This is a genomic window from Gardnerella sp. DNF00354 (assembly GCF_049262755.1).
Classification (GTDB): Bacteria; Actinomycetota; Actinomycetes; order Actinomycetales; family Bifidobacteriaceae; genus Bifidobacterium; species Bifidobacterium vaginale.
In genome coordinates this window covers 1,499,461-1,557,131 of record NZ_CP058402.1, presented here as the reverse complement: position 1 = coordinate 1,557,131, position 57,671 = coordinate 1,499,461, and the positions used below count along the sequence as shown (strand labels likewise).

Here is a 57,671-nt window from a genome sequence, read left to right as displayed (position 1 = left end):
CTAAAGCCTACTCGTGGAAACGTTACTATTTTTGAATATGATATTTCGTCTCCTTCTGTAAGCGACGAGCAAATTTCTGCGATTCGTGCAAAAAACATTGGTTTTGTTACGCAATCGCAGACGCTGCTTGCTAATTTGAATGTGTTAAATAATGTTATTCTACCCGTTAAGATTGCTGATGCTTCTTCTAGACGTGTAGACGATTCAGCGGAAAAATTTGAGCCAGAAGATTGTACGAATGTGGCTTCTCGAGCTATAAATTTGCTTAAGCGTCTTAATGTTGACGATCTTGCGCATTGTTATCCGCGTGAGCTTTCTGGCGGAGAAATGAGACGCGTTATGATTGCGCGCTCTTTGATTAACAACCCGCGTTTGCTGTTGTTGGATGAGCCTACGGGCGATTTGGATTCGCAAAACACTCAAACTGTGGTGTCTCTGCTGCGCGATTGTGCTGCTTCTGGCGCGGCTGTTTTAGTCGTTACTCACGATGAATCTGTTGCTGCAAGCGCTAACAGTGTTTACACAATGGATTCTGGCGTACTTCGTGCACTCTGTGACTGAGCTTTGTTGCGCGAGCGCGAGTATCTACGGTGTGGAGTAGCATAAGGAACGATGCCTATTTTCGTAGGCATTATCTGGAGCCTTAGCCCATCAGTGGGTCGGCGCGTAAGAATTATGGCGTTATTTCAGCGTTTTAATGCTTTCGCGTTCGTGTGTTAGCACGAAGAAGCACTGGAGAGGCCGGCTCAGCGTGAATAATCATAAATGTTTGGTTCACGTTCCGTTCAGATAACGACAGAATAAAGGATTAGTAATGACTAATATTCAGCGTTCTCGCCGTCAGGTGCGTCTTTCTCGCGCCCTCGGCATCGCTTTGACCCCAAAGGCTCAGCGTATTTTCGAGAAGCGTCCATATGCTCCAGGTGAGCACGGCCGCACTCGTCGTCGTACCGAGTCCGATTACGCAGTACGTCTTCGCGAGAAGCAGCGTCTTCGCGCTCAGTACGGTCTTTCCGAGAAGCAGCTTCGTGCAGCTTACGAAAAGGGTACGCACACTGCAGGTCAGACTGGTGACGCAATGCTCACCGATTTGGAAACCCGTCTTGACGCTTTGGTTTTGCGCGCAGGTTTTGCTCGCACAACCGCTCAGGCTCGCCAGTTTGTTGTGCATCGTCACATCTTGGTAGATGGCAATCTTGTTGATCGCCCATCCTACCGTGTTAAGCCAGGCCAGACCATTCAGGTTCGCGCTAAGAGCCAGACAATGGTGCCATTCCAGATGGCTGCTGAAGGCGTTCATCGTGACGTTTTGCCAGCAGTTCCTGGTTACCTCGATGTGAATCTTGCCTCTTTGAAGGCTACTTTGACTCGTAAGCCGGAAGTCGATCAGATTCCAGTTGAAGTCAACATCCAGTACGTCGTCGAGTACTACGCTCGCTAAATTCTGGATTTCATTCTTAAGGACATACCGCTTGGCCCCTGCTGTGCATTGCATAGTGGGGGTCAATGCGTTGTGGCGGAGATTTTTGCTGTAATTTTGCCCGTGTTTGTTTACGTATTGGGTCAAAGTAAACAAAAGCGGGAACACTTGCCCGTGTTTGTTTACGTATTGGGTCAAATGGTAAACAAAAGCAGGAAGTTATAGCGTGTTTGCATCAAAAGCAGTCTGAATTATGCTAAAAGATAGTGATATGTTGTGATGTATTAACTTTTGTTTGGGATTAGTCGCCAGCAACCGCACATTTTATAACAAAACAGTTTAATAAAAAAACAAAATAACATATAATTATTCACAATAATATTCGTTATATTACAAAATATAACATTCTGCGAGTGTTGAATCAGAAAATATATAATAGATAACTAAGCGTCTATTAAGCGTTGTAAGTAAGAAGATACAAGAATAAGAAGTTATACGAAAATAAAAGAAGATAAAGAAGAATAAAGAGACGATGGAGTCAAAGATGTCTCAAATTAGCAATGAAGAAGATGCGCAAGCGGTGCAAGAAGCACAGCAATATACGAATGCGCACAACGCACAGTATGCAGAAGATGCAGAAGATGTAAGAGACGCAAAAGACGTGATAAACAATAACATTTTTGAAGGGGATGATTTTGTGGAAAAGCCTAAAAAAGTTGCAGGACTTCACAATATTCCAACAACAGCTGGTTTCGCTGGTCCTGGCGGTGGATTTGAAGGTGGCGCTGCAGCAGGATTTGAGATTGACGAAGACGGCACTACGCATAAGAAAGCAGATGAACGCCAAGTTGAAAAAAGCTTGGAAGACACAGATGCTTTTGATGCAATAGACATTAATGTAATTCGCGCTAGGAACAAGGCTGGCGGCGCAAACGACTCGGTTATTAACAAGATAACCAGCACGGGTGTTGGAGATTCTTCGCTGAGTAGTCTTGTAGCTCAAGCAGAAGAAGAGGCGGCTGAAAACGTGCAGTCTGCGCAATCTACTACACATTCGGAATCATACCAAGGATTACAGTCGCCAATGCGCTCTTCGCTAGGCGATAATGCCTTCTACCAAACGCAACAAATTCCGACTGTTCAAACTCCTATTCGAGATTTCGGTGGAGAGTATCCGTATAAGTTGTATCGCCCAGGAACTTACGCGCGTGAGCATATTCGTATTACGGCAACAAAGCTTTCCGACGGTCGCGACTTTTTCTACATCGACGACAATCCAGAATATGTTAGCGGACACAAAACAAGGGAGCTGATTGACCCTAGAAAGTTGGCGTATCGCTTTACTTCTCATTTTGATAGCGAAGGTAATGAGGTTCCTAGCGAAGTTCCACAGATGCGTCAGGATCCGCTTACAGGAGATTGGATTCCTATGTCTAGGCTGTGGGCAAAACGACCAGCCCCCATTCTTAGAGAGAGTTCAAATAGTGATAGCTTAAATAGCGATAGTGAGCAACAATCAAGAATCGACCCATTCGCTGGTAGAAAGGCAGAATCTGAGTATCAAGATGGCGAGATTCCAGACGAAGACTACGACGTTGTTGTTTTTGAAAACCGCTATCCAGCTATGGCTCAGGTTGCAGGAGTTCCGAATACAACAACCTACGTTGACGGCAATCCGTTGTGGAAGCAGGCTCCTGCAGCTGGTCGTTGTGAGGTGATTTGCTTTAGTTCCAACGAAAACATGCTTCCAGCTAATCTTTCTGTTTTGCGTATGCGAACGATTGTTGAAGCTTGGGCATTTAGAACCGCGGAAATTAGCCAAATTGATGGCATTAAGCAGATTTATCCTTTTGAAAATCACGGCAGCCAAATTGGTGTGACTTTGAATCATCCTCACGGTCAGATTTATGCTTATCCGTTTATTGCTCCTAGGTTGGAGCAGGAGTTGCGTCACACAGAGGCTTATTTTGAGCGTACTGGCAGTAATCTTCTTAAGGATTTAATGAATTCGGAGATTGAGGCTAAAAAGCGTGTGATTATGCATAATCATAGTTGGGTTGCGTATGTTCCAGCAGCAGCGCGTTGGCCTCTAGAAGTGCATGTTGCTCCTGTTCGTGATGTTCTTACTTTGGATCAGCTTGACGACCAAGAGCGTTGGGATTTGGCACAAATTTATATAACACTTCTTAGACGTGCTAATAAATTCTTTGGTTTTAATGGCGACTCTGGTGCTAAATCGTTTGCAGGTTCGGCTGCTTTCAACTTATCTTCGGGTATGAGTGCTGCAAATTCTAGCGAATTTGTTGACTTGCCTTATGTTGCAGCATGGCATCAGGCTCCTGTACATGATTCTCGTCGTGCGCATTATCGTCTTAATTTACAATTCTTCTCGTTTATGCGAGATGCTAACAAAATCAAGTATTTGGCTGGATCGGAAGCCGGGATGGCATCTTGGATTTCTGATACAACGCCAGAGCTAATTGCAAGTAGGTTCCAAGAATTAGGCGATGTTGATTTGGATTAGTCTGACCTGTATTAGTCTGATTAAACAATAACAAAGTCAATTTGTGTGAAGCATTGTTTAAAGCACTATATGAAGCATTGCATAAAACATTGTGTAAAACAATTTATTAAAAGTGAGATGATTAAGTTATGTTGCTGCATCTTTATTTAGTTCGTCATGGTCAAACCATGTTTAATTGCTACAATCGTCTTCAAGGCTGGTCAAATTCTCCTCTTACCGATAAAGGACTTGCAGACGCAGATCGTGCAGCAGAAAAATTAGCTAATGTCATTTTTGCTGCAGCATATTGCTCAGATACAACTCGTGCGCAAATCACTGCTGAGCGTATTTTAAGCGAAAACGAAAAACACACTCATGCTCGACCACAACTCATAAGCGATATGCATTTTCGTGAGCAATGCTACGGATATTTTGAAGGACAAGACATGAATATGGCTTGGTGGGCGGCAGGTGCACCTCATGGTGCTAAAACATATAACGAAATCGTTGAAAAGTTTGGGCTTTCGGCTACTCGCGACATGCTTAAAGAGGCGGACCCGTTCCATGATGCTGAGTCGGATATTGAGTATTGGAAGCGTATTGAGGGCGGTTTTAAAATAATCGCCAGTAATCCAGTGTTAAAAGATGGAGATAGTGTTTTGCAAATATCTCACGGGAACACGCTTTTAAGTCTTATGCATCGTTTTGCGCCTGCTGGTTACGATTTGAGCGAGCGTCCGCAAAATGGTAGTGTGACTCGTTTGGATTTTGACACTTCTAAGCCGCTTGATCAGGCTATAACCATTAAGGGCTACAACGAGTAGAGCGTACTGTAAATCCACTTTTATATATTGATATATTAGGGTTGATATATTGAGAAGGATATGTGTTAGTGGTTTACTCGAAGAGTCTTGACTCTTCGTTAATCTTTTAAATACATTGCGTGGGTTGGTCGCGCGTAAAAACAGCAGGAAAGAGGTTACGATGAGCGTTGGAGACATAGCTGCTCTGATTGCCGCGATTTCGTTTGCGGTTCTTTCTGGTTTTATGATTTATCCTCTGATTAGGTTGGGTAAGATGTTTAATCAGATTGCTCAAACCGTTAAGGAATCAGGTGAACATGCTTTGCCTGCTATTGATGAGTCTGTTACTACAGTAAAGCAAGTAAACAAAACCTTAGAAGATGTTAATGCTGTTACTGATGCTGCTCGCACCACTGCGACTAATGTTGGTGCTCTTACAGATTTGTATGGTGCTTTTCTTGGAAAACCTATTATTAAGATTGCTGCAGCTGGATATGCTCTTAAGGACACTATTAACGCATTCTTCAATAAGCCTACAGTTCCAACGGATTTTTCAGAATCTTCTGCACGCCACGCAGCTAATTCTGGTGAGTCGAGTGAGTCCAAGGGGGAGTGATGTTTAAGCGTTTATTCTGGCTTTGCATAGGAATAGTAATAGGCGTGATGTCTGTTACTAAGGCTCGCGCTTATATTAAAGGAAAATTCCCAGAAAGTGTTGGAGATTTTTTCTTTGATAAAGATCCGAAGAATCTTACTTTAACCACGATTTTGTCTTTATTTAAGGATTTTAATTCCAGCAGAAAAACTCACGAGTCGCAGCTTAATTCTAAGTATGCTAATAAGTATGCTAAATAAAATAAGCTTGCTAATAAGTCTTGAAAGTTTTTTATAACTAAAGTTTTTATAGGTAAAGTTTTATAATCAAAAATTGGTCTTGCAGATTAATCATTCTGCGACTCGCGCCTTAAAGCATGATGGTATGATATTCTTTTGTGCCGCCCTGTTGCATGGCGTTTTAATATAACACAAGGAGTTCGTACCTATGCGCACAGCAGAAATTGCAAAGCGTTATCTTGACTACTTTGGTAATCATGGTCATATGGTCGTGCCTTCAGCATCGCTGATTTCACCAAATCCAACGACGCTTTTCACGATTGCAGGCATGGTTCCATTCATACCTTATCTTTTGGGAGAGCAAACGCCTCCTTCTCGCAGAATGACGTCTAACCAGAAGTGCGTTCGTACTCTTGATATTGACGAAGTCGGCAAGACTACTCGTCACGGCACATTCTTCCAGATGGTTGGTAACTTCTCGTTTGGTGATTATTTTAAGGAAGAAGCTATTCACTACGCTTGGGAGCTTTTAACAACTCCGCAAGATAAGGGCGGATACGGATTTGACCCGGAAAAGCTTTGGGTAACTACTTTTACAGACGACGATGAAGCTCGCGCAATTTGGAAGAACGAAGGCTTCGACCCAGAGCACATGCAAGTTTTCGGCATGGAAGATAACTTCTGGACTACTGGTGGTCCTGGTCCTGGCGGCCCATGCTCCGAAATCTACGTTGATCGCGGTCCTAAATACGGTAAGGATGGCGGTCCTGCTGCTGACGAATCTCGTTTTATTGAGATTTGGGATTTGGTTTTCGAAAACTTCCAGGTAGATAACGTCAAGTCCAAGACTGATTTGCATATTGTTGGTGAGCTTGACCAGAAGAATATCGATACCGGCGCTGGTTTGGAGCGTTTGGCTTACCTTATGCAAGGTAAGGAAAATATTTACGAAACCGATGAAGTTTACCCAGTTATTGAAGCTGCAGAAAAGCTTAGCGGTGTAAAGTACGGCGATAATAATGATGCTGATGTGCGTTTCCGCGTTGTAGCAGATCACGTGCGTTCTGCTTTGATGATTATGAGCGATGGCGTGCGTCCAAGTAATGTTGGCCGCGGATACGTGCTTCGTCGTCTTCTTCGCAGAACTGTTCGCGCAATGCGCATGCTCGGCGTTCAGGACCCAGTTCTTCCAACCTTGTTCCCAGTTTCTAAGGCTGCAATGGAACCAAGCTACCCAGAGCTTAATAATACTTTCCATGAAGTCAGTGAAGCTGCATATGGTGAAGAAGACGCGTTCCGCAGAACTCTTGAAAAGGGCACAACTATTCTTGACCTGGCTGTTGAAAAAGCTAAGAAAGAGCACAAGGATGACCCTATTGTTGGCGGCTCCGACGCATTTACTTTGCACGATACTTACGGCTTCCCAATCGAGTTGACTCTTGAGATGGCTGCTGAGCAGGGTGTTAAGGTTGATGAAGCTAAGTTCCGCGAACTTATGAGCGAGCAGAAAGGTCGCGCTCGCGCGGATGCTTTGAAGAAGCGTCACAATGTGGACGTTAGCGTTTATGACGATATTAAGAAGGCACTCGAAAAGCCAATCGACTTCCTCGGTTACACTGACTTCTCAAGCCGTTCAAACGTTTTGGCAATTGTTGAAGCCGGTAAGGGTGCTGTTAAAAGCGTTACTGCTCCTGCAAACGTTGAGATTATTCTTGATCGCACGCCATTCTATGCTGAGCGCGGTGGACAGATTGCTGATCAGGGTGAGATTATTTCCGATGACGGCGCGATTTTGGAAGTTGACGACGTTCAGCGACCGATTAAGGATTTGATTGTTCACAGCTGCCGACTTACTGAAGGCACTTTGAGTGTTGGAGCTCCAGTGAACACGAATATTGATCAGGTTCGCAGGGCTGCTTTGGCTCGAAGCCACACTGCTACGCATACTCTTCACAAGGCTTTGCGTGAAGAGCTTGGTCCACAGGCAACTCAGCGCGGTTCTGTAGTTGATCCAGATCGTTTGCGCTTTGACTTCCAGTGGCCAAAGGCTGTTGATAAGGATGCGCTACTCCGTGTAGAAGCTCGCGTAAACGAGCGTATTCGTGACGATTTGCAGGTTGTTCCAAAGGAAATGCCAATCGATGACGCTTTCAAGCTTGGAGCAATGCACTTGTTCGGCGAAAAGTACGGCGATATTGTGCGCGTTGTTGAGATTGGCGACGGTTGGAGCCGCGAGCTTTGCGGCGGTACTCACGCTAAGAGCACTGGCAAGATTGGTATGGTAACCATTCTTTCCGAGTCTTCCATTGGCTCTGGTGTACGCCGTATTGATGCATTGTGCGGCGAAGAGGCGTATGAATATGGTGCTCGTGAGCACGCTTTGGTGGCGCAACTTGCTGGCATGGTTAATGCACGCCCAGATGAGTTAGCTGAGCGCTTGGAGTCCTTACTCAACAAGATGAAGGATTCAGACCGCAAGCTTTCTTCGGTGTATGAGGCTCAGCTTAACGATGCTGTTCCAGAATTGGTTGAGGCGGCTAAACAAAGTTGCGCAACGGTTAAGCTTGCTGTAAAGAATGTTGGCAACTTTGGTTCCTTCGATGCCTTGCGCAAAACAACACTGGATGTTCGTTCTCGCTTAGGTGAGGATGCTCCTGTGATTGTGGCGCTGTGTGGCGTGAATGAGGAGGATCGTCCAATGGTGGCGGTGGCGACTAACGACGTCGCGCGTGGTCTAGGTGCCAAGGCTGGCGATCTTGTGCGTACTGCTTCCAAGGTGCTTGGTGGCGGTGGCGGCGGCAAGCCAGACTTCGCTCAAGGCGGCGGAACTGATGCTTCTAAGATTGACGAAGCATTGGATGCTGTTAAAGCGCAAGTTGCTCAGCTTGCTTAGCGTGCTGCTATCAGCTTAAATAAAACGATGTAATCTTTACCAAAAGCGGCACAAAGAATGGTGTGGTTAGGTATTGATTTAGGTGATGCAAGGGTCGGAACAGCTCTTTCCGACCCTGAGCTCACTTTCGCTCATCCTGCTGGGAATGTTCAATCCTATGGTGATTCGTTTAATGCGATTGAAGATGTTTTAAACATTATCGAAGATAATAGTGTTAGTCGTGTTGTAATAGGTCTTCCTTTGCAATTAGATGGAACTGAAGGAAAATCTGCTAAAAAAGCGCGTCGTTGGGGTGCTAATTTAGTCAAAAGAATGAAGTCGCTTTTTGATTATGGAGATTGGTCTCTCGATTTTATTCCAGAAGTTGTTTGGAAAGATGAGAGACTAACAACTGTTACGGCGCATAAACAACTGTTAGATGCAGATTTTTCGACAAGAAAGCATCGTCCTATGGTTGATCAGCAGTCAGCAGTGTTAATTTTGCAATCTGCGATTGACGATTATAAGAATGATTGCAAAAATAATTAAAGCAGCCAATAGCTACGACAATATTGTGAAATAATGTTATCCTGAAATAATGTCACTGTGAAATAGTAACCAGCAATCCAAGCAGGAGGAAGCGTTTAATGACTGAGAATATCGACGATTTTTTCGATCAAAACGCTAAGTGGAGTCGCGAAACTCATAATCCACCTGTGCCTCCAAAATCGCGCAAAGATTTAAAAGCACAAAAAAGACGTAAAAGTAAGAGAAAACGTATAATAGCGTTTATTCTTACGCTAATTTTTGCAATACTATTTGTTCTTGGATATGGATTATACAGGGTTGCGGTTTACATAAAAACCAACAATCAGTCTACGATTATGGACGATTGGCCAGGACCTGGAAGCGGATTTGTTGAGTTTACGATTGAGCCAGGTCAAGGATCTGTAGAAGTTGGGAACAATCTTGTTAAAGCGCAAGTTGTAAAGTCACAGTCCACTTTTTCTAATATTGTTGCTGCGAACAACAAGATTTTATACCCAGGAATTTATGCACTTAAAAAGCATATGAACTCAATTGATGTTGTAAATATTCTTTCAGATCAAAGTAAAGCAGGCGGATTCTTAGACGTTAAAGCAGGAGAACGATCAACAGACGTTATTCGTAAGGCTGCACAAATCTCTGGAATTGACATTACTCAATTTAAAGAAATTGAGAACGCAGGCGGAATGGGAGTTTTGCCTCCAGAAGCGGGCGGAAGTTTTGAAGGATGGTTGGAGCCTGGAGTTTACAACGTAAAATCCATGAAATCTGCTACTAAAATACTTGCCAAAATGGTAGATAAGCGTATTCAGAAACTTGATTCATTGGGAGTTCCTAAAGGAAAACTGCGTCAAGATATTCTCAAAATTGCGTCTATTGCAGAAGCGGAAGTAAATAATCGTGAATACTATGGTAAAGTTTCGCGCGTAATATTAAACCGTTTAGCTAAAGACATGCCTTTGGGAATGGACACTACGGTTGCTTACGGTATTGGAATTAAGGCAATCAACCTTACGCAAGCACAGTTAGATGATGCAAGTAATCCATACAACACTAGGATTCACAAAGGATTGCCGCCTACTCCTATAAGTATTCCTGGAGATAATGCTATTCTGGCTTCGCTTAATCCCGAAAAAGGATCATGGATTTATTTTGTTACCACTAACTTAAAGACTGGCGAAACTAAGTTTGCAGATAACTACGATGATTTCTTGAAGATTCGCGACGAGTATAAGCGCTCCAACGAAAACGCCAACTAGCGCGACGACCTACCTTCGCGCTTAGACCGCACGAACGATATTTCCTATTTAGCGTTGCGCGAGGTTTGAGTATTTCTCTCCTCGCAACTCCCGTCGCTACGCTCCTCTTTTATTGCTCGTATAGAAATACATCAAACCTTCTGAATGTCTAGAACTTTTACGTGATTTTCATCGCCGAGATTCTCGATTTTTCTTGCTACTTCAGCGAATCACCATTTCATGCTGAGGTTCGCTTCATCCGCTGCGAAAAATCTCGAATCTCTACCATACTTGGTGCAATCTGCATAACCACACAAGCCTTTAACCACATTGAGTGAAATTTGTTGCAATGCAATTTTCGCTTATTTAGCATAATCAAATGAGTCAGTTTATTGTTACTTGTTTATTTGCAATGCCAACGCTTATATGCATGATTGCAGTGTGCGTAACGGATTTAATCAGCCGCGTTGTTCCTAGACTTTGGGTTGTACTAGCTGCTTTTGCGCAATCTGCCGCAAACCTTATTTTTTCGCTGATTACTTTTCATAATGTTAATTTTCTTTTACGTGGCTGGCTTTTTGCAGTATCAGTTTTTGCATTCTACGTTTTGGTGCAAAAACTTTGCGTGCGCGGATCACTTGGATTTGGCGATGTTACATGCGCTTCTATGATCGCTCAAGCTTTGGCGCTATTTGGATTTGATTGCATAATCTACTGGTTTGCATCAGTTGGAATATTTGGATTAATTTGGATTTTAGTATGGAAAATCTGCTCTAGAGTCCGCTTGCGACTTTTCCGCGTTAAGTCTAAAAATGCTCAAAATAAAATCCCGTTCGTACCCGTCTTAGCTGCATCTTTCATAATCGCTATTATGCTTTGAGCTTTTGCTGCAATTCTATAGTGATAAGTGAGGTGGAGATTCGAGATTTTTCGCAGCGGATGAAGCGAACCTCAGCATGAAATGGTGATTCGCTGAAGCAGCAAGAAAAATCGAGAATCTCGGTGATTAAGCGATACGCAATTGTTCAGACTCGTAAGAGGGCTGGGTGATTCTTGGTCGAACAATATAAGAGCGGCAGCCGATACCAAATAATCCAATGAGCCACAACTACAAACAAACTTCAACCCAAAAACAAAATCAAAGACAAAACGGAACAACCGCAACAACAAGCAACACGTAAAAGGCGGAGCGTTGTGAGACAAGAAACACCCAGCCCTCACGCAACATCAAATAAAGATAGTGGTTTCTAGAAAAGTTCGACAGATTGTGCGATTGAGTCAGTGGATTGTGAGCAATACTTAGTGGTTAGTAGAATAAAGAATTTAGAATCGAGTACAGATTTAAAATAGTGTGCATTACAAAGTGCAAGACTTGTAGAAATAGAATATAACGCACAACGCGATTGGAGAAGGCATGCTTAGATGGCAAACGGCAGGGGAGTCGCATGGTGAAGCGCTGGTGGCAATGATTGAAGGCGTGCCAGCAGGAGTCGAGATTACTAGCGCGGACATTGTTTCTGCTCTTGCGCGCAGGCGGCTTGGTTACGGTCGCGGCGCGCGAATGAAGTTTGAGCAAGATAAAGTACGTTTGCTTACGGGCGTTCGCCACGGTGTTACTCTTGGATCGCCAATTGCTATAGAAATCGCAAATAGCGAGTGGCCAAAGTGGGTGGAAGTGATGAGCGCGGATCCTTTGGATCATGAGCTTGAGCGAACTGGTAGAAATGCTATTTTAAGCCGTCCTCGCCCTGGGCATGCTGATTTAACTGGCATGCGAAAGTATGGTTTTAATGATGCTCGCGAGGTTTTGGAGCGTTCGAGCGCTAGGGAAACGGCTTCTCGTGTGGCTTTAGGTGCTGTGGCTGATGCGTTTTTGCAGCAGGCGTTGGGCGTGCGAACAGTTGCGCATGTTATTGGAATCGGCGGAGAATATGCTGACAAAAGTTTACCACTGCCAACACCAGACGATGTTGATGCGTTGGATGCGTCGCCAGTTCGCACTCTCGATAAAGATGCAGAAGCGCGAATGGTTGCTCGCATTGATGAAGCAAAAGCCAATGCGGATACGCTTGGAGGCGTAGTGGAGGTGCTTGCTTACGGCATGCCTGCTGGAGTTGGAACGTATGTAGAGTCGGATCGCCGTTTGGATGCGGCTTTAGCAGGCGCGCTTATGGGAATCCAAGCTATTAAAGGCGTGGAAATTGGAGACGGTTTTGAAGAAGCAAATCGCCCTGGCTCTGCCGCTCACGACGAAATCGTAACAGGCGAAGATGGCAAAATCACGCGTCTTAGTAATCGTGCTGGTGGTATTGAAGGTGGAATGTCGAATGGTGAGACGATTCGTGTGCGCGCTGCAATGAAGCCGATTCCGTCCATTCCGCGCGCATTACGCACTGTAGATGTGCTTACTGGCGAGCCAGCTCAAGCGATTAATCAGCGCTCCGATTTTACAGCAGTTCCAGCCGCTTCCGTAGTCGCAGAGGCAATGGTTCGGTTAACGCTTGCAAAGTATGTGTTGGAAAAGTTTGGTGGAGATTCGCTAGAAGAAACCGCTAGAAATGCTAGAAATTACGTTCAATCTTGGAAAGAGTATATGAGATGAGCGAAGAAGATTCCTTGCATGATTCTTTACATGATTCGCTTCGAGATTCTTTGAAAGACATTTCGCAAGATGTATCGCAAAGTCAAATCCCGTTAGCCGTCATAATTGGTATGCCGGCAGCTGGAAAAACGCGTGTTGGCAAGGAATTGGCGCATATTTTGAACGTTCCTTTTATAGACACGGACGATTTGATTGAGCAAAAAATCAATATGCCGATTAGCCAATATTTTAAGGATTTTGGCGAGAAGTCTTTTAGAGATATTGAAGCTCAAATTGTTAAAGATGCTATTTTTGCATGTTCTGAGCAATCCGCCCCAATAGTCGCCCTAGGTGGCGGTGCTCCAATGCGTAAGGAGACGCAAGAGGTCTTAAGAAAATATACAAAGCTAGGCGGTCGTGTTGTGTATTTGCAAGTAAATGCAAGTGATGCAATTGAGCGCGTAAGCTGGAATTCTAATCGTCCTATGTTAAGCGGCGAAGATGGCGCAAAACGATGGATGGATTTGTTTGATAAGCGTGATCCTGTATTTTGCAAAGTGGCGAATTTGCATGCTCGTGTTTACAATTTGACGCCAAAACCTGCCGCAAGAAAGTTGAAGAATATGATTATGCAACGAATAGTGCATGTAACTGGTAAAGGTATTGAAGATTATGATGTTCATATTGGCGCAGGTGCCATGAGCCTTTTGCCACAACTACTTGGAAAAGAGCCTGTTCGAGTAGCTTTGATCCACACTCAGCCTGTGCAAAGACATAGCGATAAAGCAAGAACCATTTTGCGCGCTGCCGGCTACGATGTTTTCGACATTCTTATTCCAGATGCTGAGGCTGGTAAAACTGTTAAGGTTGCGGATTCTATTTGGGATCGTCTTGGAAACGCTGGTTTTACGCGTTCTGACGCGATTGTTGGTTTGGGTGGTGGAGCAGCCACGGATTTGGCTGGATTTGTTGCTTCTACTTGGATGCGTGGAATCCGTTATGTTAATTGCCCAACTTCGCTTCTTGCTATGGTCGATGCTTCGACTGGCGGTAAAACTGGTGTAAATACTGCGTTTGGCAAGAATTTGGTTGGTAGTTTTTACACTCCTGCTGGTGTTTTGGCAGATACTTGTGCGTTCTCTACTCTTCCTAACGATATTTTTGTTGAAGGACTTGGAGAGGTTGTAAAATCAGGGTTTATTGGCGATTCTAGTATCTTAAAAATTTTGGAAAATCCTCAAAATGCTAGCAAGTTGCGCTCTGTTGATGGTCCTTCTATTTTAAATGATGCAGATTTAAATAATATGGTTTGCGATTTGATAGAAAAAAGCGTGCGCGTTAAGGCATACCATGTTTCTAACGACTTAAAAGAGAAGGGTTTGCGCGAGTTTTTGAACTACGGTCACACTCTTGGGCATGCGATTGAACAAATTGAGCATTTTTCTTGGCGCCACGGAAACGCGGTTGCTGTTGGAATGGTTTTTGCTGCGGAGCTTGCGCAACTTTTGGGTTATTTAAGTACAGAGGATGTTGAGTACCATCGTTCGCTTTTGAAATCTCTTGGATTGCCAATATCTTGGAATGGTGGCGGCAGTGGTGACGATGCTTTTAATAAGGTTCTTAACTTAATGCATAAAGATAAAAAAGCTAGAGGAAATACTTTGAGATTTGTTGTTTTAGACGGGATTGGAAACCCGATTCACTTAGATAATCCGCCGCTGGAGGCGATTCGAGATGCGTTTAATAAGATTAGAGGTTAGAAAATGGTAGATTCAAAAAATGTGATAAGCATGCGTAAAGTTTTAGTAGTAAATGGCCCAAATTTGGGGCGATTAGGCGTTCGTCAGCCAGACGTTTATGGCAGTCAAGATTTTGAAACGTTGTGCGCGCTTTGCAAGAAGTGGGCGCAAGAGCTTAATCTACAGGTAGAAGTACGCCAAAGCGACGACGAGGCGCAAATGGTTCATTGGATGCACGAAGCTGCCGATACGCATACGCCAGTAGTTATGAATCCTGCTGCTTTTACGCACTACAGTTATGCGCTCGCGGATGCTGCACACATGGTTTTGGATGCAGGCGTGCCGTTAATGGAAGTGCATATTTCTAATCCTTCTGCCCGCGATTCTTTCCGAAGAATAAGCGTGATTAGCCCTGTTGCAACTGGCACTATTACAGGCATGGGATTGTATGGTTATAAGCTTGCGCTTGAGTCTGTTGCTTATTTAATCTAACTTTTTAAGCAAATTTCCAGCGTCGAGGCTCGAAGATACTATGGAGTTCCATGGTTAGAAGAAAACATGGTAACTCTCAGGAGCATATTACAAAGCATATTTTTGTCACTGGTGGCGTTGTTTCGTCCCTCGGAAAAGGTCTTACTGCATCTTCATTAGGCAGACTTTTGCGTAGTCGTGGTCTTCACGTATTACAACAAAAACTCGATCCTTATATCAATGTTGACCCGGGTACAATGAACCCATTCCAACATGGCGAGGTTTATGTTACGGAAGATGGAGCGGAAACAGATCTCGATATTGGTCACTACGAGCGATTCCTCGATGTTTTCTTAAGTCAAAAAGCGAATGTTACAACTGGTCAGATTTATCAGTCTGTGCTTCGTAAGGAGCGCGCTGGCGAATATTTGGGTCAGTGCGTGCAGGTTATTCCGCATATTACTGGCGAAATTAAGTCGCGTATGCGCGCGCAGGCTAGCGACGACGTAGACGTGATTATTACGGAAATCGGCGGAACGGTTGGCGATATTGAGTCTCAGCCATTCTTGGAGGCTGCTCGCGAAGTTCGTCGCGATTTAGGTCCTGAAAACTGCATGTTTGTGCACGTTTCTTTGGTACCTTATATTGCTGCAGCTCACGAATTAAAGACTAAACCAACTCAGCATTCTGTGATGATGCTTCGTCAGCTTGGTATTTCTCCAGACGCGCTTGTTTTGCGTTCTGATCGTCCGCTTAATCAAGGCATTAAAGATAAGATTTCGCTTATGTGCGATGTTGATGCTGAAGGCGTTGTGAACTGCGTTGACGCTCCAAGCATTTATGATGTGCCGAAGATTTTGTTCAACGAGGGCTTGGATGCTTACGTTGTTCGTGAGCTTGAGCTTCCATTCCACGATGTTGATTGGAACGAGTGGGAAGATTTGCTTGAGCGCGTGCATCATCCAAAGCATGAGCTAAACATTGCAATCGTTGGAAAGTATATTGATTTGCCAGATGCATACCTTTCCGTTACCGAGGCTATTAAGGCTGGCGGTTTTGCAAACTGGGCTAAAGTTAACGTGCGCTGGGTTGCTGCTGACAAGTGCGAAACTCAAGAAGGTGCGGCTGCGGCTCTTGACCAAATGGACGGAATGGTTATTCCAGGCGGCTTCGGCATTCGCGGTATTGAAGGTAAGATCGGCGCTTTGCGCTACGCTCGCGAGCATGGTTTGCCAACGCTTGGTCTTTGCCTTGGCTTGCAATCTATGGTTATTGAGTACGCTCGTCACGTTCTTGGACTTGAGGATGCTAATTCCACTGAGTTCGAGAAGGATTGTGGCGATCCAGTAATCGCGACTATGGAAGAGCAGAAGGATATTGTGGATGGTAAGGGAGATATGGGTCACACAATGCGACTTGGCTCTTACCCTGCAACGCTTGAAGAAGGCTCGATTGTTGCTGAGCTTTACGGTACTACGCATGTTACTGAGCGTCATCGTCACCGTTATGAAGTGAATGTGGCGTATAAGGATCGTTTGCGCGAAGCTGGCTTGCGTATTAGTGGTCAAAGCCCAGATGGTAATTTGACTGAGTTTGTGGAGCTTCCAAAGGAAGTTCACCCATTCTACGTGGCAACTCAGGCTCATCCAGAGTTTAAGTCTCGTCCAACTAAGCCTCATCCACTGTTTGCTGGATTGGTTGCGGCTGCTCTTGAACATCAGGCTAGCGAGTCTAAGTAGTATTTACCAATAGGTGAAAATATAATAAAAATATTTTAAAAATAATTTCAATATTTATTTGATTTTATTTATTAAGTGGTGTAAACTCGTGCATTTGGGTGCGAATTTACACCACTTTTATTTTGTTTAATATTTGAATGTCTTGTTGAATATTTTGCATCGTTTAACATGATTGTTACATATTTCTAGTGCAAATTTACATTTTTGTAATATCGTCGTAGATTTAAAAGGCTTGGCAAAATACCATATAAAATACGATTTAATCCCATAATTTTATATAGCAATAGTTATTTTTATGATTAATATACAAAATAACTGTAAATTTTACATTTAGACTTTTAGCTTGCGTTGTTTAATAAAATCCGTATGATTGAATTTTAATCAACGAAGAGGCCTCCTTATTGGCTTTGCAAAGAATCCATCTGGCAATAAATACTAGGTGGATTTTATTTATTAAGCCTATAGAGCCTGTAAAGCTTGTAATGAGACTTTTTCGTGATATTTAATTGAATCCTGCCATACCCAACGTTAGGAGAAAACATATGAAGAATAAGGCATTACTTTTTGCCGCAGCTGCGTGCTCGGTTGCTATGCTGCTCGGTGGATGCGGTTCTTCTGCCTCGAAGACCGCTCAAACAAATGGTGGCAAGGTTGTTATTACTGTAAATGACTCCGAGCCTCAGAACGAGCTTGTTCCAGGAAACATTAACGAAAATGCTGGCGCTCGTCCTGCTGTATTGGTCAACTCCACGTTGGTCACTTTTGATGAAAAGGGCAACACGGTAAACGAAGATGCCGAGAGCGTAACTCCAAACGCTGATGCAACTCAGTACACTGTTAAGCTTAAAAAAGATAAGAAGTTTAGCGACGGAACACCAATCACCGCAGAAAGCTTCACCAAGGCTTGGAGCTTCGTAGCAAATGCTAAGAACGCTCAGAAGTGCGCTTCCTTCTTCCAAACAATTAAGGGCTACGAAGACTTGCAGAAGAATGACACTAAGGGTGACGAGCAGCTTTCTGGCTTAAAGGTTGTAGACAAGTACACCTTTACTGTTGATTTGAATCAGCCAGATTCTGTGTTTGCTATTAAGGTTGGTTACCTTGCATTCGCTCCTCTTCCAGAATCCTTCTACAAGAATCCAAAGGCTTATGGCGAAAAGCCAGTTTCTTCTGGTCCATACCTCTTTAAGTCCTGGGATCACAACAAGCAGATTGAAGTTGTAAAGAACCCAGATTACGATGGCCCACGTAAGGCTCAGAATGATGGTGTTACCTTCAAGATTTACACCGATGGAACCGCTGCTTACCGCGATGTTCAGTCTGGCAATCTTGATATGACCGATAACATTCCAGATACTGAAACCAAGACTTTCCAAAAGGACACCACTGTTAAGGCATACAACCGTCCAGGTTCTGTAATCCAGCAGTTCGGTATTCCTGCAAAATTGCCACACTTCGATGTAACTACCGAAGAAGGCCGCTTGCGTCGTCAAGCTGTTTCTATGGCAATCGACCGTGAAACCATCATCAAGAAGGTTCTTAACAATACTGCATCTCCTGCAAATGAGTTCACTTCTCCTTTGACTCCAGGCTACAAGGCAGATCTTAAGGGACACGAAAACCTTAAGTTTAATGCCGCAAAGGCTAAGGAACTTTGGGCAAAGGCAGACAAGATCTCTAAGTATGATGGTCCTCTTACCTTTACTTACAATGCTGATGGTAATGCTAAGTCTGTGTTCGATGCAGTTGTAAACTCCCTTAAGAACAATCTTGGCATTAAGGCTGAAACCACTCCAGTTCCAACATTCCAAGAGTTCCGTAACGCATGCGAACAGCGTCAGGTTAAGGGTGCATGGCGTGCAGGCTGGATGCCAGATTACCCAAGCCCAGAAAACTACTTGACTCAGGAATTTGCTTCTGTTGCTGCAGATGGAAATGGCTCCAACGAAGCTGATTACAAGAATCCTAAGTTTGATGATTTGCTTAAGAAGGCTGCTTCTTCTCAGCCAGCTGAGGCGACTAAGCTTTATCAGCAAGCTAACGAGATTCTTCTTGAGGATCTTCCATACATCCCACTGTTCTACTCGAACGCCAAGGCTGTTATGGTTCCAAGCTTGAAGGGCTTTGTAATGGATTGGCAGAATATGCCACTTTACTACAAGCTCCACAAGTAAAGATCTAAGATCGAAGATTAAGTAGCTATAGTAAAAAATAAATCATAATTAAATAGCATGTAAAAACGTGCTGCTGCCTTCGAATGGCGAATAAAATTGCAAAATTCTATCCGCTGTTCGAGGCAGCACTTTGTGTTTTTACTTAGGTTGGGTTAAATCAATATGCAAGCCACAAAAGTTGGGTGTGTGCTCTGCGAATTTTTAAGTAAGTATATAAGGAGAAACCAATGGGTAAATACGTTCTGCGTCGTGTTCTGCAGATGATTCCTGTGGTTCTCGGCACAACATTGTTGGTGTATGCTTTGGTGTTTGCTTTGCCTGGAGACCCAGTAAAAGCAATGTTTGGAGATAAGCCAATTAACCATGCGGTTGAAGCGCAGATTCGTGCCGAGTATAACTTGGATAAGCCATTTATTATTCAGTATTTGCTGTTTTTGAAAAATGCTTTGACTCTTGATTTCGGTCATACTTTTGCTGGTCAGCCAGTAATTGACGAAATTGGTCGCGCATTCCCAGTAACCATTAAGCTTGCGTTGATGGCGTTTGCCTTTGAAGCCTTGTTTGGCGTAGCTTTTGGCATAATCTCTGGCTTGAAGAAAGGGAAGTGGTATGACAGTGTAATTCTTGTTGTATCACTTCTTCTTATTTCTGTGCCAACATTTGTTACTGGCTTTATTGGACAATATGTGTTTGGTGTTAAGTGGCAAATCATGCCTGTTACCGCAAGCAATGATCCTGGATTCTATGATCTTCTTCTTCCTGCAATAGTTCTTGGATCCGTGTCAATGGCGTATATTATTCGACTTACAAGGTCGGAAGTTTCGTCAAACATATCGCTCGATTATGTTCGCACAGCTCGCGCAAAGGGCTTAAAAGAAAGCTCTGTTATTGTTCGACATATTTTGCGCAATTCGCTTATTCCTGTTGTTACGTTTTTAGGTCAGGATCTAGGCGCTCTTATGGGTGGCGCTATGATTTCCGAAACAATCTTCAACATTCATGGCGTTGGATTCCTTACGTATCAAGGGATTCTAAAGGGAGAAGGAAACCTTGTTGTTTCTATAGTTACGCTTCTTATGTTGATATTTGTAGTCAGCAATCTTCTTGTTGACATGTTGTACGCGGCTCTAGATCCGCGCATTCGCTACGCGTAAGGAGAGCAGACATTATGGAAGATAATTTGATGGAAAATAATTTGACTACAAATGATTCTACAGCAGCTGCAACTACGGTTGCTGGCGACTTTTCCGCTTCAAAATACAATACATTACCAGGTCAGGAACGTTACGTTGCGCCTCTTGATGATACGCCTCTTCAAGAAGTTGATTCTGTAGATGAATCCGCTACAGCTACAAGCATGTGGGCAGACGCTTGGCGTAGTTTGCGCAGAAACCCATTGTTTATTGTTTCCGCAGTTTTGATTATTGCGATTATTTTTGTTGCACTTTTCCCAAGTGTTCTTACAAGGCACAATCCTAATTATTGCGTTTTGGAACATTCGCTTGAGCCGGCTTCTGCTGCGCATCCGTTCGGATTTGATATGCAAGGCTGTGATATTTATGCTCGAGTCGTATACGGAACTCGTACATCTCTAAGCGTTGGTTTGCTAGCAACCGCTTTGGTTGTGTTAGTTGGCTCGTTAATTGGTGCTTTAGCTGGGTTCTTCGGCGGATGGATTGATGCGATTCTCAGCCGAATCACCGATATCTTCCTGGCTCTACCAATGCTGTTGGGCGCAATCGTAGTTTTGCAAATGTTCCGCACATCTAAGTCGATTTGGAAAATCGTGTTTGTTATGGTTCTCTTTGGATGGGTAGGCGTTGCTCGAATCGCAAGAAGTGCCGTTATGGAATCCAAGAATCTTGAGTTTAATACGGCTTCTACAGCTTTAGGTTCAACTCCAATGCGTAATCTTTTCCGTCATATTATTCCAAACTCGCTGGCTCCAATCATTGTTGTAGGAACAACATCCCTTGGTTCTTACATTGTTTTGGAAGCAACACTTAGCTTCCTTGGTATTGGTTTGCCAACTACGACCGTTAGCTGGGGTGTAGATATTTCTACCGCTAGGAATGTTCTTACTACAAATCCAGAAGTTTTGTTCTATCCGTCTATTGCGCTCGCTATTACTGTTCTCGCCTTTATTATGATGGGCGACGCTGTAAAAGATGCGTTGGATCCAAAGAGCCGTAAGGCGTAAGTTAGCGTGGAGGAATAGTGATTATGAACACAGCAACACGTAAAAATGTAGATACCCTTGCAATGCAACGCGAACAGGGTCCTTTGCTGGAAGTCAAAAATCTTCAGGTTGACTTTACAACGGATTCTAAAAAAGCCGTACACGCTGTTCGCGATGCGAGCTTCAACGTTTACCCAGGTCAATGGGTTGCAATCGTGGGTGAATCTGGTTCTGGAAAGTCAACTTCTGCAATGGCGGTTTTAGGTTTGCTTCCAGGAACAGGTCACGTTACTGGCGGATCTATTAAGCTTAACGGTCAAGAAATAAGTAATCTAAAGCCTAAAGATTATGCGGCTTTGCGCGGTACAGCAATGGGATTGGTTCCGCAAGACCCTATGAGCAACCTTAATCCTGTTTGGCGAATTGGAACTCAAGTTAAAGAGGCTCTTCTTGCAAATGGCGTTGACGTTAGCCATGAGAAGCGCTCCGCACTTGCAGAAGCTTTAGCAGGAGACGCTGTAGAAGTTAAAAGTAACGAAGATGAAATCTTCCTTGGCTCTAAAGAACTGAGCACATTATTGGACGCTGCAAAGCAAGCTTTGGCGCAGGTTGGTCTTAGTGAGCAAACGAATGCCGAAAAGTTTAATGAAGCTATGGAATACTACAAAAAAGAGTGGGTTCCAGGTTCCGAAACTCGTTGGCGCGTTGCAGACGATTTAATCAAGTATGGAGTAGATGACGACAAAGCTTGGGAAATCGCCAAAAAGTATGTTATTGGAGCAAGTGTTGAAGACCGCATTGCTGGTTTGCTTGATGAAGCTGGTTTGCCAGATGCAGCAACTCGCGCAAGGCAATTCCCACACGAGTTTTCTGGTGGTATGCGTCAGCGCGCTTTGATTGCTATCGGCTTGGCTTGCAGACCAGATTTGCTTATTGCAGATGAGCCAACTTCCGCACTCGACGTTACTGTGCAAAAGCGCATTCTGGACCATTTGCATACGCTTACCGATTCTCTTGGAACTTCCGTTCTGTTCATTACTCACGATTTAGGTTTGGCTGCAGCTCGTGCTCAGCACGTTGTTGTTATGTATAAGGGTCGCGTTGTTGAATCTGGTCCATCTTTGGACGTTTTGCAGCACCCGCAGCATCCTTATACTAAGCGACTTGTTGCTGCTGCTCCAAGTTTGGCTTCACAGCGAATCATCTCCGTTAAGGAGCATGGCGGAAATGCGGATAATTTGCTTGAACATCACGTAGTAGGTGAGCAAACTCTTGAAAAGAGCGAGCACATTATTACAGTAGATCACTTAACTCGCGAGTTTAAGCTTCCGCGCAAGAAGGAACTTTTCAAGGCTGTTGACGATGTTTCGTTCTCTATTAAGCGCGGAACAACGTTGGCAATCGTGGGTGAGTCTGGTTCTGGTAAGTCTACTGTTGCAAACATGGTTTTGCGACTTCTAAATCCAACAAGTGGAACAGTTACTTACGAAGGCAAGAATATTGCTGATTTCAAGGGTGCTGATTTGCTTGACTTCCGCCGACACGTGCAGCCAGTGTTCCAAAATCCTTATGGTTCACTCGACCCAATGTATTCGATTTATCGTTCTATTGAGGAGCCTTTGCGTATTCATAAGATTGGCGATAAAAAGAGTAGACAGAATCGTGTGCGCGAGCTTTTGGACATGGTTCGCATGCCTGCTTCTGTCATGACTCGCTTCCCGAACGAGCTTTCAGGCGGACAGCGTCAGCGCATTGCGATTGCGCGTGCTATGGCATTGGATCCGGATGTAATCGTTTGCGACGAAGCTGTGTCTGCTTTGGACGTGCTTGTGCAAGATCAGGTTTTGCATTTGCTTAACGATTTGCAAGCGGAGCGCGGTTTGAGCTACTTGTTCATCACTCACGATTTGGCTGTTGTTCGTCAGATTGCGGACGAGGTTGTTGTTATGCAACATGGCAAACTTGTTGAACATGCTACAACCGACGAAGTGTTTGATCATCCTCAAAAGGAGTACACTCGCGATCTTCTCGACGCAATTCCAGGTGGAAATTTGGAGCTTGGCTTGGATTAGTCGCAAGCTGGTTTATGGGCCTTAAAACTAGCGTCTTATAAACTATAAATTTAAAATAAATTTAAATTTAAAATAAAGGTGTAGGAGTCAAAACTTCTGCACCTTTATTTTTGCGTACTTTGTGTTGTGTGCATATTAGAGTGGAACTTATGATTACGATTACGACTTCAAATTTGAATGGGATTCGTGCGGCTTGGCGCAAGGGTATGCTCGATTGGGTTCAAGATCACACGCCAGATGTGTGGTGTATGCAAGAGGTTCGTGCTCCGCAAGATGCGATTGATCCGATTATGAGTAAAATCAAGGATTTGTATGCGACTAAAAGTGGTGAATCTGTGCAAAATGACAGGCGATTTTCTGTTACAAATCAGATTTGTGAAATAAAAGGTAGAGCTGGTGTGGCGCTTGTAACGTCTTTGCCAGTTGTAGAGCAGCGTTACGGTTTGCCTGGTTTAAGTGAAGACGTTGATTCTGGGCGATGGGTAGAAACTGACGTACATACACCTGAAGGGTATGATATTACTGTTGCATCTGTGTATGTTCACGCTGGAAACGTTGATGATCCACAGAAAATGCAGCAAAAATTCCGCTTTCTAGATACTATGTTAAGGCGATTAGGGGAGCTTAGAGATATTGCTGCAAGTGGCGGAAATCAGGCGATTTTATGCGGTGATTTTAATATTGCACACACGCCTCTTGACATTAAAAACGCTAAGGCGAATGAGAAAAGTGCTGGATTTTTGCCAGAGGAACGCGCTTATATTGATCGTTGGATTAACGAGTATGAATTTGTGGATGTTATGCGTATGCTTGCTGGCGATATTCAAGGACCATACACTTGGTGGAGTCAACGAGGTAAAGCTTTTGATAATAACGTTGGATGGAGATTAGACTATCAGTTTGCAACACCTGAAATTGCAGAAACTGCGTGCGGATTCGTGATTGATCGTGCTCAAAGCTACGATTCTCGCTGGTCTGACCATGCTGCTTTAAACATAAAATATAATGTGTGATTTTGCTTTGCTTGTGATAGGCTGGTGAAGTTGAGTAAAAATAGCCATTAGAAATATGTAAAGTATTCATCGAAAAATGGCAATTAGAGCTTATTAAGAAGAATCCATTAGAAAAGAGGAACCATGGGATGGTTTAAATCCAAGCGCAAGTCGAAAGCTGCCAAAGATGATGCTGAGAATCTTGCAGAATTTCAATCCCAAAATTCCGCTCTAAGCGATCTGACTGCAGGCGGATATGATGCAGACACGTACTTAGGACGCGGAAGTCTTAGAGGTCCATGGGACAGGTCTGATGAGAAACTACCTAATTTAGGTACTTATGTTGATTTCGGCTCCATATATATACCATATTTACAAGGTATAGAGTTGCGAGTAAAAAAGCAGCGTGAAACTGGTCAAGTTCTTGGCATAACTGTTACATATAAATCTTCTAGCATTGAGGTTGAAGCATTTGCAGCTCCTAAAACAGAAGGAATATGGAGTGAAGTTCGTGCGGATTTGCTTAAGGGAAACTCTAATGCTAGGGAAGTGAATGGAGTTTTTGGCAAGGAACTCATACTTCCAGTCAAGGTTGACGATAAGACAGTGGAAACTAGAATTGTTGGTGTGGATGGTCCGCGTTGGATGCTCCGCGGAGTGTTTTCTGGGAGTGCTGCTTTAGAGTCACAAAAAACAAGCGAAGAGACCGTGCTTCTTAACAAGTGGTTTAGTGATATTGTTATAGACCGCGGAACAGAGCCACTTGCTCCTAGAGATATGATTCCAATGCACGATTTGGTTGCTCCAAGTAATGCAGGTAAAGATGGTTCTGCTGGCTCTGACGATTCTGAAGAAAATCTAGGTCGTCCAAAGGGTCCACTTGGTGCAGATCAGCAAGTAGAAGTCAAAACCACGCTAACTCGTGGACCAATGTTTTCTGAAATCAGATAGTTAAGAGTCGATAGTAAAAGTCGATAGTAAGAGTCAGGCAGCAAAGGATATTATCTTGGAAAAAAATTCGCGCGGCAAAAAACGCTCAGGATTAGCATCTTTGGCTTCTATTGGATCTGAAGGAAACACGTTTTCTGTTATTGATTCCCTTGGAGGAGTTCGAGGCGTAATTGAATCCATGCTGCCAGGCTTGCTGTTTGTTATTTGTTTTGTTGTAACGCGAAACGTACAAACAACGGTTATTGCGTCTGCGGCTCTTGCAGTTTTGCAAGTTGTGGCGCGCATGATTCAACGCCAGTCGATTATGGGTGCTCTAAGTGGGTTGGTTTCTGTAGGGATTTGCCTTATTTGGGTGTGGACGAGTCATCAAGCTCGCGACTACTACATGATGGGCTTTATTACAAACGCTGTGTATGGTGCGCTTCTTGCGATTTCACTGATTGTGCGCGTGCCAGCGCTTGGGCTTGTGATTGAATCGATTCGCAAAATGCCTACGGAAAATTTTGGCGCGTGGCTGCACGAATGGCTTGATTATAAGCCGCTTAAGCGTGCATACATGTATGTTACTGGGTTGTGGATTGGTGTTTTTGCGCTGAGGCTTGTTTTGCAAGTGCCATTATATTTGACGAATCACGTTGTGTGGCTTGGCACTGTTCGATTGCTTATGGGATTGCCATTCTGGGCGCTCGCCATTTGGGTTTCTTACTTGATTATTGCAACGCCATTTATGCGTCTTCATCATAAACATCGCGAAGAAAATTATCGTGAAGAAAATCAGATTGACGAAGATAAAAACGATGTAAATTCAAGTGAAGTAAAATCAGCTTAACAAAAATCAGCGTTAGAGAATCAGCTTAACAAAACGCAAAACTAAGGGGTAGTTTATGCAAGTGACGATGCGAATCGAGCGATATGCGGATCAAGGAAGATGCGTAGGTCATCTTGACGGACGCGTTGTATTCGTGCGATTTGCGCTGCCTGGTGAGCTGGTTGTTGTGCGCATGGATGAGCCGATGCGTGCAAAAGCGCACTTTTTTACTGGCGAAGTTGTGGAAGTTTTAGAGCCTAGCGCGGATCGTGTAGAGCCGCAATGGAAGCTCGCTGGTCCTTTGGCTCAGGGCGGCGGAGTTGGTGGCGCAGATTTAATTCACGTTTCTTTGCCTGGGCAGATTCGTTGGAAGGCGTCCGTGATTGCCAATCAATTCCAGCGTTTAGCGCATATGGACGTTTCTGCTAGCGATATTACTGTTGAGCGCATGCCAGGGGATGAGGAGCTTAACGGATTTAATTGGCGTACGCGCATGGAGTTGGTTGCGGATGATGAAGGGCGATTGTCTATGCGGAAGCGCGAGTCACATGATCGCATTGCGGTTGATACTATGCCGCTTGCGTCGCGCGCAGTTTTGGCTGTTGCAGATTCTTTGGATTTGTGGAATCGCAAATTTGAGCCAAATTCGCAAATTCGTCTTGCTGTTCCAGAGCCTCGAGTTGATGGTTTGGAATTTGGTGTTTATGGTGACAAGGCTGCGCTTCTTGATGCGATTGGCGAAAATTATGCGCTTATAGTAAATGATGAACTGATTGCAGGCTCGGCTTTGTTGCGTGAGCGTGTACGCGTTGCTGTTGATGGAGATTCATCGCGTATGCGTACTTTTGATTACGATGTTGACGCGCGCGGTTTTTGGCAGATTCATCGCGCAGCCCCAGAGCATTTGGTGAACTACGTTTTGGGATTAGTTCGTTCTGCGCTTGGTGGTCGCACTAAGAATACTGTTTTGTGGGATTTGTATTCTGGTTCGGGTTTGTTTACGATTCCGCTTGCGACTTTGGCTAATGTTGGCGGAGATGCTGCTGGTGATGCCGGTTTCGCTGGCGCTGCAGAGCCAGCGCGCGTGCTTAGTATTGAGGGTGCGCCGATTGCTGTAAAGAACGCAAGGCGAAACATTGGGCGCGCAGGTCTTAGTAAAGATGTTGTTGAAGCTTTGCAAGGCGATGTTGCTCAAACGCTTGAATCGCAGATATTTAAGGCGAGTAAGTCGTCTAAGATTGTTCGTCGATTTGCGCATCCTGATGTTGTTGTGTTAGATCCTCCGCGCGCTGGTGCTAAAGCTCAAGTTTGTAAGCAGATTGCGAAGTCTGGAGTAAGAAGCGTTGTGTATATTGCTTGCGATCCGACTAGTCTTGCTCGCGATGTTGGCACGTTTAGGGAGCTTGGTTACAGCGTTCAGTCTTTGCGCGCATTCGACTTATATCCGGAAACTCATCATACAGAATCAGTGGCGCTCCTTTGCAAATCGTGACTGTTTCAAGATATCGTTTTGATGACATCTACTTGCGTGCAGTCTAGTTGCTGCGTTTTAGGCTTTGTGTAGCAAGGTTTAGCGAGGTTTATCGTTAAAAGGTTTAATGCGTGGCGGATTTAAGCTGGCTTGGCGTGGTTTTTGAACGTATTTTGGCTGTTTGAGGGAAGATATCAACGCTCTGGGGTCGAGTGCAATAAGTTCAATGACTGTTGCTTGTGCACAATGTGATATACAAATGTATCAATCACTTGGATTTTCAATTAAGATTGGGAACTTGTTTGCATTTGAACCATAAATCACAGTCATTAGATAAAAAATAAAGGAGTAAACTATGGAATATAATTGCGGATTTATTAACGATAAAAAAGCATTTAGATATAGAGCAGCAGCCATCATAGTCGAAGAAGGTTGTGTGCTATTTGCAAGAAACGATGAGGACGACTATTTTTACTCAGTTGGCGGAGCGGTTCACGTGGGCGAGACATCAGAAGAAGCCGTTAAGAGAGAAGTATTTGAAGAGACAGGTCTTAATTACGAAGTAGATCACCTTGCCGTCATACACGAGCACTTCTTCATCGGCAGCTCTGGGTTAAAAGGAGTAGACTTCCATGAGCTGACGTTCTATTACATGATGAAGCCCATGGGCAAAAGAGATTTTACGAGCAAAAGCACTACAGAGTCAGGTGCTAAAGAGACAATGCATTGGTTACCTATAGATGAGCTTGATAAGTTCAAAGCTTACCCGACATTTATGAAAGAATATCTTAAATCGGAGCATAGTGGAATAGAGCATATAATTTCAGATGAAAGATATTAATGAATCCCGCTATTATGGCAAGAGATCGTTACATAAACATTATTTCTGTTTATGTTCGGACAGAACAATCAGCCGAAAACATTAGCCAGGATACCATTAGAGCAGTTCGAAGATGTACTCTCTTACATAAATTATGAAAACATAGATCATGATACAATTACGCTTATCTGAGTCTCGAAAGGCGCAGAATACGCGTTGATGCCGGAGCAATGATCATTGAATTCGGTGGAGAGGAAGAAGAAAATCAGAAGGCTAAAGCGGAGTCTCAAACCTTGATACTTGAAACACTTATGTTTTGGATTGATCACCGTAGTGCCTTTACACTGCCACGACGTTGAATATCAGATTGTATAAATTAGCATTTGAAGGAGAAATCAATGAGCTTAGATGAATTGAGGAATGATATCATCATAAAGCAGAAAAAAGGATTGCCATTTATCATGGCATCGGTGATTATATGGCTTCTGATAGTACTTGTGTCGATTTTAAATATCAATATGGATATGAAAAATTTATTGGTATTTTGCTGTTCATGTCCATTATTACCGCTGGCTTGGCTCATTGGTAAACTTATAAAGGTGGATATCTTTTCAAAACAAAATCCACTTGGACAATTAGGCTTCATTTTCACCTTAAATCAAATGATTTATTTATTAATCGTTATGTGGGTGTTTAGTGCGGTTCCGGAAAAGATGATTATGGTGTATGCAATGGTCTTTGGCGCACATTTACTGCCGTATTCATGGTTGTATAAATCAAAGGGATATACAGTTGCTGCAATTTCTATTCCGATGATTTCCTTGATTTTAGGATGTGCATTAAACGGGACAACGGTTGCTGTTGCGGCATGTATTATTGAGATAGTATTTGTTTGTGTATTACATATGGAATTAAAGAAAATGGGAGATAACTACAACAAATCCCAGTTTGTAGAGCTTAGCAAGGATCAAGTTTCTATGAAATAGAAATCTAGATCTAAAAGCGTTATGTGTAAATAATTAAGGCGGTAGTAATACCGTCTTTTTTGATGCCTGAAAAAGTTTCAGAGTTCAAAGCTAAGGTTTCATTGTATCCAACACGTAATGAAACTAGACCACTCAATCTCATGTGGAGATGTTATAAAATCCAGACTATTGAATTTTCTTTAGTCTATTCTTATGTTCAAAAATCAACCTATAGAATAGATGGAGTTATCTCCGGCATCATGGCACTTGACTGTGCTATAAAAAGCGGTAATACAAAGGCAATGCGAAGGTAACACGAACACGAAAAACATGTATGGCAGCTGAGGGATCTTATTCATATAAATTGTGTTGCAATATGCGATACAGTATTTTATGGTGTGTGTATGGAGATTGATTGATATGGCAGTTACTAAAACAGCGAATATGAATGTGAGAATACAGGAATATATTAAGCAGCAGGCTGAGCAGATTTTGGAAATGATTGGAGTTCCTAGGGCTACTGCTATTGACATGTTTTATCGTCAAATCATTCTTAATAAGGGTATTCCGTTTTCGCTTACTATTCCGAAGTCGCTTCCAGCGCAAGATGATATGGATGAGAAAACGTTTAACGCGTTGATGGCTAAAGGTTATGATCAGGCGGCTCGCGGTGATAGTTATCCGATAGATGATGTTTTTGAAGAGCTTGAACGATGATAGGAACAGAAAAATGTCAGATTCATCGATGAAAGATAAGGAAGAGCAGGAACATACTCCCACAGATGAGAAAAATCCTTTATGTTGTGAATCATATGAGCAAATATGTGAGAACCTTAACAGTGCAAATAAGGAATTGTCCAAGTATAAGGTTTTGCAACTGAGTGCGGAAATCTTTTCCATCTTAATGATTGTTGGAACTGTTTTTATGGCGTCCAATAAGCTACAGTTTCTTGGATGGATTACCTATTGTTTTGCGATTCTGATTCTTGTTGTAGTTTCTTTTATTTGTGTTATTGGGCAGCGCAATATACATAGTCGTTTTAGGAGTGCAAATGTAGAGCGTAACAAATTTTTTCTTAGCTATGGTAAGCAACAGGGGAAGGGTAGAATCTCGCTGGTTCTTTGTTGCTTTTTTGTGTTAAGTGGTATTCTAACTGCATTCTTTGGAATAACTGCGGAACGTCTTCCAAATCGGTGGCTTTTGCAGACTTGGGTATATGTTATATGCGCGGCAATGCCAGTTGTTTGGATGATCACAATTGTTCTTGCATGTATCTTCTGTAATCGCTATCGCATTTCATGCGTACGGAAAATAGGTATAAGAATTGTACTTCGTTATCTATCTGTTCTGCTTTGTGTATTGATTATCTTAGGTCTTGGATTTTTTGACGTTTTATTTATTGTTGGAAGATATTCTGTGAAACAAAATGATAATGGTACATACACAGAGCATGTGGATGATATGTATGCTCCTTTTGAGTATTATCTTTATAGGTCTGAAGGTCCGTTTTTTCTTAAGTATCTTCGACCAATGACAGATCCGAGTGATACTGATCCAAAAATAAGTGAATCTGATTGGTATCGTAGAATCAATCGCAATAATAGGAAAGATACAAGATTAAAGGCTGAAGAGCCAGAGAAAAATTCCGATTTGCATGATGATGATGCCGCTGAGCGTGATTTAGAATCAGAGAAGGAAAGAAATGCAGCGCTTAAGATATTTGATAAGTATTTTGCGGCGAAAGGATTTGCGTTCAAGGAGAGTTATACCGCCAAGGGTGATATGTATTTTGTTTTTAATGAAAACAGTTCGGACATTACCTATCTGCAGTATAACAGGGACTCTCAGGATGGAAAATGTGGTCTTTATATTCTGTTTAAGGCTTCAAAATCTTCAAATGGAAGCTGGTCGCCGAGTGATGCTCATATGCAGAATACCTATACTTATGAATATAACACTGGACTAATTGCAAAGAGCAGTAGGGCATATTGGTAGTAGGGCAGAATCGTTGGATGCCAAAATCGAAGAGTATCTGAAGATTGCCAGATAGTAGAATCCATATTTGTGTGCTCTAGTTGCTTATGTTTTAGGGAACAAATCGGTGTAAAAATTGTAAAAAAGTTCCCTGCATTATTTGATTTCTCATGGTAATGGCTTGTTGGTTATTCCAGAAAATAAGGTTCCTGAGTTTAAGAAGTTGCTTGTTGGTATTATGAGGATGAAGATTTGCAGTCTGTGACGGATGCGTTTGCTTGCGTTTGTGAAGATGATTGGAAAGCGCGGTGCAAAAAAATGAAAGAAAACGAATTGGCGGTCGGTTGCGCTCATTTGTCGGCAGAAATTGCGCTTTCAACGGAAATTGCCAATCGCACTTGCTACTACGCAACTGCTGTTTCAGCTATAATTTCACCACGATCATGATGAATTCGAGTTTGAAATGGAGATGTTTTTATGATTTTAGCAGATAAAATATTGGAACTGCGTAAACAAAACGGTTGGTCGCAGGAAGAATTGGCGGACAAATTGGGCGTCAGTCGCCAAGCTGTTTCCAAATGGGAAGGCGCACAAAGTATCCCGGATATGGAACGGATAATTGCATTGAGCCGTTTGTTTGGTGTTAGTACAGATCTTCTTGTAAAAGATGAAATTGATATTATGGGGAAGAACGTCAACGCAGTTGAAAATGCCTGCCAGGAAGAAGCCGGCGTTCGCATGCGTGTAATTGAGCTGGAAGAAGCCTCCGCTTATATTGCTCACAGAATATCATTTGCCGCCTATGTTGCTCTAGGCGTTCTTCTTTGTATTCTGGCGGCAATCCCGTTGATCGGCAGTAATCTTTTGCTTTCTCACACAGTAAATGCGCAAGTCGGTAAAACTATGGGCTTAGCATTCAGTGTTGCGATTGTTACCGTTGCTGTAGTTATTTTTATTATTCAGAGTTTCCACGAAAAGCGTTATCAATATTTGGAAAAAGAGGACTTTGAAACGGCTTACGGCGTTGACAGTGTGCTCAAAGAACGCTTGGAACGGTTCATGCCGTCGTATGTGCTGCGGACGGTCAGCGGTGTCGTTTTATGTATGGTTGCCTTTATTTTTCTTATAATTTCGGATATAGCGCCGAAATTCTATCAACTTTCATCCGACTTTTTTGTAGTTATCGCTATTGCCCTGGTGGCAGCAGCTGTTTATTTATTTGTACAGGCGAATATTATCCGCTCGTCCTATTACCGTTTGCTGCAACCGAAGAAAAAGATTGTCTATCCTGCAAAGATTAGGTTATTGCTCCAAGCTTACTGGCTTATAATTGTCTGCATTTATTTAGTCTACAGTTTCATCATGTCCGATTGGGGAAAAAGTTGGATTGTTTGGCCGTTGGCCGCATTGACTTGCGGAGTAATAGAAGTAGTGCTCAAAGTGTGGAGGCTCGGAAAGAAATAAGTGACTTTCAGCGTCGATTTTGTGGCGAATAACAGGTGCTATCCAGACGAAATATAGTATGCTTGCGCTTAATATTACCCCTAAGGGTGAAAGTATGATTAAAAATGTCGCACATATAGGCTTTACCGTCGGGGTGCGGACATTTTTTTAGACAGCCACACCCAGCCTACTTCTGTTCTCGATAAGACTTATTCCTCCAAGTTATCAAGTTGCTTATTTGATGGCTAGTGAAGATGCTCGTAGTAGGGAATTTGGCGTTTATTGATTGGTTAAGGATAATTATCCCAAATTCGTTTTATCGATGGACACAATGAATTTTTCGCAAGAAGGGATTATATACAAATATTTACCGGATTTTCTATTGGAAGAGAATGCGTAAGGTACTTGATTTTGCTCTTATGTAGATTATGTTTTGCGATGGCTATTATTAAAGGGTTTAATAAGCAAGAGCAAGCGCGATGTTTCATTGTTTTCCTTGCGAATTGGCGGGTTTTCATTCCGACGATTGTCTGGATTTTGTTCCGATGTTTGGCGAGATATTAGTGCGACGATTGGCTTTGTTTAGAAATGTGGTTGTAGGACTAAATGTTAAAAGGTTTAGCGTGCGGTGGATTTAAGCTTACTTCTCGAGATTCTAGATGTGATTTTGCTATTCTGCTGTCGAGTGTTTGTGTGCTCTAGTTGCTTATGTTTTAGGGAACAAATTAGTGTAAAAATCGTAAAAAAGTTCCCTACATTATTTGATTTCTCATGCTGTTACAGTTGGTAACTATAGTGTTTCACCTTGTTTCTTTTTCCGTTGTAAATTATTTGTTAGTTTGTAATTAGGCGGTATATAAATCAAATGTTTCAATACTAATTTGGTTTCCGTCAAGTAATTTCATGATGTGTAATAAGTGATTTGAAAGGAGTTGTGTCATGAGTAGTGTTATATCTTTGGGGGAAAAAATTAAAAAGGCTCGTCTGGAAGCTGGGTTGACGCAGGAGGAGCTTTCGGAATTATTGATGGTATCTCGTGCTGCTGTAGCAAAATGGGAAACGAATCGGGGTTTGCCGGATATCGAGAATCTGAAATTTATTGCATCTGCTCTAAGCGTGAGTGTTGATTATCTTTTGGATGAGAACAATAGCGTTGATTTTTCTATTACTAAGAAGCCTATTAATCTCAATAAATATGGTTTCGACGGTAGGTTGAGCGGTTTTAAGAAGTCGAAAGTTAAAGAGCAGATTGTCCTAGATGAATATCCTGACTCAGAAATCAATATGCTAACTGTTGTTAAGACTTATAACAGTTCATCTGAGAAAATGGTGGATAATTTTGTTGGATGGTTTTCTACTCTCCTTGGAGGATTGCCATTGTTTGGCATATATGATTTCAGTAAAGCTGTTTCCACTCTTGGGGCTGATCAGTATTATTTGGTGGATAAAAAAGATAAGCAGTATTTCGTGCTTATAACTGATGAGTATATTATTGGCAGAATTATGGGAGTGGCGTTTAATAGTAAAAAGTTCCGTATTGGAGATAAAGAATTTATGAAAGTTGGTTTTCTTCGTAATAAGTAGTAAATGGGTGGGTGGGTCTGGTTTTAATATTTTTTCTCATAATATTTGTTGATAAAAAACATGATTAATGGAGAGAAGGCGACTGAAATAGCTAAAAGAGCAGCTGGTAAATATGCTTTTGTTATAAATGCAATTATGGCAATTATTCCCATTAGGTGCATTAGTATGAATGCCATTGTTGCATTTACTTTATCTTTGATTTTCTCGTTTCTTTCATCGTTCATATTTATTTTGTAGGTGTGGTCTTTTTTCATCATCTTATAGTGCATGATTTTTACGTGTGAAAGTGAGATAATCGCAACAAAAACAACTGACAATACAATTTCGACGGATTCATTCAGTTTAAGAGTCAGTGCAAGAATTAATCCGCAAATACCTATTACATAACCTATGTACCAAAAATTCTGGGTTTTTTGTTTTTTCATTTTTTATCCTCCTCGTAAATAAATATTTCTTCGATTGTTAAATTAAAGTACTTAGCAATTTTGTATGCCAATATGATTGACGGGTTATATCTCCCATTTTCCAAAGAACCGACTGTTTGTCTTGATACTTCGAGTGCGTCAGCAAGTTCTTCCTGGGTTATGCCTTTTTCTTTTCTAATTTGTTCAAGTCTATTTTTCACATTACATTCTCCTTTCTAATGGAAAGCTAGCTTTACATATAAGATAATCGTTTCGAAAGTAAATGTCAAGGTGACTTTCCATTGTATTGAATAAAGATGTGGTGAGCACTTGTCGTGAGTTTTTCTTTGCTTGTGCTGATGCTAATGCAGTGCCATTGCAATGCCAATGCAATGTTGTATAATTTCCGTAAGAAATAAGGGGTGATTGTATGGCGAAAACAGCTAACTTGTATACTCGTATTGATCCAGAGTTAAAAGAGCAGGCAGAGTATATATTGAATTCTTTGGGTCTTCCTCCTTCGAGTGCTATTACCATGTTTTATAAGCAGGTTGTTTTACAGCAGGGGCTTCCTTTTGATGTGAAATTGGGTTATAGAGAGCCGCGTGATGTGAGTTCTATGACTCAAGGTGAGTTGAATGATGAGTTGGAAAAGGGTTATAAGTCTGTTTTATCTGGTGATGTGAAGTCTGCGGATAAGGTTTTTGCGTCCTTGCATAGGGAATTTGATTTATGATTTACACGGTGCACATTTCGCGTGAGGCTGAAGAAGACTTGCGTGGTATTTATGCTTATATTGCGTTTAATTTACTGTCTTTGAAAAACGCGCAGGGGCAGGTAAATAGGTTGGAGGAAGCAATATTGAGTCTTGATGAGTTTCCTCTTGCGCATCGTTTAGTTAGTTTTGAGCCATGGAGGAGTAGAAGTTTAAGGTTCATGGCGTGTGATAATTTTCTTATTTTTTATTTTGTTTTTGAAGAAAAGTATGAAGTTGTGGTTTCTCGTGTGCTTTATGGGAAAAGAGATATTGAGAAAGTTATAAATGGCAATTAAACCCTTTAACGATAGAAAGTGGTTATCGTTAAAAAGTGCACCCAGTATCCATAGTGTGCACTCAAAAAAGTGTAGCTATACTGGGAGTTCTCTCAATCCACGTGGCGTAGTATTTATGTCACGGGCTTAATAGGTGGGTGCATTTTTAGGCTTTGTGCTTTTGGTTTCTTCTTCGTAAAAACTCTTTAACAATGATTGGAATTATAGTTGGGATACATTCAAGAGTTAAAAAATATGTAATGTACCAGTTCATGAACCAGTCAATCCAGTTAATATCTAATTGTTGAGGAGATGCTTGTAATATAAACAAATCAATAGCAGGGGCGATGAGCGCGATAGCTATGGTTTTACAAACTCCTAAGTTTTCGAGTGTTTTTTGATTGACAACGATTGAGTAAAGGAGAATTTTTGTTAAACCAAGTGCATGAGCTATGACAACTAATAAAAAAGGTGAGTCATAAACAATTTCCCAATCGAGTGATTTAAGAGAATTGATAATAAGACCTAAAAGAGGCAATAATAATGAAAAAAGGAATAATCGTATAGCTTGATACACAGATTTCTTCATTACAACCTCCTTAAATTTATATAACCAAGCAGATGACTACTGTCATAGACGGACTATTTTTCACTCATTTTACGTTAATTTATCTTACTTAGAAAGTTGGGATAATCATATCCGATTAAAATCTAGCGGTCATGTGCAGACAGAACTTAAAGAACTGGATAAATACGGCATTGATTATCATATCGTGAAAACATATCCCAATGGGGTGAGGTTGGATATGTGCCGAATTATAAGGCACCGAAAAAGAAGAATGGTGTTAATCAAGCGTGGTTTTCGGCTAGCTGGTAAGCAAGGGCATGGTCTTTTTGTTACAACGTCTAGGTTTTCGCAGAAAGCTAAAGATTACGCTGACAATCATCATATTATTTTGGTTGATGGTGTGAAGCTTGCAAATCTTATGATTAAGCATAATTTTTGTGTTTCAACAAGAAAAACGTTTGAGATTAAAACGATTGATACTGATGCTTTGCTTGAATATCAAGATGAGTAGTGTTTTTGTGTAAGTTTTGTGACTTGATTTTGTTATGTTTTTAGTTTGTTGCTGAGTTTTTTGAGATTTTAGATATTAATTTGCTATTTTATCAGTTATAACTTATAAATTATCGATTTTGCCATTAAATTTCACTTATAAGCGATGAGTACGATGAAAAGTCTTGGTTCTGTTTTTGTTTTACTTTTGGCTTTGGTCGTGGATATTGGTTAAGTGAAAATCGTCTTAGAAAAAATTTTTATATGAGATTGAAAACGATATAAAATAAGTGGTTTTAACATATTGTAAGTAATACCCACTAATTTCGGAGTGGGGAAATCCTCCACCAAAATGTTATACTTTTTATAGTGTAAGTAGGGTGAAAGAAAGTAAATATGAGGGAGGTGAAAAAATGAATAAGGCTAAGATGGTATTGCAGAATACAGGTATTAGAAAAGATAATCATCAGTTTGATGATATTGTTAAGATTGTCGAAAGTGCAAAGGATCGCGCTTATAGAAAAGTTAATGAAGAATTAATCTTGATGTATCAGGAAGTGGGAAAGTATATAAGCGAGAAAAGTAAAGAAGCAGCTTACGGATCAAATTTTGTGGAAAATGTTGCTGATTTTTTCTCTGAAAATTATCCTGATTTAAAAGGATTTACCCGTAGGGGACTTTATAGAATGAAGCAATTCTATGAGATATATAAGGATGATGAAAAAGTGTCAACGTTGTTGACACAATTGAGCTGGTCTAATCATTTGAAAATAATATCTGGATCTAAGAGTAAAGAAGAAAGAGAATTCTACATTAACTTAGCTATTAACGAGAATCTAACTCACCGAGAGTTGGTAAGGCAGATGGACAGTGGCTATTATGAGCGTTATATGCTTTCAAATAGTAATAATTTGCCTGCTATACAAAGGGTAAAACAAGAGACGCATAATTTGTTTATGGACAGTTATGTTTTAGAATTTATCGATGCTCCCGAGCTTGGTAATGAAAGAGAATTTCAGAAGTCAATCCTAGAGAATTTGAAGAACTTTATTTTAGAGATTGGGAAAGATTTTTCCTTTATAGGTAATGAGTATAGGGTACAGGTTGGCAATCATGATTACTATATAGATTTGCTTTTCTATCATAGGGGATTATCTTGTTTAGTTGCATTTGAATTAAAAATTGGAGAGTTTAAACCGGAATATATCGGGAAAATGAGCCTCTATTTAGAAGCACTGGATAGAGAAGTAAAGAAACAAACTGAAAATCCAAGCGTAGGAGTAATCCTTTGTGCTTCAAAAGATGATGAGGTAGTAGAGTTTGCATTAAGTAGAAGTCTTTCGCCTACAATGGTATCTGAGTATACATTAAAACTGATAGATAAGAATTTGTTGCAACGAAAATTAAAAGAATATATAGATATTGCGGAAGAAACAAACGAATAAAATTTAATAATATAATGCGTAAAAGGTGATTAGAGTAAAATCTAACCGCCTTTTTGTATTTTGAAGCTGTTTGTTTTCTGCTAGTGGATTTGAAGCATTTGGGATTTGTTAATAATTGCAAGCCTTTTAACGATTACCTTTTCCTATCGTTAAAAAGTGCACCCAATATCCATAGTGTGCACTTGAAAAATAAAAAAATTTTTCTTTAATAAAGCTTGTATGTATGGTTTTTTTTTAATAGTAATACTATTAAAGCTAAACAGACTATTATGGATTCTAATTTTAATAGAATTGCATTCTTATTAGAATTGCATATTAAGAATAAGGAGAACTTATGAAATTAATTAGACCAGATAGTAAATATATCCAAGGTTATATAGAAGCAAATGAAGAAGATGAAATTTTTAGGCCGAATGCTGAAAGACGTTTTAGAAATTATGAGACAATTATAGAGAGTTCTTATAATATTGAACATGGTATAAATTTGCCTGAAAATTATGTTAGAGCTACTACGTTTTGGCTGATAGATAATGAAAAATTTATTGGTGAAATTAATATTAGGCATGAATTAAATTCTTTTTTAATTAACTATGGTGGTCACATAGGGTACGAGATTAGACAGTCTGAATGTATGAAGGGCTATGGAACAAAAATGCTTTCTATGGCACTTACATATTGTAAAGAGACTTTGAATCTACATAAAATTTTGATTACATGTGATGATGACAATATCGGATCGATAAAAGTTATAGAAAATAATGGTGGAATTTTAGAAAACAAAGTGAAAAATAGCTTATCAAGAGGAAACGTTACAACAAGAAGGTATTGGATTAATATATAGGAAAAATATTAAATTTTCTCTATACTGACCACTTAATCGTGGCTTAGGACAATTTTTTAGACATTTTGTATAATCAAAGCACGATATTCCGTGATTGCATTTTCTGGAGAAAGATGATGAGTGAGACGAATGTAAGGCCAGTGCTTTAGGGGCGTTCACTTAGGGATTTAATTCCTAAAAAAATTATCGGCGTAATCGGTATTACTACCGGCTACGCCGATTTTACTTATGGAGTGGAATATCAACTGCACCTATGTAATTCCACTGTATCCATATGGTTTGTTTCTTGGTTCTTGTACCTGCTACCTTTTCAGATTTTTCAACATAAATCTTATCTACAAAGGTTCGAATGATCTCTGCATTAAGTTCTTGTATATCTGTGTATTGTCGTACTAATTTCAAGAAAGAATCTACGTTGAGACATTCCTCTTGCGCTTTAGAAATAAAGGCTTCAAGGGATTCAATCTTGCTTTTCAGTTCAGCTTGTTCCTTGTCGTAGGACTCAGACATGCTCTTAAATCGTTCATCAGAAATTTTACCGTCTAAGTTGTCTTCATAGAGATGCTGAACAATTGTGTCAAGTTTGCTAATTCTTGCTTTTGCTTGCTCGAGTTCCCTATTAGAGGACTTTAACTTTTGGGTTAGTTCTTTCTCGCTTTTCTTCATCACAAGTCCCACGAACTCTTCTTCGTGCTGTTTGGCAAATGAAGTAATAGTTCTAAGCTCGTGAAGCAGTATTGCTTCGATCTGAATATTTCTAATTTGATGTGATGAGCATTTGCCTTTTTGCTTACGATAGGTAGCACAGACAAAGTATTCTTTATCATGGCTCCAATCTTTTCCTCGAACCTGATAAAGCTTGTTACCACAATCCGCACAAAATAGCATTCCTGATAACACTGGCATTTCTCCAAGATTGGCACGCACTCGTCTACCATCTCTTATACGTTGAACTATGTCAAAAGTTTCCTGGTCAATAATTGCTTCGTGTGTGTTTTTGAAAATTAGCCAGTCTTCTTTGGGATTCAATAATGTTTTCTTGCACTTGTACGATTTCTTTCTTGTTTTGAAATTGACCGTATGCCCAAGATATTCTTGCTTTTCAAGCATATTAGAGATAGTTTTTTGATTCCAGACTCCCTTAATCTCCGATTTCGCGGAAGGAATTTTAATACCAAGAGAGAAAAAATGCTCAGAAGGTGTTGGAATATTCCTTTTGATTAGCTCATTGGCAATCTGGCTAGGCCCATACCCATTAACGCAGAGTCTAAAGATTTCACGCACTACACTGGCAGCTTCTTCATCTACAATCCAATGATTTTTATCTTCAGGATCCTTAAGATATCCGTAAGGAGGATTGATGCAGAGCGGCTTCCCACTTTGTCCTTTTGCTTTAAACACAGCTTTTATTTTTCTGCTTGTGTCTTTAGCATAAAACTCATTGAAGATGTTGATGAAAGGTGTCATGTCGTTGTCTGACTGATTATTGCTATCTACGCCGTTATTTATTGCAATAAAGCGAATATCAGCGTTAGGGAATACCATCTCTGTATACATACCAACTTGCAGATAATCTCTACCCAAGCGTGACATGTCCTTGACGATAATGGTTCCAATCTTTCCTTCGTCAATGAGAGCAGTTAATTTAAGCCAATCAGGTCGCTGGAAATTAGTACCCGAGTAGCCATCGTCTACAAAGAACATAAGATTGTTGAAATGATTGTCCTCGGCATACTTTTTCAGCATGCTCTTTTGATTGATGATGGAATTGCTGTCACCTTGTAATTCATCGTCTTTGGATAAACGGCAGTAAAGTGCCGTTATCTTGCCTACATTATCTAGAGTATAAGAAGGCTGTCTATTTAGTTTATTCATCTGTTTTCCTCCTTTCCGACAGCCTTCAAGCGGTCAGTATATATTCCCGTATAACTCAGAATTTATCAAGTTATTTAGCTTCTATTACATGGTTTAAATTGCTTAAAATAAGGTGTTTGATTAGGTCTTTGACACCTTTCTTAGCACTCTTGCTTTCAAGAGAGTGAACCGTAAATTCAGTATTTCCGATTCTTAACACTTCGGTTTTTACCGGTGTATCCTTAATTTGTTCATCCATGCATTTTGACCTCTTTTTTAAGAAAGTTGCAATACTTTAATTGCTTCAGGATGTACCAGTTTCCCATCCAAATACTCAAAAGAGAGGTAACCTATCTGGTCTATAAGAGAAAATATTTCGTTTAGAACCTTGATGGTTGGGTTATGGCGTTCGATAATCCAATAGTTGGAAAAATCACCAAAGGCGATAACTTTCGCTCCCTTTTGAGAAGAAGGCATGGCATTGTCAATGACCACAGGTCTGCCCATTAAGTTGCCATCAAAATCAGATAGGATGTATGATCCGGTAGTGTCCTTTAAGGTTTGAAGATAAAGAGCAGTTTCATCATTCATAAGCCACGTGGCATTTTCTCGATACTTACTATCTAGCGAGAAGAATAAACGTTTGATGGCATCTGCGGAAATCTCTTTTGCTTGCACAGCAACCTCAGCACCTGATGTATCTGATAAAATTCCTGTCGGTTTAGTTATTCCATCACCATTTATAAAAGCTTCTGACTCACTCAATATGAATTGCTTTGTCAATTCGCTTGTTATGAACTCTTCGATATCAAAGTCAAGGTCAGCTGCAAAATCCGTACCCAAACGAATGAGGTTAACTAGGGTATACTCCGTTACATCAATACGCTTAAAACCATCTTTAATAGGCATATACGTCATGATGCTTGTGTCATAATCTTTCATCCATTTGGTGAACGGTGAGGCTTCATAGATGAACAATTTACTTGCTTGGGAGTGTGCTTTTACCACTGTACACAGTTTTCTAAGATTACTTTTGTTTGCAAGTTTTGCTTCGAGTTTTGCTAGAGAAGAAGTCGGCAAATCATATGCACCTGTATGAATGTGGCGCAGTTTTCCTGCAATATTGTTCGCATTACCATTTGCGTCGCGCAGTACGTTCCAAAACGTGTTGTGGTAGTCCTGACTTGCTAGTTTCATTTCTTTTTCAATATCTCTGTTAATCATAATTGTTAGTTCCTTTCATTACTGTTTTCTGCAATTACTGCAGTAATTTGCTTGATTTTGCCCATTTACCCTTTTGAATTCGCTGTTTTTGCACGCAAGACCCTGCGCCCGTTCCCGAAGGGGTACTCTTTAGAGATTTGACCCCCCCTAGGGGGTTAGGTTCAGAAAGTAGTATGCGAATAAATTTCTAACAGCACAGTACCTAGGCAGGTTTTCTTTCTTCAATGTTGTCAAAAAGCTGAAATCATTTCAGTATTTTGATTTGTGCATGATAGTATTTCTTCTTCATGTTCAACACAGGTTTGCGATACGAATTACGCAATCATAGGCACCACCTCCTTAAACGTGGCATGATGTGGCAGTTAAATTTCGTTATTGCCTTATAGGGTTATATGGGGATATAGGTTATTAACTGCCACTAGTTGCCACTTAAAAAATCGCTAAACTCACTTTTAAGCCTGTAGCCTTTAAGAAGCGTGGTTTTTTCTCCGCCTGTCTTGGGACGCTTTCTTACAACCTCGGCAAATTTTCTTAATTCCTGATTGAAGTTTCTGCTGTTCTCAGAAAAACAGCCGTTATCAATGCACCACTTCTTGTAGTGGTCGTATACAACTGCCGTTCGAATCTCAGAGCTCTGGTCTTTAACGAGTACATCTTCAGCAAACTGTGCCATCTTGTCACTGTCGTGGGCATAACTAAAAATGGCATCAAGAACGCTATTAGGCGGCTTAAAGCCTTCATCTCGGAGGTGGGTAAAGCCTTCAAGAAGCCAGTTTAAAATGGCACTTTGCACCTCTTTTTTAGAAAACTCCGCCTTTAAGGTTTTATCCTGTTCCCACGCTTCAAAATGCCTGTTAAAGGGAATAATCTGCATGCGGTCGCTACTAAACACTGTCATATCGCTGATGACGGGCAGATAATTGGTGTTCACGTACAGTTTGAACTGTGGTTTAAAGTCAAAACTGTTCTCATGCAGGAATCGAGCGTTTAAGGTATCACTTCCCGTCATGTATTTAACTTGGGCTGAATTAAGGAATAGTCCTCGGCTCGGCTCAGATATATTGGCAAAGCGAACACCGGCAAGGCGTGCTACATCCTCGGTCGGCTGTGAGCTATTAGGGTTCTTCTTTAGAGCAATGGTTTCCGCGCGTACCGCTTTTCCGTAATCGCCCATCACAGACAGAACGCTTTCCATGAGTGTGCCTTTACCGTTTCTTGTGCTTTCTCCAAAAAGAAAGAACATGCACTCATAGCGTGTATCACCGCTTAACGCATAGCCTAATGACTTTTGAAGATACAAGGCTTTCTCACAATCTCCGCTCATAATTTCATCGACAAACTGGCGAAAACGTTCACTTCTTGCCTTCGGGTCATAAAACACAGGTGATACTTTGGTAATAAGATCTGTTGCTAAGTGCTTGCGAAATACACCGTGCTGAAGGTCTAAAGTTCCGTTTTGGCAGTTAAATAGATAAATGTTCTTATCGAACGCTTCCATCGAAATGGGGTAAACGCTTTGAGCTTCCTTGATATAAATCTCACGGTTACGACGGCTGCTCCATTTGTTCCAATACTCAACAAGCATGGAACGGGTTCTCTCGTCTTTAATGACACCAGCATAACGTATAAGAGAAAGAGCTAAATCCTTGCATAGTTCCATCGTTTTAAGCGTTCCAATATCGCAAGTCCAACGTACACCATCGAAGATGAACCACATTTTGCGCTCCGGTACATAGTGCAGAATGTTTTGGAAAATATCAGCAAACAATCTGCCATTACCTAAATCACCGTTGCGATATCGTATATTTTCATCAGGCTTTAGTTCCTGTAATTTAGATAAGAGATCATCAAAGTCTTCCTCAGCACTTGCATTATGGAAAGGCTCATAGAAGGTATGACATTTAGAAACAGCTTTCTGAATGGTTGTGTTGCCATAAGTATCCGCGCCACGGTGTTCATCCCACTTAGGACGGAATAAAGCAGACTTACGAAAAAGTCGGTCTATTTGCTCCTTGTTACCGCCACAGTAAAAGGCAAGAATAGACACAAGCGCGGCATCTGCTTCGCTATGAGAAGGGTAAGCCGAAATGTCACCATGCCAAAGTGCTGTAAATTTAGCTCCATTTATGGCGTTGCCAGCTTTTTCAATAACAGATGTATCGCTTAAATATGACCTTGTACACGCGTTATTTTCTTTTTCATGAGTGTTTATGTTTCGCTTCATGTACGTGTCTAAAAGCCACATGATGGCTTCATCGTCTTCTAAAAGCTCGCCTTCCTGATACACGTCGCCCGTAACTGTTAGATAGCGATTCGTAGCTAGAGCGCTGTAAACCTCAATATCCCCATGCTTGATGTAATAAGACTTTTTATCGTATGCGCCGTTAAACAGAAGCAAGATATGAAAGCCATGCTTACTTGGGCTGTATTCGATATAAGCGTGCTTGAAATGGGCAATAATCTCTTTTGCCCAGTCTTTAATGATGCCATTATCGATGCAGTGGTCTAAATCGATGCCTAAGAGGTTATCAACAAGCTTTATACCAATTCCGTCGTATTGGTCTTTTACTTTCATGGCATCATCAAGCGAGGTGAAATCGCTTAAGTTGTCTGTAGCTGCTTTCTTTCCCGTTATGGGGTTATAAGGCGGCTTAGTGAGCCTACCGTTTTCTTGCTGCTCGTACTTCCATGAACAAAAGATATTCTTGTTCTTTAGTGCTTTTGGCAGTTTCTCTAGATCCATATTTGATCCTCCTTTTCTAGAAGGCTTATCCCTTCTACATCACAGGCAAAAGAAAAAGCCGACTTTTTAACCTGTCTTAAAAAGTTTTTTTGGTCTTCTACTTGGTAGCCATGAAAGAGGGTGTAATCTGACGGTTTTAGAAAAAATTTTTGACAATAAAAATCTCCTAAGCATTCATTAGGCATTTGCCTTGAATGAATAGCAAAGGAGACTTTTTTAATCTGCTATATTCCGGAGTGGCTAGCTCTTTATATCGTTGATATACTCACAGAATCGTGATAATATTTAACTATTAAAATAAGGAGGGAATTATGGCTGTTAGTTATAAAAAACTATTACATCGCATGATTGAAGAAGATATTTCCAATCAGGACTTAATGAGAATGAGCAATATTTCCGCCAACATTATTACGAAACTACGCACTGGGCAATATATATCACTGGAAAAAGTGGAAGGTATCTGCACAGCTTTACACTGCACGCCCAACGATATTTTGGAATTTATAGCGGAGGATGAAAAGTAATGGCTAATAATCAAAAACTGGAACTTACGTGGCTTGGTAAGGATAAAGAAATCAAAATAGAGCCTAGGATTCTAGTTGAGGATAAAGAAAAATCAAACTGCAAAAATGATCCTAATACAGAAAACATGCTCATACATGGAGATAACCTACTCGCACTAAAAGCGTTAGAAAACAAATATGCAGGTAACCGCGATCACTTCTTCATATTTGAAGTAAGTACCGTAGATGAGAATCCGCTAATCTATCATTATACATATAAGAAAACTACAATATATTTAGCAGAAAAATAGGAGCAGTTCAATTGACTGTTCCTATTTTTAATATTCATAAAATCTAAAGTCTTTATACTCTTTAACAATGGAGTCGCCAACCAGAACAGACTATACTGACCAGCGACTACCTTAAATTTAATGTTTCAGATTTATTTTCTTATCTCTAATTTCATAAACTACATCTGCTACATTTTCGAGTAATCGTTTATCGTGGGTGATAAACACGATAGTTCCGGTGTACTCCTTCATTAGTATTTCCAAAGCCTCTAAACTTGGTATGTCAAGGAAGTTACTGGGTTCATCCATTATTAGGATGTTATATCTACCCATGAGCATTTTAGCAAGCAACAATTTTATAATTTCTCCACCGCTTAAAACAGATAAACTTTTTCCAATATCGTTCTGTTTGAACCCCATAGATGCTAGCACTGAACGAATTTCTGATATATTGTAGTCACAATCCTTCTGCATAAACTCCATAACATTCTGATTACTGTTGTACTTGTAACCATTCTGTGCAAAGTAACCTATTTTTGCCTTAGGCGAAATAGAAATTCCTTCTTCATGGTTTAAGATCATTTGGATTAAAGTTGTTTTTCCGATTCCATTACCACCAGTTAACGCCACTTTTGCTCCTAACGGAATTTGAAAAGATGCATTTTCAAACAGAGCCTTATCCCCAAATACTTTATTAATTTCTGCACCGACTATAGGGTATGGATTATGGAGCTCCAATGCTTTACTTTGCCTGAAACGAATTCTGCGAATGCCTTCCGGAGCTTCTACTTTTCCTAAGGCCGCAATCCTGTGCTCTAGGGTTTTAGCAGCATTATACATCTTTTTTCCTTACTTCCTATTGATTTTTGATGAGCTAAACGCCCTCCGTCTTCAGTACTTTTTTTCTTTGAAGAACCTTTTGCCTTCTGTTCTATTTTACGAGCCTGTTTTCGCTTTTCCTCCGCAGCCCTTTCCAATCGGGCACGTTCCGCAATAAATTGTTCGTATTCTGCAGCTTGGCTCTTACGTTCTTCCTCTTTCTGACGAAGATAATCAGAATAGTTTCCCCAATACTCAGTGATTTTGCCATCTTTCAGTTCCCATATTTTATCTACTATTTCATCAAGAAAATAGCGGTCATGGCTAATAACTAACAGTGCACCTGTAAAATATTTTAGCTGTCCTATTAGAAAATCAATTCCTTCACGGTCTAAATGGCTCGTAGGTTCATCCGCTAAAATACCATGAACCTGTGCCGATAAGGCCTGTGCTATTTTAAGCCTTGTTTCTTCACCACCGCTCATAGTCTGTATATTTAATTGCTCAACACCTAGCTTGCCTACAAGTGCAAAATCTTTTTCCTCCTGCAGAGTTACTTCGTCCAACTGGGGAATATAGGCAAGTTCACCCAGACGATTCATTTTACATCCTGGGGGAGTTAATTCTCCTAAAAGTACCCTGAGTAAAGTGCTTTTTCCAGCACCATTTGCTCCTACTAAACCAATACGGTCATAATCATATACTTCTAATTCATTTATATCTAAAACATCGCGTCCTTTGAATTCCACACGAATGTCTTTTGCTTTTAATATTAATTCCATAACATTTCCTCCTGTCTATAATCGCATGCTTTCATTTGCTTGTATGCAGGGAAAACCCTGCGATTTTAGCAGGAAGAGTTACATGAAAATAAGATACATAAATATTCCTCCAATATTGTTTATTTTAAATCTAATTTTCTAACCTCAGTTATCATTTGGCAAACTATAGCAATGCCAATAATTAAAATACCTGATAGTAAAAACCAATGATTTACACCGATTTTATCAGCAAAGAATCCAGAAAGAATTAACCCAATTGGCATAGCAAGTGACATGATACTTCCGATCAAAGAAAATACACGTCCTAAATATTCAGGCTTAATTTTCTCCTGAAAAAGAGCTGTTTGCACACCGCTATAAAATGGCACCGAAAGCCCCATTATTGCACAGCAAACTACGAATATTACAAATCCATTTGGAGGAAGTATTCCCGAAACGGCTAAACTGGTCCCCATTATAAAAAATGAACTTGTTATTAGTAATACATGCTTTTCGAAGCCCCCTAATCTTCCTAATAATAAGCCTCCTGCTAGCATCCCAAATGCAAAGGAAATTTCCGTAATAGAAATATGCACAGGCGTTCCATTAAAGTGTTCCATGCTTATTAAAGGAAATAGTGCATTGATTGGCATATAAACAAAAGTATATAGTGTTCCTAAGAGTAATAAGGCAAACAATCCTTTGTTTTGTCTCAGAACCACAACTCCTTCTTTCATCTCCCTTATGAAATTTGGTTCTAAACTTTGCACTTGATTACCCAGCTTAGGTATACGTACAATTGCTACCGTAATAGATGCAATCACAGCACCCAATACGTCGATGGCAATAATAGCATTTAAATCCCAAACGGAGTATAAGAGTGCTGCAACTGCCGGACTAACAATATAGCTTATAGACTGCAAAGACTGACTATAGCCTGCGCATTTCGTTAGCTGTTCTTCTGGTACTAAAAGTGGTGTAACCGCATTGAGTGCTGGGGTATGAAAAGCTGTTCCAATGCTACGGATAAACAATACTATCATAATCATCCAGACAGGTAGCTCCATACAGAATGCAACAATAGCAAGCACTGCACCAGCTGCTGCGATAATTAAATCGGCACCAATCATTATCTTCTTCCTATCATGACGATCCACTAGCACACCAATGGCAGGTCCCAAAATCGCATAGGGTAAAAAACCTACTAATGAAGCCATAGACAAGACCATCGCAGATCCTGTTTTTTCTGTAAGGTAAAAAATAATCGCCATTTGCAGGATGGCACTAGTGATTAATGATACTGCTTGCCCTGCCCATATTGCATAAAATTTTCGTTTCCAATTGTTGTATTTTTCCATTTATATTATCTCCTGCATATTATTTTGCTTGAATTTCTATTTTGAATAGCATTCTAGGCAATAAAAAATGCAGGCCAAACCCCACAATGTGGCTTTTGGTCTGCATACATACAATTTGGAAACATTCATATTAAAGACATAGTTAAATAAAGGTATAGTTAAATAACCAATATCCTCACCGTAACTAATGAATGCTCAATATCGTATAAATAAGCACAACAAAAAAGCCTATCATCGGGTATAGATTCTGCTTTTTTTATTGCCAGCTTATCTTAAACGCATTGAGGCTGTCATAGTTTCGGTTCCTCCTACATCTTTGTTTATATCAATTTATAGTATAACACAACAAGATGATATGTTCAATATAAAAGTTATGGAATGAGACTCATACTTCCAATTCGATGCCAGATTTAAAGGATATGACGAAGTTTTCTTCATAGACTGTAACGCTCTGGATTATCTTCCTTAGTAGCAAGCGATTAGCTTTCACAAAATCTTCTGTTTGTAGTTTTAAAAATTCATCAGGATTTTCTAACTCAACCTCAAAATATTTCATTTTACATTCCCTCATTTCATTTATTGATAAATTGAGTTTGCAAAAAAGAGTGGACAATTTTTGTCTACTCTTAACCTTTAAAATAGTTTTTTTTTAATCGATTTGAAGTTGCCTAAATTATTACTTATTCGGTAAAATGAAGTATTGCTTTCAACAGATTTCCTTCAACTACACTTCACTTGATTCAAACAAGGTGGGTACATTTCTATTCCCACAAACTCCTTGTCAATGGAAACAAACACGTACCCACAGGGTAAATGGAAATAGAAACTGATAATTTCTAGCTATCACTTCTACTCATTCCAAAAATTTTCTCACTCTGATACTTACCCACCATAAAGCAAAAAGCCTTGCAATCAAGGCTTTCATTATCCCTTTCGTTCAAAGGTTTCTAAGCTTTTACGAGCAGAGCGACACACTCAGCGGTTCGCTATCTCCGTTCTGTCTGCGTGCTAGCACTTGTCAATCACGGACAGCTATCGCATGGGCGGAAGTAAATGCTAATCTTCGTCGTTTTACTCCTTGACTAGCAAACTTACCGCCTCAACATGCTACGTTTGTAGGTTTCACAGGAACTCCTATTGCCGAAACATATCAGACCTTTGGTCAGGAAATTGATAGATACACTATGGATCAGGCGGTCGCAGATGGACTAACTGTTTCTATTAAGTATCATCCTCGTATTGCCAAGGTGTTACTTGATAAGACCAAAGCTAAAGAAATTGAAAATTACTATAAAAAGTGTGCCGATGATGGTGCAACGTATGATGATATTGAAGCCAGTAAACGTGCAATGAGTTCTATGGAAGTTATCCTTGGCGAGCCTTCTCGCTTGGAGAGGCTTGCTATAGATATTCATGACCATTATATTTCATCTTGTGATAGTGACCCAGATAGAATTCAGAAAGCAATGATTGTCTGCTCTAGCAGAAAAATTGCATATTCACTTCTTTTGAAATTCAAGGATAAATATCCGGAATGGTTTGAAGAAAAGAAAACTCCTGACGGAGTTACTGCAACAGATGAAGAACTTAAAGAATTAAAGCCTATGCCATTTATGGCTATGGTATCGAGTGTTGGAAGTAATGATGAAGCTGAGATGTATAACTATCTTGGTGGAGTTAAAAATGATAAACGTTGCGAAGAACTGGATGCAGCCTTTAAACAGGAAAAGTCTAATTTCCATATTGTTATCGTAGTTGATATGTGGATTACGGGATTTGATGTTCCGTCACTTACATATTTATATAACGATAAGCCTTTGAAGAAGCACTTGCTGATTCAAACTATCAGTCGTGTAAACAGAAAATATCCCGGCAAAGAATATGGTATGGTTATCGACTATATTGGCATTCGCGATAATATGCGTGAGGCCATGAAGGTTTACGGTGGTGATACATCAGTTGCTCCCACATCGGATGACGTTGAGCAGGCTACCTCTGCATTCAGGGAGGAGATTGAAATACTTAAAGCACTGTTTACAGATTATGACTTAGCTCCATTCCTTAATACGAAATGTGACCCTGTTGAAAGATATAAATTACTTTCCAAAGCGGCTGAGTATGTCTTTACATCAGCACAGGTCTTGCAGACAGAAGGAAACGGAAAAACTAATCAGGTCTCATTTAAGACATATTTCTTAAAGTCTGTTAAGAGAATGAGAAGTGCTTTTGATATTTGCCAACCTTCTGGAAATCTGGGCGAAGAAGAATCTGCGCTTGCACAGTGCTTTATGGCTATAGCAGGCTTCGTTCGTAAAATGAGTGGAACCAGCGATGTTGATGCTGAAACTATGAATCTTGTGGTATCAAAGATGGTTGAAGAGGCATTAAAATACAATAAGGTAGAAAGTGTTCTTGAAAGTGGCGAGGAAGAAGATATCTTCTCTCCTGAATACTTTGAAAAATTATCAGATGTAGAAATGCCTGCTACAAAGTTAGAATTACTTATCAAAATGCTCCGTAAGCAAATAAAGGAATATGGCAGGGTTAACCAATTAGCAGCGAAATCTTTCCAAGAAATGATTGAAAAGACTATTGATGAGTACCATGAAAGACGTAAGCACCTTACTGCTGAAGAAGCCGGGGCAACACAGGAAGCTGCCTCAGAAGATATTATTAAGGCTGCAACTGAACAAGCTTTAGTGATACTTCGTCAGATGAACGAAAATCGTGAGAGTTTCCGTAAAATAGGATTAACCTTTGAAGAAAAGGCATTCTATGATATTTTGATTGCTCTTCGTGACCAGTATAAGTTTGAATATGGCATTGACAAAGAAGTTAACGGTGTTGTGATAAACGATAAATGCAAGACACTTGCTAAAAAAGTTAAGGAAATAATAGATACCGAGTCTTCATTTGTGGACTGGCTCAACAATCAGAATGTGCGTAATCAGTTAAAATTGAAGATAAAGATTTGTTTGGTTAAGAACGGCTATCCGCCACAGTATAGTCCTGAAGTGTTCACAAAGGTGATGGAGCAGGTAGAAAATTTTGAGGAGCATTCTGAAACAACTTCAGAAAGTTAGATTATTCCTTTTCCTTATTGCTTCTATGTGAAGAACTATGATGTTTGCTGAGAATAGTGCCCTATATGGTAGAAAGAAGGATGGTGAATAACATGGGAAGTATTGTTTTAGAATTACAGAATGAAATTGTGTCATCAAATTGCGATGTTGTTAATATATTACGCAAAGCACATTTGATTGCATCAAAATTAAAGCTTGCTGATTTTGATCAATGGATTCAACACGAATTAAATGGTTATCCTGACCCAGAATCTTGCCCTGAGTATAGAAAGGTTCGTGGAAGTTTAAAAACTTTCAATCCTTATCGCGGTTGGATTCCAACCTCAATACAGGATAATGAATACGAAAAAAAGATTTGTGAAAGAAAGTTAGTAAATTCAATTTCTGAAATCATTTCTTTATGTCAGTCCTCAGGAAATGTATTAACTTTAGATTTTTCAGGCGAACAACTTGCATTGTTTGATAAAATGGCTGATTCGCTACTTCCAATGGATTATGCATTACATGTACCTACAACTGCAGTTAAAGACATTGAAGAAAAAGTCAAAAATACTATTTTAGAATGGACATTGAAATTAGAATCGGAAGGTATTGTAGGGGAAAATATGGTTTTCTCTGAGACTGAAAAAGAATCCGCAGTGAACATGCCGCAAACCGTGAATAATTATTACGGGAATACAAGTGTGATCAATTCGCCATCCGATAATGTACAGATAGTGTCTGGAAGTGAGAATACAGTTACATTTTCCTATGATAAAGTTAAGGATGTAGTTGATGCCGTTGAAAAAAGTATTAGTGAATCTGATTTATCAAAAGAGGATATAGAAACCGCAACAGAATTATTAGCTGACATCAAATTAAAAATTGAAGAAGAGAAGAAACCGCATATTTTAAAATCAGCATTGGTTGGACTAAAAGACTTTTTAATTAATACAGGTGCCAGCGTTACTGCAGTGTTAATACAAGCTCAAATACAAGGTTTGTTCTAAAAATCTCAAATACTATTTCGGTATCTGAGTATAAGAAAACGGCCACACAGAGTATCTCTACTCTTGTATGGTCGTTTTATTTCTTATGTTCCCGCTTAAAGGCTTTCAGTTGGTTTTCTTTTAATCCCTTACTGAACACTCCTTTTCAAGCATGCTTTTTGGGGTCATGTTATTACAGAAACTGTTGCTAGCGTTTGCACGCTTATTATTTCGCTGCTTGTACAGCAGTTCGTAGGGCACAGCGTATTAGGTTGGGAAACTGTGGTCATACTCGCGTTGAGTGTTGTGGTGTTTTCGCTGCTAAGTACAGCGTATCTGCAGTGGGATAGGCATCGTAGACCAGATGACGGATCTGGCGATTTGCTTATCGGAATCATCGATTTTGTGCTCAGGCTGCTGGTGACTTCTGGTATTGCTTTATTGCTTGTTTCCAATACTACGCTGCTAAGCATTATTATTGGCGCAGCGATTACTAGTGTGTTGATGTTTGTTTTTGAAAAGCCTTGGCAGCTAGGGATGACGGATGCGCAATTACAGGAAGCTTCAAAGAAATCGGTTGAGCTTGGCGTTCAAATGCTTGAAGAAGAGCGCGTAAAGCGCGCCGAGGCGAGAAATATGATTGCATTACAGCATGCGAGCGAAGGTAAAACAGGCACTCCTAGAGATGTGTCTTTAACATTTTCCTCGTTAATCGTTGCGAATATGCTGATGGAAGCAGTATATGCTGTTGTCACATTTTTGCTTGCATTGATGCTGCAATGGTGGATGCTGGGTAGTATCGCTGGCTGGCGAACGCTACTCGTCATATTCTTGGGCAATATGCTATTTTCTTGCGCGGCGGCTGCGATTATGGTTCTGATGGGCGCATTGAAGGATGATCAACCGAAATGCCTAACAAAAAGTTGGCCTTTCTTAGTTATTGTTGTACTGCTTCGACTGCTGATTTTTGGTGTTCTCGCTTGGCTTCTTACACCGAGTTTGGTATGGGTGAGCGTAGTTGTTGGCATTGTGCTTACCAATATTGTTCTCGTTATCAAGTGGCATCCACGGAGAAGAACCGCAGTAGCCGCATAAGATTTTATAAGACTGTTTTCTTCTCTTTTGAGCAAAAGACTATACGTACGTGGAGAGTGTTTGCTTGATGTCAAAGGTTGTGTATTAAAAGCAATACGGATCGCAGACATTTGAATAAAGATGTTTTATTTTTTTTTTAATCATAAACCTCAAAGGTGAATTTTAATTTGTTTCGTTTATAATAGAAACAAATGTAAGAAACGATAAATTTATCGACTATAATCGAAATTGTAAGCAAGGCTGTAATCGAAAGGTGTGAGGATATGTCATATATATTACGTAAAAAATATCTTAATAAGATCAAACCTTTTATTGACAAGCCTATTGTGAAGGTGATTACAGGTATGAGACGAGTGGGAAAGTCCACTTTGTTAAAAATGATTCAATCTGAATTGCTTGTAGACGTTCCCCAAAGTCGTATTATTTATATCAATTTAGAATCAGCTCAATACTTATCTGTGAAAAATGATTTTGATCTGCAGAAATTAATTACAGAACGTAGTCAACAAATCGAAGGTAAAATATATTTTTTCTTTGATGAAATTCAATTAGTTTCTCACTGGGAACGTGTTATAAATGCGCTTAGAGTTGATTATGATTGCGATATTTATTTGACTGGTTCTAACTCAAAATTATTGTCTGGTGAGCTTGCCACCTTGCTTGCAGGGCGTTACGTAAGTTTTGAGGTGCTTCCTTTTACTTTTAGCGAATTCGTGAATTTGTATCAAAGTTTGAATTTAAGCATACAGGAATTATTTCAGCTGTATATCAAAATTGGTGGTATGCCTCCTCTTCATTATTTTAATGGGGAAGAGGAACCGAGTTTTAGATATTTAAACGACATTTATAACACCGTTGTTGTTAAGGATATACTTGAATACAATTCGATCCGAGATGTTGGCGTATTTAATCGCATTTTACTTTTTTGTTTAGATAATGTTGGACAAAGTTTTTCGGCTAATAGTTTACGTAAATATTTTGTTAGCGAAAATCGTAAAGTTTCAGTTGATACCATTTTGAATTACTTGAATTTTTGCCAAGCGGCGTATCTTCTAAAAAAAGTTCCACGCTATGACAGTGTTGGGAAAAAGTTACTGACGGTTGAGGAAAAATACTATGTAACAGATCATGGTTTTAGGCAAGCAGTAGGTTTCTCAAATGTTGCATCAATTGAACGTATTCTAGAAAATATTGTCTATATTGAGCTTTTGTCTCGTGGTTTTCAGGTTCAAGTTGGTCGTATTAATAAACAAGAAGTCGATTTCATTGCTACTAGACAAGGTGAGACTGAGTATTATCAAGTCTCTTATTTGATGGCTAGCGAAGAGACTCGTAGCCGGGAATTTGGTGTTTATCGATTGGTTAAGGATAATTATCCTAAATATGTTTTGTCGATGGATACAATGAATTTTTCGCAAGAAGGGATTATACACAAATATTTACCAGATTTTCTTTTGGAAGATAATGCGTAATCTGCTTGATTTTGCTCTTATGTAGATTATGTTTCGCGATGGCTATTATTAAAAGGTTTAGCGTGCGGCAGTTTTATTTAGACTGGGTTCTCGCGGTTTTTGAACGTATTTTGGCTGTTTGAGGGAAGATATCGACGCTCTGTGGTCGAGTGCACAGGATGTTAACGTTAAAAGGTGCACACACTTTGCACCCACCTGTTTATGTGGGGAAGTGTGGTTTAAGAACAATTTTTATATTGCAGTTCTGTCAAAAATTGTTTTTATTGATTTTATTATCGTTTATTTGAATATATTCAAAGATGGTTCTTCTTAAATAAGATATGTTTTGAATCACAATACAAGAGTTTGTATGTGTAAGTGAGTAGTGATATAGAAAAAGGAGCTGGGTTTGTGGCTCAGCTCCTTTTTCTAATTATTTTCAATTATTAGTTTACTTTTGTTTAATTTTGTAGGTGAACTTTTTACTCGCGATTCTTCTTGCGAGAGAAGAATGCTGCTGCAGCTCCAAGTACACCAATCATTGCGCTGATCAATCCTACTCGTTCCACTTCAGCACCAGTCTCTACTAATTGGGACGAATGCTTTGCAGGAACCTTGTTGCCGGACTTAGTAGATGCGTTGGAACCTGAGGCACCAGTGGATGCATTACCAGATTTGCCGTTGCCAGCATTACCGGTTTCAGCATTACCGGTTTCAGCATTACCGGTTTCAGCGTTACCGTTGCCAGCGTTACCGTTGCCAGCATTACCGGTTTCAGCATTACCAGCGTTGTTAGCATTATCAGCGCTACTTGATCCATTGGTGCTATTTTGAGCGCCGGAATCTGTAGAGCTGCTACCACCAGTAGTAGATCCGCTATCTGAACCGCCATTATTAGACGTGGAATCGTTACCCGAATCAGATTCAGAACTATTGCTGTTTCCAGTCTCAGAACCAGAACCAGTCTCAGAACCAGAACCGGAATTTCCGTCGTTGTTTCCGGCTTTACCAGTGGCTTTTTCGGAAGTGTTGTTACCCTTCTTATCTTTAGCTTTTACATCACTACCGTCTTTGACTTTGTTTGCTGGAATAGTGACTTTACCAGTTCCTTCATCAACGGTTACGCCATCTGGAGTGTTTCCATCAATCTTCCACTTGTTGTCATTGCCTTTATTGACAGTGATGGTCTTCTCGCCGGTTCCATCTTCTGGCGTATAAGTGATTACCAGACTATCAGTATCGGCTGCTGGTGTTACGTCAACGGAACCATTATCTTGAGGCGTGACGGTTGGAGCAGCTGGTGTAGTTGCTGGAGTAGTTGGGTTTTTCTTGGCTTTACCAGTGGTTTCGCTGGAAGTGTTGTTACCCTTCTTATCTTTAGCTTTTACATCACTACCGTCTTTGACTTTGTTTGCTGGAATAGTGACTTTACCAGTTCCTTCATCAACGGTTACGCCATCTGGAGTGTTTCCATCAATCTTCCACTTGTTGTCATTGCCTTTATTGACAGTGATGGTCTTCTCGCCGGTTCCATCTTCTGGCGTATAAGTGATTACCAGACTATCAGTATCGGCTGCTGGTGTTACGTCAACGGAACCATTATCTTGAGGCGTGACGGTTGGAGCAGCTGGTGTAGTTGCTGGAGTAGTTGGGTTTTTCTTGGCTTTACCAGTGGTTTCGCTGGAAGTGTTGTTACCCTTCTTATCTTTAGCTTTTACATCACTACCGTCTTTGACTTTGTTTGCTGGAATAGTGACTTTACCAGTTCCTTCATCAACGGTTACGCCATCTGGAGTGTTTCCATCAATCTTCCACTTGTTGTCATTGCCTTTATTGACAGTGATGGTCTTCTCGCCGGTTCCATCTTCTGGCGTATAAGTGATTACCAGACTATCAGTATCGGCTGCTGGTGTTACGTCAACGGAACCATTATCTTGAGGCGTGACGGTTGGAGCAGCTGGTGTAGTTGCTGGAGTAGTTGGGTTTTTCTTGGCTTTACCAGTGGTTTCGCTGGAAGTGTTGTTACCCTTCTTATCTTTAGCTTTTACATCACTACCGTCTTTGACTTTGTTTGCTGGAATAGTGACTTTACCAGTTCCTTCATCAACGGTTACGCCATCTGGAGTGTTTCCATCAATCTTCCACTTGTTGTCATTGCCTTTATTGACAGTGATGGTCTTCTCGCCGGTTCCATCTTCTGGCGTATAAGTGATTACCAGACTATCAGTATCGGCTGCTGGTGTTACGTCAACGGAACCATTATCTTGAGGCGTGACGGTTGGAGCAGCTGGTGTAGTTGCTGGAGTAGTTGGGTTTTTCTTGGCTTTACCAGTGGTTTCGCTGGAAGTGTTGTTACCCTTCTTATCTTTAGCTTTTACATCACTACCGTCTTTGACTTTGTTTGCTGGAATAGTGACTTTACCAGTTCCTTCATCAACGGTTACGCCATCTGGAGTGTTTCCATCAATCTTCCACTTGTTGTCATTGCCTTTATTGACAGTGATGGTCTTCTCGCCGGTTCCATCTTCTGGCGTATAAGTGATTACCAGACTATCAGTATCGG

General features: G+C 40.7%; 49 protein-coding genes and 2 pseudogenes (2 of these 51 only partly in view). 40 read left to right on the top strand and 11 right to left on the bottom strand.

Going from position 1 to position 57,671, the window contains the following annotated elements; translation table 11 throughout:
* From HXT24_RS06185 to HXT24_RS06050, 28 genes are all read left to right on the top strand, one after another.
* A protein-coding gene (locus tag HXT24_RS06185; RefSeq protein ID WP_016828765.1) for an ABC transporter ATP-binding protein crosses the window boundary here: on the top strand, positions 1 to 561 show its 3' portion. The gene continues 204 nt to the left of window position 1, outside the view; the window shows 561 of its 765 coding nt (coding positions 205–765); its start codon lies beyond the left edge, outside the window; the stop codon is at positions 559 to 561.
* A gap of 253 nt (positions 562 to 814) precedes the next feature.
* Positions 815 to 1,441, top strand: coding sequence for a 30S ribosomal protein S4 (rpsD, locus tag HXT24_RS06180; protein ID WP_004113375.1), 627 nt, complete (start codon positions 815 to 817; stop codon positions 1,439 to 1,441).
* Between the two features lie 1,108 nt (positions 1,442 to 2,549).
* Positions 2,550 to 3,944, top strand: a complete 1,395-nt coding sequence (gene galT / locus HXT24_RS06175) for a galactose-1-phosphate uridylyltransferase (protein ID WP_415685378.1) — start codon at positions 2,550 to 2,552, stop codon at positions 3,942 to 3,944.
* Positions 3,945 to 4,072: 128 nt separating this feature from the next.
* Positions 4,073 to 4,747, top strand: a complete 675-nt coding sequence (locus tag HXT24_RS06170; RefSeq protein ID WP_019261422.1) for a histidine phosphatase family protein — start codon at positions 4,073 to 4,075, stop codon at positions 4,745 to 4,747.
* 160 nt (positions 4,748 to 4,907) lie between these two features.
* A complete protein-coding gene (locus tag HXT24_RS06165; RefSeq protein WP_004113368.1) occupies positions 4,908 to 5,342 on the top strand; it encodes a DUF948 domain-containing protein in 435 nt (144 codons plus the stop codon).
* Positions 5,342 to 5,581: a hypothetical protein gene (locus HXT24_RS06160; protein WP_004121066.1), complete on the top strand. Its 240-nt coding sequence runs from the start codon at positions 5,342 to 5,344 to the stop codon at positions 5,579 to 5,581. The genes HXT24_RS06165 and HXT24_RS06160 overlap by 1 nt, the downstream gene beginning before the upstream one ends.
* 187 nt (positions 5,582 to 5,768) lie before the next feature.
* The gene (gene alaS / locus HXT24_RS06155; protein ID WP_016827267.1) at positions 5,769 to 8,453 is read left to right on the top strand and encodes an alanine--tRNA ligase; all 2,685 of its coding nucleotides are present in this window, start codon (positions 5,769 to 5,771) and stop codon (positions 8,451 to 8,453) included.
* A 57-nt stretch (positions 8,454 to 8,510) separates the two neighbouring features.
* The gene (gene ruvX, locus HXT24_RS06150) at positions 8,511 to 8,981 is read left to right on the top strand and encodes a Holliday junction resolvase RuvX (RefSeq protein ID WP_004123649.1); all 471 of its coding nucleotides are present in this window, start codon (positions 8,511 to 8,513) and stop codon (positions 8,979 to 8,981) included.
* 98 nt (positions 8,982 to 9,079) lie between these two features.
* On the top strand, positions 9,080 to 10,237 hold the full coding sequence (gene mltG / locus HXT24_RS06145) for an endolytic transglycosylase MltG (protein ID WP_016827268.1): 1,158 nt from the start codon (positions 9,080 to 9,082) through the stop codon (positions 10,235 to 10,237).
* A 409-nt stretch (positions 10,238 to 10,646) separates the two neighbouring features.
* Positions 10,647 to 11,096, top strand: a complete 450-nt coding sequence (locus HXT24_RS06140) for a hypothetical protein (RefSeq protein ID WP_032812287.1) — start codon at positions 10,647 to 10,649, stop codon at positions 11,094 to 11,096.
* A gap of 534 nt (positions 11,097 to 11,630) precedes the next feature.
* Positions 11,631 to 12,818: a chorismate synthase gene (gene aroC / locus HXT24_RS06135; RefSeq protein WP_422119362.1), complete on the top strand. Its 1,188-nt coding sequence runs from the start codon at positions 11,631 to 11,633 to the stop codon at positions 12,816 to 12,818.
* Entirely contained in the window at positions 12,815 to 14,557 is a 1,743-nt protein-coding gene (locus tag HXT24_RS06130; protein WP_016812627.1) for a bifunctional shikimate kinase/3-dehydroquinate synthase, read from the top strand. The genes aroC and HXT24_RS06130 overlap by 4 nt, the downstream gene beginning before the upstream one ends.
* Before the next feature lie 30 nt (positions 14,558 to 14,587).
* Complete coding sequence (gene aroQ / locus HXT24_RS06125) at positions 14,588 to 15,028, top strand: type II 3-dehydroquinate dehydratase (RefSeq protein ID WP_032812293.1); 441 nt, start codon at positions 14,588 to 14,590, stop codon at positions 15,026 to 15,028.
* Between the two features lie 50 nt (positions 15,029 to 15,078).
* On the top strand, positions 15,079 to 16,746 hold the full coding sequence (locus tag HXT24_RS06120) for a CTP synthase (protein WP_004121045.1): 1,668 nt from the start codon (positions 15,079 to 15,081) through the stop codon (positions 16,744 to 16,746).
* A gap of 542 nt (positions 16,747 to 17,288) precedes the next feature.
* A complete protein-coding gene (locus HXT24_RS06115; RefSeq protein WP_422119361.1) occupies positions 17,289 to 18,920 on the top strand; it encodes a peptide ABC transporter substrate-binding protein in 1,632 nt (543 codons plus the stop codon).
* Between the two features lie 227 nt (positions 18,921 to 19,147).
* Positions 19,148 to 20,074: an ABC transporter permease gene (locus HXT24_RS06110; protein ID WP_004123635.1), complete on the top strand. Its 927-nt coding sequence runs from the start codon at positions 19,148 to 19,150 to the stop codon at positions 20,072 to 20,074.
* Positions 20,075 to 20,088: 14 nt separating this feature from the next.
* On the top strand, positions 20,089 to 21,120 hold the full coding sequence (locus tag HXT24_RS06105; protein ID WP_020761605.1) for an ABC transporter permease: 1,032 nt from the start codon (positions 20,089 to 20,091) through the stop codon (positions 21,118 to 21,120).
* A gap of 23 nt (positions 21,121 to 21,143) precedes the next feature.
* Positions 21,144 to 23,171 carry a dipeptide ABC transporter ATP-binding protein gene (locus tag HXT24_RS06100; protein WP_415681006.1) on the top strand — a complete coding sequence of 676 codons (2,028 nt, stop codon included), beginning with the start codon at positions 21,144 to 21,146 and terminating at the stop codon, positions 23,169 to 23,171.
* 149 nt (positions 23,172 to 23,320) lie between these two features.
* Positions 23,321 to 24,184, top strand: a complete 864-nt coding sequence (locus tag HXT24_RS06095) for an exodeoxyribonuclease III (RefSeq protein WP_422119360.1) — start codon at positions 23,321 to 23,323, stop codon at positions 24,182 to 24,184.
* Positions 24,185 to 24,307: 123 nt separating this feature from the next.
* Positions 24,308 to 25,114 (top strand): DUF3710 domain-containing protein, encoded by an 807-nt coding sequence (locus tag HXT24_RS06090; protein WP_410311829.1) that lies wholly within the window; start codon positions 24,308 to 24,310, stop codon positions 25,112 to 25,114.
* Positions 25,115 to 25,169: 55 nt separating this feature from the next.
* The gene (locus HXT24_RS06085) at positions 25,170 to 25,943 is read left to right on the top strand and encodes a DUF3159 domain-containing protein (RefSeq protein ID WP_422119359.1); all 774 of its coding nucleotides are present in this window, start codon (positions 25,170 to 25,172) and stop codon (positions 25,941 to 25,943) included.
* 55 nt (positions 25,944 to 25,998) lie between these two features.
* The gene (locus HXT24_RS06080; RefSeq protein ID WP_422119358.1) at positions 25,999 to 27,414 is read left to right on the top strand and encodes a class I SAM-dependent RNA methyltransferase; all 1,416 of its coding nucleotides are present in this window, start codon (positions 25,999 to 26,001) and stop codon (positions 27,412 to 27,414) included.
* A 334-nt stretch (positions 27,415 to 27,748) separates the two neighbouring features.
* Positions 27,749 to 28,234, top strand: a complete 486-nt coding sequence (locus HXT24_RS06075) for an NUDIX hydrolase (RefSeq protein WP_422119357.1) — start codon at positions 27,749 to 27,751, stop codon at positions 28,232 to 28,234.
* 377 nt (positions 28,235 to 28,611) lie between these two features.
* On the top strand, positions 28,612 to 29,199 hold the full coding sequence (locus HXT24_RS06070; RefSeq protein WP_422119356.1) for a DUF7010 family protein: 588 nt from the start codon (positions 28,612 to 28,614) through the stop codon (positions 29,197 to 29,199).
* Positions 29,200 to 29,598: 399 nt separating this feature from the next.
* Complete coding sequence (locus tag HXT24_RS06065; protein ID WP_422119355.1) at positions 29,599 to 29,895, top strand: type II toxin-antitoxin system RelB/DinJ family antitoxin; 297 nt, start codon at positions 29,599 to 29,601, stop codon at positions 29,893 to 29,895.
* Positions 29,896 to 29,908: 13 nt separating this feature from the next.
* Positions 29,909 to 31,174 carry a YcxB family protein gene (locus tag HXT24_RS06060; RefSeq protein ID WP_422119354.1) on the top strand — a complete coding sequence of 422 codons (1,266 nt, stop codon included), beginning with the start codon at positions 29,909 to 29,911 and terminating at the stop codon, positions 31,172 to 31,174.
* 456 nt (positions 31,175 to 31,630) lie between these two features.
* A complete protein-coding gene (locus HXT24_RS06055; RefSeq protein ID WP_422119353.1) occupies positions 31,631 to 32,617 on the top strand; it encodes a helix-turn-helix domain-containing protein in 987 nt (328 codons plus the stop codon).
* A gap of 918 nt (positions 32,618 to 33,535) precedes the next feature.
* Positions 33,536 to 34,180 carry a helix-turn-helix domain-containing protein gene (locus tag HXT24_RS06050; RefSeq protein WP_422119352.1) on the top strand — a complete coding sequence of 215 codons (645 nt, stop codon included), beginning with the start codon at positions 33,536 to 33,538 and terminating at the stop codon, positions 34,178 to 34,180.
* Positions 34,181 to 34,203: 23 nt separating this feature from the next.
* Here the strand turns inward: HXT24_RS06050 and HXT24_RS06045 are convergent, their stop codons facing one another.
* Together HXT24_RS06045 and HXT24_RS06040 are read right to left on the bottom strand one after the other, a co-directional pair.
* Positions 34,204 to 34,605: a hypothetical protein gene (locus HXT24_RS06045; RefSeq protein WP_020761445.1), complete on the bottom strand. Its 402-nt coding sequence runs from the start codon at positions 34,603 to 34,605 to the stop codon at positions 34,204 to 34,206.
* Positions 34,602 to 34,805, bottom strand: a complete 204-nt coding sequence (locus HXT24_RS06040) for a helix-turn-helix transcriptional regulator (protein ID WP_004113289.1) — start codon at positions 34,803 to 34,805, stop codon at positions 34,602 to 34,604. The genes HXT24_RS06045 and HXT24_RS06040 overlap by 4 nt, the downstream gene beginning before the upstream one ends.
* Before the next feature lie 209 nt (positions 34,806 to 35,014).
* On the opposite strand from HXT24_RS06040, the gene HXT24_RS06035 reads away from it, so the two are divergent.
* Positions 35,015 to 35,320 carry a type II toxin-antitoxin system RelB/DinJ family antitoxin gene (locus HXT24_RS06035; RefSeq protein ID WP_422119351.1) on the top strand — a complete coding sequence of 102 codons (306 nt, stop codon included), beginning with the start codon at positions 35,015 to 35,017 and terminating at the stop codon, positions 35,318 to 35,320.
* Positions 35,317 to 35,637, top strand: a complete 321-nt coding sequence (locus HXT24_RS06030) for a type II toxin-antitoxin system RelE/ParE family toxin (RefSeq protein ID WP_422119350.1) — start codon at positions 35,317 to 35,319, stop codon at positions 35,635 to 35,637. Before HXT24_RS06035 ends, HXT24_RS06030 begins: the two co-directional genes overlap by 4 nt.
* Positions 35,638 to 35,782: 145 nt before the next feature.
* Here the strand turns inward: HXT24_RS06030 and HXT24_RS06025 are convergent, their stop codons facing one another.
* Complete coding sequence (locus HXT24_RS06025) at positions 35,783 to 36,205, bottom strand: hypothetical protein (RefSeq protein ID WP_422119349.1); 423 nt, start codon at positions 36,203 to 36,205, stop codon at positions 35,783 to 35,785.
* 250 nt (positions 36,206 to 36,455) lie between these two features.
* Between HXT24_RS06025 and HXT24_RS06020 the strand changes: the two genes are divergently transcribed.
* The 3 genes from HXT24_RS06020 to HXT24_RS06010 all read left to right on the top strand — a co-directional run bounded on the left by HXT24_RS06020 (position 36,456) and on the right by HXT24_RS06010 (position 38,959).
* A complete protein-coding gene (locus tag HXT24_RS06020; RefSeq protein WP_004132045.1) occupies positions 36,456 to 36,695 on the top strand; it encodes a restriction endonuclease in 240 nt (79 codons plus the stop codon).
* A 391-nt stretch (positions 36,696 to 37,086) separates the two neighbouring features.
* Positions 37,087 to 38,118, top strand: a complete 1,032-nt coding sequence (locus HXT24_RS06015; RefSeq protein WP_032836679.1) for a PDDEXK nuclease domain-containing protein — start codon at positions 37,087 to 37,089, stop codon at positions 38,116 to 38,118.
* A gap of 334 nt (positions 38,119 to 38,452) precedes the next feature.
* Positions 38,453 to 38,959 (top strand): GNAT family N-acetyltransferase, encoded by a 507-nt coding sequence (locus tag HXT24_RS06010; RefSeq protein WP_285070241.1) that lies wholly within the window; start codon positions 38,453 to 38,455, stop codon positions 38,957 to 38,959.
* A 222-nt stretch (positions 38,960 to 39,181) separates the two neighbouring features.
* Here HXT24_RS06010 and HXT24_RS06005 read toward each other — a convergent pair whose 3' ends face one another.
* From HXT24_RS06005 to HXT24_RS05990, 4 genes are all read right to left on the bottom strand, one after another.
* Positions 39,182 to 40,834 carry a recombinase family protein gene (locus tag HXT24_RS06005; protein ID WP_050567888.1) on the bottom strand — a complete coding sequence of 551 codons (1,653 nt, stop codon included), beginning with the start codon at positions 40,832 to 40,834 and terminating at the stop codon, positions 39,182 to 39,184.
* Positions 40,835 to 40,904: 70 nt separating this feature from the next.
* Positions 40,905 to 41,072, bottom strand: a complete 168-nt coding sequence (locus HXT24_RS06000; protein WP_180947200.1) for a hypothetical protein — start codon at positions 41,070 to 41,072, stop codon at positions 40,905 to 40,907.
* Positions 41,073 to 41,089: 17 nt separating this feature from the next.
* Positions 41,090 to 42,037, bottom strand: coding sequence for a phage major capsid protein (locus HXT24_RS05995; protein WP_070469374.1), 948 nt, complete (start codon positions 42,035 to 42,037; stop codon positions 41,090 to 41,092).
* A 418-nt stretch (positions 42,038 to 42,455) separates the two neighbouring features.
* Complete coding sequence (locus HXT24_RS05990) at positions 42,456 to 44,780, bottom strand: phage/plasmid primase, P4 family (RefSeq protein ID WP_004121944.1); 2,325 nt, start codon at positions 44,778 to 44,780, stop codon at positions 42,456 to 42,458.
* A 311-nt stretch (positions 44,781 to 45,091) separates the two neighbouring features.
* Between HXT24_RS05990 and HXT24_RS05985 the strand changes: the two genes are divergently transcribed.
* Complete coding sequence (locus HXT24_RS05985; RefSeq protein ID WP_004121956.1) at positions 45,092 to 45,304, top strand: helix-turn-helix domain-containing protein; 213 nt, start codon at positions 45,092 to 45,094, stop codon at positions 45,302 to 45,304.
* The gene (locus HXT24_RS05980) at positions 45,304 to 45,594 is read left to right on the top strand and encodes a DUF5960 family protein (RefSeq protein ID WP_004121959.1); all 291 of its coding nucleotides are present in this window, start codon (positions 45,304 to 45,306) and stop codon (positions 45,592 to 45,594) included. Before HXT24_RS05985 ends, HXT24_RS05980 begins: the two co-directional genes overlap by 1 nt.
* Positions 45,595 to 45,711: 117 nt before the next feature.
* On the opposite strand, the pseudogene msr(D) reads toward HXT24_RS05980, so the two are convergent.
* The 3 genes and pseudogenes from msr(D) to HXT24_RS05965 form a co-directional block, all read right to left on the bottom strand.
* Positions 45,712 to 47,174 (bottom strand): annotated as a pseudogene (msr(D), locus tag HXT24_RS05975) (ABC-F type ribosomal protection protein Msr(D)).
* A gap of 119 nt (positions 47,175 to 47,293) precedes the next feature.
* The gene (mef(A), locus tag HXT24_RS05970) at positions 47,294 to 48,511 is read right to left on the bottom strand and encodes a macrolide efflux MFS transporter Mef(A) (RefSeq protein ID WP_000417519.1); all 1,218 of its coding nucleotides are present in this window, start codon (positions 48,509 to 48,511) and stop codon (positions 47,294 to 47,296) included.
* Positions 48,512 to 48,896: 385 nt separating this feature from the next.
* A complete protein-coding gene (locus HXT24_RS05965) occupies positions 48,897 to 49,067 on the bottom strand; it encodes a hypothetical protein (protein WP_000873143.1) in 171 nt (56 codons plus the stop codon).
* 556 nt (positions 49,068 to 49,623) lie between these two features.
* On the opposite strand from HXT24_RS05965, the pseudogene HXT24_RS05960 reads away from it, so the two are divergent.
* From HXT24_RS05960 to HXT24_RS05940, 5 genes and pseudogenes are all read left to right on the top strand, one after another.
* A pseudogene (locus tag HXT24_RS05960) lies at positions 49,624 to 49,794 on the top strand (hypothetical protein); the annotation flags it as partial.
* Positions 49,795 to 49,860: 66 nt separating this feature from the next.
* Positions 49,861 to 51,594, top strand: coding sequence for a type I restriction enzyme endonuclease domain-containing protein (locus HXT24_RS05955; protein ID WP_306467725.1), 1,734 nt, complete (start codon positions 49,861 to 49,863; stop codon positions 51,592 to 51,594).
* Between the two features lie 92 nt (positions 51,595 to 51,686).
* The gene (locus tag HXT24_RS05950) at positions 51,687 to 52,583 is read left to right on the top strand and encodes a hypothetical protein (protein ID WP_004122116.1); all 897 of its coding nucleotides are present in this window, start codon (positions 51,687 to 51,689) and stop codon (positions 52,581 to 52,583) included.
* 171 nt (positions 52,584 to 52,754) lie between these two features.
* A complete protein-coding gene (locus HXT24_RS05945) occupies positions 52,755 to 53,657 on the top strand; it encodes a hypothetical protein (protein ID WP_422119610.1) in 903 nt (300 codons plus the stop codon).
* A gap of 263 nt (positions 53,658 to 53,920) precedes the next feature.
* Positions 53,921 to 55,129, top strand: a complete 1,209-nt coding sequence (locus HXT24_RS05940) for an ATP-binding protein (protein ID WP_422119348.1) — start codon at positions 53,921 to 53,923, stop codon at positions 55,127 to 55,129.
* 461 nt (positions 55,130 to 55,590) lie between these two features.
* On the opposite strand, the gene HXT24_RS05935 is transcribed toward HXT24_RS05940, so the two are convergent.
* On the bottom strand, positions 55,591 to 57,671 hold the final stretch of the coding sequence (locus tag HXT24_RS05935) for a hypothetical protein (RefSeq protein WP_422119347.1). It continues 6,388 nt past the right edge of the window; only the last 2,081 of its 8,469 coding nucleotides appear in the window; its start codon lies beyond the right edge, outside the window; it ends in the stop codon at positions 55,591 to 55,593.

Bases quoted from the DNA above. Each gene is read 5' to 3' on its own strand.
- HXT24_RS05995 (WP_070469374.1), bottom strand. From the start codon at position 42,037: ATGATTAACAGAGATATTGAAAAAGAAATGAAACTAGCAAGTCAGGAC.
- HXT24_RS06105 (WP_020761605.1), top strand. From the start codon at position 20,089: ATGGAAGATAATTTGATGGAAAATAATTTGACTACAAATGATTCTACA.
- HXT24_RS06070 (WP_422119356.1), top strand. From the start codon at position 28,612: ATGAGCTTAGATGAATTGAGGAATGATATCATCATAAAGCAGAAAAAA.
- HXT24_RS06120 (WP_004121045.1), top strand. From the start codon at position 15,079: ATGGTTAGAAGAAAACATGGTAACTCTCAGGAGCATATTACAAAGCAT.
- HXT24_RS05940 (WP_422119348.1), top strand. From the start codon at position 53,921: ATGTCATATATATTACGTAAAAAATATCTTAATAAGATCAAACCTTTT.
- HXT24_RS06030 (WP_422119350.1), top strand. From the start codon at position 35,317: ATGATTTACACGGTGCACATTTCGCGTGAGGCTGAAGAAGACTTGCGT.
- HXT24_RS06170 (WP_019261422.1), top strand. From the start codon at position 4,073: ATGTTGCTGCATCTTTATTTAGTTCGTCATGGTCAAACCATGTTTAAT.
- HXT24_RS06065 (WP_422119355.1), top strand. From the start codon at position 29,599: ATGGCAGTTACTAAAACAGCGAATATGAATGTGAGAATACAGGAATAT.
- HXT24_RS06090 (WP_410311829.1), top strand. From the start codon at position 24,308: ATGGGATGGTTTAAATCCAAGCGCAAGTCGAAAGCTGCCAAAGATGAT.
- HXT24_RS05955 (WP_306467725.1), top strand. From the start codon at position 49,861: ATGAGTTCTATGGAAGTTATCCTTGGCGAGCCTTCTCGCTTGGAGAGG.
- HXT24_RS06045 (WP_020761445.1), bottom strand. From the start codon at position 34,605: ATGAAAAAACAAAAAACCCAGAATTTTTGGTACATAGGTTATGTAATA.
- HXT24_RS06000 (WP_180947200.1), bottom strand. From the start codon at position 41,072: ATGGATGAACAAATTAAGGATACACCGGTAAAAACCGAAGTGTTAAGA.
- alaS (WP_016827267.1), top strand. From the start codon at position 5,769: ATGCGCACAGCAGAAATTGCAAAGCGTTATCTTGACTACTTTGGTAAT.
- HXT24_RS06100 (WP_415681006.1), top strand. From the start codon at position 21,144: ATGAACACAGCAACACGTAAAAATGTAGATACCCTTGCAATGCAACGC.
- HXT24_RS06160 (WP_004121066.1), top strand. From the start codon at position 5,342: ATGTTTAAGCGTTTATTCTGGCTTTGCATAGGAATAGTAATAGGCGTG.
- HXT24_RS06005 (WP_050567888.1), bottom strand. From the start codon at position 40,834: ATGAATAAACTAAATAGACAGCCTTCTTATACTCTAGATAATGTAGGC.
- ruvX (WP_004123649.1), top strand. From the start codon at position 8,511: ATGGTGTGGTTAGGTATTGATTTAGGTGATGCAAGGGTCGGAACAGCT.
- aroC (WP_422119362.1), top strand. From the start codon at position 11,631: ATGCTTAGATGGCAAACGGCAGGGGAGTCGCATGGTGAAGCGCTGGTG.
- HXT24_RS05950 (WP_004122116.1), top strand. From the start codon at position 51,687: ATGGGAAGTATTGTTTTAGAATTACAGAATGAAATTGTGTCATCAAAT.
- HXT24_RS06115 (WP_422119361.1), top strand. From the start codon at position 17,289: ATGAAGAATAAGGCATTACTTTTTGCCGCAGCTGCGTGCTCGGTTGCT.
- HXT24_RS06025 (WP_422119349.1), bottom strand. From the start codon at position 36,205: ATGAAGAAATCTGTGTATCAAGCTATACGATTATTCCTTTTTTCATTA.
- HXT24_RS06140 (WP_032812287.1), top strand. From the start codon at position 10,647: ATGATTGCAGTGTGCGTAACGGATTTAATCAGCCGCGTTGTTCCTAGA.
- HXT24_RS06015 (WP_032836679.1), top strand. From the start codon at position 37,087: ATGAATAAGGCTAAGATGGTATTGCAGAATACAGGTATTAGAAAAGAT.
- HXT24_RS06020 (WP_004132045.1), top strand. From the start codon at position 36,456: ATGGTGTTAATCAAGCGTGGTTTTCGGCTAGCTGGTAAGCAAGGGCAT.
- HXT24_RS05990 (WP_004121944.1), bottom strand. From the start codon at position 44,780: ATGGATCTAGAGAAACTGCCAAAAGCACTAAAGAACAAGAATATCTTT.
- mltG (WP_016827268.1), top strand. From the start codon at position 9,080: ATGACTGAGAATATCGACGATTTTTTCGATCAAAACGCTAAGTGGAGT.
- HXT24_RS05980 (WP_004121959.1), top strand. From the start codon at position 45,304: ATGGCTAATAATCAAAAACTGGAACTTACGTGGCTTGGTAAGGATAAA.
- HXT24_RS06055 (WP_422119353.1), top strand. From the start codon at position 31,631: ATGATTTTAGCAGATAAAATATTGGAACTGCGTAAACAAAACGGTTGG.
- HXT24_RS06165 (WP_004113368.1), top strand. From the start codon at position 4,908: ATGAGCGTTGGAGACATAGCTGCTCTGATTGCCGCGATTTCGTTTGCG.
- HXT24_RS06095 (WP_422119360.1), top strand. From the start codon at position 23,321: ATGATTACGATTACGACTTCAAATTTGAATGGGATTCGTGCGGCTTGG.
- HXT24_RS06080 (WP_422119358.1), top strand. From the start codon at position 25,999: ATGCAAGTGACGATGCGAATCGAGCGATATGCGGATCAAGGAAGATGC.
- HXT24_RS06110 (WP_004123635.1), top strand. From the start codon at position 19,148: ATGGGTAAATACGTTCTGCGTCGTGTTCTGCAGATGATTCCTGTGGTT.
- aroQ (WP_032812293.1), top strand. From the start codon at position 14,588: ATGCGTAAAGTTTTAGTAGTAAATGGCCCAAATTTGGGGCGATTAGGC.
- HXT24_RS06010 (WP_285070241.1), top strand. From the start codon at position 38,453: ATGAAATTAATTAGACCAGATAGTAAATATATCCAAGGTTATATAGAA.
- HXT24_RS05985 (WP_004121956.1), top strand. From the start codon at position 45,092: ATGGCTGTTAGTTATAAAAAACTATTACATCGCATGATTGAAGAAGAT.
- HXT24_RS06130 (WP_016812627.1), top strand. From the start codon at position 12,815: ATGAGCGAAGAAGATTCCTTGCATGATTCTTTACATGATTCGCTTCGA.
- HXT24_RS06060 (WP_422119354.1), top strand. From the start codon at position 29,909: ATGTCAGATTCATCGATGAAAGATAAGGAAGAGCAGGAACATACTCCC.
- HXT24_RS06075 (WP_422119357.1), top strand. From the start codon at position 27,749: ATGGAATATAATTGCGGATTTATTAACGATAAAAAAGCATTTAGATAT.
- HXT24_RS05965 (WP_000873143.1), bottom strand. From the start codon at position 49,067: ATGAAATATTTTGAGGTTGAGTTAGAAAATCCTGATGAATTTTTAAAA.
- HXT24_RS06035 (WP_422119351.1), top strand. From the start codon at position 35,015: ATGGCGAAAACAGCTAACTTGTATACTCGTATTGATCCAGAGTTAAAA.
- rpsD (WP_004113375.1), top strand. From the start codon at position 815: ATGACTAATATTCAGCGTTCTCGCCGTCAGGTGCGTCTTTCTCGCGCC.
- HXT24_RS06050 (WP_422119352.1), top strand. From the start codon at position 33,536: ATGAGTAGTGTTATATCTTTGGGGGAAAAAATTAAAAAGGCTCGTCTG.